At 67.5% G+C, this 53467-nt stretch carries 75 protein-coding genes (1 of these 75 cut by a window edge); 25 read left to right on the top strand and 50 right to left on the bottom strand.

All coding sequences use genetic code 11. The features are described 5' to 3' along the window. Positions 1-849, bottom strand: the 5' portion of a protein-coding gene (locus VGV60_03535) for an ABC transporter substrate-binding protein (GenBank protein ID HEV8700327.1). The gene continues 159 nt to the left of window position 1, outside the view; the window shows 849 of its 1008 coding nt (coding positions 1-849); the start codon lies at positions 847-849; the stop codon falls past the left edge of the window. A 172-nt stretch (positions 850-1021) separates the two neighbouring features. On the opposite strand from VGV60_03535, the gene VGV60_03530 reads away from it, so the two are divergent. After that, positions 1022-2440, top strand: coding sequence for a hypothetical protein (locus VGV60_03530; GenBank protein ID HEV8700326.1), 1419 nt, complete (start codon positions 1022-1024; stop codon positions 2438-2440). Here the strand turns inward: VGV60_03530 and VGV60_03525 are convergent. Further along, positions 2437-3639, bottom strand: a complete 1203-nt coding sequence (locus VGV60_03525; GenBank protein ID HEV8700325.1) for an aminotransferase class I/II-fold pyridoxal phosphate-dependent enzyme — start codon at positions 3637-3639, stop codon at positions 2437-2439. The genes VGV60_03530 and VGV60_03525 overlap by 4 nt on opposite strands. Before the next feature lie 122 nt (positions 3640-3761). On the opposite strand from VGV60_03525, the gene VGV60_03520 reads away from it, so the two are divergent. From VGV60_03520 to VGV60_03415, 22 genes are all read left to right on the top strand, one after another. Further along, entirely contained in the window at positions 3762-4766 is a 1005-nt protein-coding gene (locus tag VGV60_03520) for an ornithine cyclodeaminase family protein (GenBank protein HEV8700324.1), read from the top strand. 93 nt (positions 4767-4859) lie between these two features. Further along, entirely contained in the window at positions 4860-5156 is a 297-nt protein-coding gene (locus VGV60_03515) for a hypothetical protein (GenBank protein HEV8700323.1), read from the top strand. A 9-nt stretch (positions 5157-5165) separates the two neighbouring features. Beyond that, on the top strand, positions 5166-5576 hold the full coding sequence (locus VGV60_03510) for a hypothetical protein (protein ID HEV8700322.1): 411 nt from the start codon (positions 5166-5168) through the stop codon (positions 5574-5576). Between the two features lie 137 nt (positions 5577-5713). After that, on the top strand, positions 5714-6208 hold the full coding sequence (locus tag VGV60_03505; protein ID HEV8700321.1) for a roadblock/LC7 domain-containing protein: 495 nt from the start codon (positions 5714-5716) through the stop codon (positions 6206-6208). Positions 6209-6235: 27 nt separating this feature from the next. Continuing rightward, positions 6236-6823 (top strand): ADP-ribosylation factor-like protein, encoded by a 588-nt coding sequence (locus VGV60_03500; GenBank protein ID HEV8700320.1) that lies wholly within the window; start codon positions 6236-6238, stop codon positions 6821-6823. A 122-nt stretch (positions 6824-6945) separates the two neighbouring features. After that, complete coding sequence (rplU, locus tag VGV60_03495) at positions 6946-7263, top strand: 50S ribosomal protein L21 (protein ID HEV8700319.1); 318 nt, start codon at positions 6946-6948, stop codon at positions 7261-7263. A 23-nt stretch (positions 7264-7286) separates the two neighbouring features. Next, positions 7287-7562 carry a 50S ribosomal protein L27 gene (rpmA, locus tag VGV60_03490; protein ID HEV8700318.1) on the top strand — a complete coding sequence of 92 codons (276 nt, stop codon included), beginning with the start codon at positions 7287-7289 and terminating at the stop codon, positions 7560-7562. 139 nt (positions 7563-7701) lie between these two features. Then, on the top strand, positions 7702-8766 hold the full coding sequence (gene obgE / locus VGV60_03485; protein HEV8700317.1) for a GTPase ObgE: 1065 nt from the start codon (positions 7702-7704) through the stop codon (positions 8764-8766). 16 nt (positions 8767-8782) lie between these two features. Continuing rightward, on the top strand, positions 8783-9145 hold the full coding sequence (rsfS, locus tag VGV60_03480) for a ribosome silencing factor (GenBank protein ID HEV8700316.1): 363 nt from the start codon (positions 8783-8785) through the stop codon (positions 9143-9145). A 54-nt stretch (positions 9146-9199) separates the two neighbouring features. Beyond that, positions 9200-10156 carry a sigma-54 dependent transcriptional regulator gene (locus VGV60_03475; protein HEV8700315.1) on the top strand — a complete coding sequence of 319 codons (957 nt, stop codon included), beginning with the start codon at positions 9200-9202 and terminating at the stop codon, positions 10154-10156. Positions 10157-10177: 21 nt separating this feature from the next. After that, a complete protein-coding gene (locus tag VGV60_03470; GenBank protein HEV8700314.1) occupies positions 10178-10537 on the top strand; it encodes a TraR/DksA C4-type zinc finger protein in 360 nt (119 codons plus the stop codon). A gap of 36 nt (positions 10538-10573) precedes the next feature. Further along, on the top strand, positions 10574-11956 hold the full coding sequence (locus VGV60_03465) for a tetratricopeptide repeat protein (protein ID HEV8700313.1): 1383 nt from the start codon (positions 10574-10576) through the stop codon (positions 11954-11956). Positions 11957-11972: 16 nt separating this feature from the next. Next, a complete protein-coding gene (gene gpmI / locus VGV60_03460) occupies positions 11973-13568 on the top strand; it encodes a 2,3-bisphosphoglycerate-independent phosphoglycerate mutase (GenBank protein ID HEV8700312.1) in 1596 nt (531 codons plus the stop codon). Between the two features lie 9 nt (positions 13569-13577). After that, a complete protein-coding gene (locus tag VGV60_03455; protein ID HEV8700311.1) occupies positions 13578-14261 on the top strand; it encodes a phosphoribosyltransferase family protein in 684 nt (227 codons plus the stop codon). Between the two features lie 66 nt (positions 14262-14327). After that, a complete protein-coding gene (locus VGV60_03450) occupies positions 14328-14813 on the top strand; it encodes a zf-TFIIB domain-containing protein (protein HEV8700310.1) in 486 nt (161 codons plus the stop codon). A 230-nt stretch (positions 14814-15043) separates the two neighbouring features. Further along, complete coding sequence (locus tag VGV60_03445; GenBank protein ID HEV8700309.1) at positions 15044-16042, top strand: peptidylprolyl isomerase; 999 nt, start codon at positions 15044-15046, stop codon at positions 16040-16042. A gap of 28 nt (positions 16043-16070) precedes the next feature. After that, entirely contained in the window at positions 16071-17624 is a 1554-nt protein-coding gene (locus VGV60_03440; protein HEV8700308.1) for a GWxTD domain-containing protein, read from the top strand. Beyond that, the gene (locus VGV60_03435) at positions 17621-18613 is read left to right on the top strand and encodes a gluconeogenesis factor YvcK family protein (protein HEV8700307.1); all 993 of its coding nucleotides are present in this window, start codon (positions 17621-17623) and stop codon (positions 18611-18613) included. Before VGV60_03440 ends, VGV60_03435 begins: the two co-directional genes overlap by 4 nt. Positions 18614-18636: 23 nt before the next feature. Then, a complete protein-coding gene (locus tag VGV60_03430; GenBank protein HEV8700306.1) occupies positions 18637-19191 on the top strand; it encodes a S24 family peptidase in 555 nt (184 codons plus the stop codon). A gap of 233 nt (positions 19192-19424) precedes the next feature. Continuing rightward, a complete protein-coding gene (locus VGV60_03425) occupies positions 19425-20792 on the top strand; it encodes a sigma-54 dependent transcriptional regulator (GenBank protein ID HEV8700305.1) in 1368 nt (455 codons plus the stop codon). 94 nt (positions 20793-20886) lie between these two features. Further along, the gene (locus VGV60_03420; GenBank protein ID HEV8700304.1) at positions 20887-21849 is read left to right on the top strand and encodes an ornithine cyclodeaminase family protein; all 963 of its coding nucleotides are present in this window, start codon (positions 20887-20889) and stop codon (positions 21847-21849) included. Then, complete coding sequence (locus VGV60_03415) at positions 21846-22112, top strand: BolA family protein (GenBank protein ID HEV8700303.1); 267 nt, start codon at positions 21846-21848, stop codon at positions 22110-22112. The genes VGV60_03420 and VGV60_03415 overlap by 4 nt, the downstream gene beginning before the upstream one ends. A gap of 1 nt (position 22113) precedes the next feature. On the opposite strand, the gene VGV60_03410 is transcribed toward VGV60_03415, so the two are convergent. The 40 genes from VGV60_03410 to VGV60_03215 form a co-directional block, all read right to left on the bottom strand. After that, positions 22114-23061: a histone deacetylase gene (locus VGV60_03410; protein ID HEV8700302.1), complete on the bottom strand. Its 948-nt coding sequence runs from the start codon at positions 23059-23061 to the stop codon at positions 22114-22116. Positions 23062-23078: 17 nt separating this feature from the next. Then, the gene (locus VGV60_03405; GenBank protein HEV8700301.1) at positions 23079-24644 is read right to left on the bottom strand and encodes a pitrilysin family protein; all 1566 of its coding nucleotides are present in this window, start codon (positions 24642-24644) and stop codon (positions 23079-23081) included. Then, positions 24641-26020, bottom strand: a complete 1380-nt coding sequence (locus tag VGV60_03400; GenBank protein ID HEV8700300.1) for a pitrilysin family protein — start codon at positions 26018-26020, stop codon at positions 24641-24643. The genes VGV60_03405 and VGV60_03400 overlap by 4 nt, the downstream gene beginning before the upstream one ends. Before the next feature lie 72 nt (positions 26021-26092). Continuing rightward, positions 26093-26992 (bottom strand): phosphodiester glycosidase family protein, encoded by a 900-nt coding sequence (locus tag VGV60_03395; GenBank protein ID HEV8700299.1) that lies wholly within the window; start codon positions 26990-26992, stop codon positions 26093-26095. Beyond that, complete coding sequence (locus VGV60_03390) at positions 26989-27384, bottom strand: RidA family protein (GenBank protein ID HEV8700298.1); 396 nt, start codon at positions 27382-27384, stop codon at positions 26989-26991. Before VGV60_03390 ends, VGV60_03395 begins: the two co-directional genes overlap by 4 nt. Continuing rightward, positions 27381-27809 (bottom strand): GNAT family N-acetyltransferase, encoded by a 429-nt coding sequence (locus VGV60_03385; GenBank protein ID HEV8700297.1) that lies wholly within the window; start codon positions 27807-27809, stop codon positions 27381-27383. The genes VGV60_03390 and VGV60_03385 overlap by 4 nt, the downstream gene beginning before the upstream one ends. Positions 27810-27847: 38 nt before the next feature. Next, positions 27848-28120 (bottom strand): DUF4242 domain-containing protein, encoded by a 273-nt coding sequence (locus VGV60_03380; GenBank protein ID HEV8700296.1) that lies wholly within the window; start codon positions 28118-28120, stop codon positions 27848-27850. Positions 28121-28217: 97 nt separating this feature from the next. Further along, entirely contained in the window at positions 28218-28721 is a 504-nt protein-coding gene (locus tag VGV60_03375) for a DUF1648 domain-containing protein (GenBank protein ID HEV8700295.1), read from the bottom strand. Continuing rightward, positions 28718-29197, bottom strand: coding sequence for a hypothetical protein (locus tag VGV60_03370; GenBank protein ID HEV8700294.1), 480 nt, complete (start codon positions 29195-29197; stop codon positions 28718-28720). The genes VGV60_03375 and VGV60_03370 overlap by 4 nt, the downstream gene beginning before the upstream one ends. 44 nt (positions 29198-29241) lie before the next feature. Then, on the bottom strand, positions 29242-29895 hold the full coding sequence (locus VGV60_03365; GenBank protein ID HEV8700293.1) for an SgcJ/EcaC family oxidoreductase: 654 nt from the start codon (positions 29893-29895) through the stop codon (positions 29242-29244). Between the two features lie 96 nt (positions 29896-29991). Further along, entirely contained in the window at positions 29992-30420 is a 429-nt protein-coding gene (locus VGV60_03360) for a VOC family protein (GenBank protein ID HEV8700292.1), read from the bottom strand. A 27-nt stretch (positions 30421-30447) separates the two neighbouring features. Further along, positions 30448-30834, bottom strand: a complete 387-nt coding sequence (locus tag VGV60_03355; GenBank protein HEV8700291.1) for a DoxX family protein — start codon at positions 30832-30834, stop codon at positions 30448-30450. Continuing rightward, positions 30834-31187, bottom strand: coding sequence for a hypothetical protein (locus VGV60_03350; GenBank protein ID HEV8700290.1), 354 nt, complete (start codon positions 31185-31187; stop codon positions 30834-30836). Before VGV60_03350 ends, VGV60_03355 begins: the two co-directional genes overlap by 1 nt. Positions 31188-31343: 156 nt before the next feature. Continuing rightward, positions 31344-31739, bottom strand: a complete 396-nt coding sequence (locus tag VGV60_03345; GenBank protein ID HEV8700289.1) for a hypothetical protein — start codon at positions 31737-31739, stop codon at positions 31344-31346. A 12-nt stretch (positions 31740-31751) separates the two neighbouring features. Next, complete coding sequence (locus VGV60_03340; GenBank protein ID HEV8700288.1) at positions 31752-32477, bottom strand: alpha/beta hydrolase; 726 nt, start codon at positions 32475-32477, stop codon at positions 31752-31754. A 3-nt stretch (positions 32478-32480) separates the two neighbouring features. Then, a complete protein-coding gene (locus VGV60_03335; protein HEV8700287.1) occupies positions 32481-32894 on the bottom strand; it encodes a hypothetical protein in 414 nt (137 codons plus the stop codon). Then, entirely contained in the window at positions 32891-33082 is a 192-nt protein-coding gene (locus tag VGV60_03330) for a hypothetical protein (protein ID HEV8700286.1), read from the bottom strand. Before VGV60_03330 ends, VGV60_03335 begins: the two co-directional genes overlap by 4 nt. Positions 33083-33099: 17 nt before the next feature. After that, positions 33100-34161: a heparan-alpha-glucosaminide N-acetyltransferase domain-containing protein gene (locus tag VGV60_03325; GenBank protein ID HEV8700285.1), complete on the bottom strand. Its 1062-nt coding sequence runs from the start codon at positions 34159-34161 to the stop codon at positions 33100-33102. Further along, positions 34158-34541 (bottom strand): VOC family protein, encoded by a 384-nt coding sequence (locus VGV60_03320; protein HEV8700284.1) that lies wholly within the window; start codon positions 34539-34541, stop codon positions 34158-34160. The genes VGV60_03325 and VGV60_03320 overlap by 4 nt, the downstream gene beginning before the upstream one ends. Positions 34542-34552: 11 nt before the next feature. Continuing rightward, positions 34553-35299, bottom strand: a complete 747-nt coding sequence (locus tag VGV60_03315; protein ID HEV8700283.1) for an SDR family oxidoreductase — start codon at positions 35297-35299, stop codon at positions 34553-34555. 256 nt (positions 35300-35555) lie between these two features. Continuing rightward, entirely contained in the window at positions 35556-36206 is a 651-nt protein-coding gene (locus tag VGV60_03310) for a hypothetical protein (protein ID HEV8700282.1), read from the bottom strand. Next, entirely contained in the window at positions 36203-36607 is a 405-nt protein-coding gene (locus VGV60_03305) for a hypothetical protein (GenBank protein ID HEV8700281.1), read from the bottom strand. The genes VGV60_03310 and VGV60_03305 overlap by 4 nt, the downstream gene beginning before the upstream one ends. A 121-nt stretch (positions 36608-36728) precedes the next feature. Continuing rightward, entirely contained in the window at positions 36729-37076 is a 348-nt protein-coding gene (locus tag VGV60_03300) for a hypothetical protein (GenBank protein ID HEV8700280.1), read from the bottom strand. Positions 37077-37131: 55 nt separating this feature from the next. After that, positions 37132-37689 carry a M15 family metallopeptidase gene (locus VGV60_03295; GenBank protein ID HEV8700279.1) on the bottom strand — a complete coding sequence of 186 codons (558 nt, stop codon included), beginning with the start codon at positions 37687-37689 and terminating at the stop codon, positions 37132-37134. Between the two features lie 64 nt (positions 37690-37753). Continuing rightward, positions 37754-37945: a hypothetical protein gene (locus VGV60_03290; protein HEV8700278.1), complete on the bottom strand. Its 192-nt coding sequence runs from the start codon at positions 37943-37945 to the stop codon at positions 37754-37756. Next, positions 37942-38205: a hypothetical protein gene (locus VGV60_03285; GenBank protein ID HEV8700277.1), complete on the bottom strand. Its 264-nt coding sequence runs from the start codon at positions 38203-38205 to the stop codon at positions 37942-37944. Before VGV60_03285 ends, VGV60_03290 begins: the two co-directional genes overlap by 4 nt. A gap of 77 nt (positions 38206-38282) precedes the next feature. Then, positions 38283-38525: a hypothetical protein gene (locus tag VGV60_03280; protein ID HEV8700276.1), complete on the bottom strand. Its 243-nt coding sequence runs from the start codon at positions 38523-38525 to the stop codon at positions 38283-38285. Next, complete coding sequence (locus VGV60_03275; protein ID HEV8700275.1) at positions 38522-38956, bottom strand: hypothetical protein; 435 nt, start codon at positions 38954-38956, stop codon at positions 38522-38524. Before VGV60_03275 ends, VGV60_03280 begins: the two co-directional genes overlap by 4 nt. A 182-nt stretch (positions 38957-39138) precedes the next feature. Continuing rightward, a complete protein-coding gene (locus tag VGV60_03270) occupies positions 39139-39534 on the bottom strand; it encodes an SgcJ/EcaC family oxidoreductase (GenBank protein ID HEV8700274.1) in 396 nt (131 codons plus the stop codon). After that, complete coding sequence (locus VGV60_03265; protein HEV8700273.1) at positions 39531-40220, bottom strand: carbonic anhydrase; 690 nt, start codon at positions 40218-40220, stop codon at positions 39531-39533. Before VGV60_03265 ends, VGV60_03270 begins: the two co-directional genes overlap by 4 nt. 76 nt (positions 40221-40296) lie before the next feature. Further along, on the bottom strand, positions 40297-40692 hold the full coding sequence (locus VGV60_03260; protein HEV8700272.1) for a VOC family protein: 396 nt from the start codon (positions 40690-40692) through the stop codon (positions 40297-40299). A 202-nt stretch (positions 40693-40894) separates the two neighbouring features. Further along, positions 40895-41725, bottom strand: a complete 831-nt coding sequence (locus VGV60_03255; protein HEV8700271.1) for a class I SAM-dependent methyltransferase — start codon at positions 41723-41725, stop codon at positions 40895-40897. A 124-nt stretch (positions 41726-41849) separates the two neighbouring features. Further along, positions 41850-42308 (bottom strand): SRPBCC family protein, encoded by a 459-nt coding sequence (locus tag VGV60_03250; protein ID HEV8700270.1) that lies wholly within the window; start codon positions 42306-42308, stop codon positions 41850-41852. Positions 42309-42701: 393 nt separating this feature from the next. After that, positions 42702-43067 carry a VOC family protein gene (locus VGV60_03245; protein HEV8700269.1) on the bottom strand — a complete coding sequence of 122 codons (366 nt, stop codon included), beginning with the start codon at positions 43065-43067 and terminating at the stop codon, positions 42702-42704. A gap of 75 nt (positions 43068-43142) precedes the next feature. Next, positions 43143-44009, bottom strand: a complete 867-nt coding sequence (locus tag VGV60_03240; protein ID HEV8700268.1) for a CPBP family intramembrane glutamic endopeptidase — start codon at positions 44007-44009, stop codon at positions 43143-43145. Positions 44010-44280: 271 nt separating this feature from the next. After that, entirely contained in the window at positions 44281-44604 is a 324-nt protein-coding gene (locus tag VGV60_03235; GenBank protein HEV8700267.1) for an immunity 53 family protein, read from the bottom strand. 268 nt (positions 44605-44872) lie between these two features. Beyond that, positions 44873-45190 carry a hypothetical protein gene (locus VGV60_03230; protein ID HEV8700266.1) on the bottom strand — a complete coding sequence of 106 codons (318 nt, stop codon included), beginning with the start codon at positions 45188-45190 and terminating at the stop codon, positions 44873-44875. A gap of 463 nt (positions 45191-45653) precedes the next feature. Next, positions 45654-46073 carry a DUF1801 domain-containing protein gene (locus VGV60_03225; GenBank protein ID HEV8700265.1) on the bottom strand — a complete coding sequence of 140 codons (420 nt, stop codon included), beginning with the start codon at positions 46071-46073 and terminating at the stop codon, positions 45654-45656. After that, positions 46070-46813 carry an NADPH-dependent F420 reductase gene (locus VGV60_03220; protein HEV8700264.1) on the bottom strand — a complete coding sequence of 248 codons (744 nt, stop codon included), beginning with the start codon at positions 46811-46813 and terminating at the stop codon, positions 46070-46072. The genes VGV60_03225 and VGV60_03220 overlap by 4 nt, the downstream gene beginning before the upstream one ends. Positions 46814-47682: 869 nt before the next feature. Then, positions 47683-48084, bottom strand: coding sequence for a hypothetical protein (locus VGV60_03215; GenBank protein ID HEV8700263.1), 402 nt, complete (start codon positions 48082-48084; stop codon positions 47683-47685). A 180-nt stretch (positions 48085-48264) separates the two neighbouring features. On the opposite strand from VGV60_03215, the gene VGV60_03210 reads away from it, so the two are divergent. Both VGV60_03210 and VGV60_03205 read left to right on the top strand, forming a co-directional pair. Then, positions 48265-48600: a type II toxin-antitoxin system RelE/ParE family toxin gene (locus VGV60_03210; protein HEV8700262.1), complete on the top strand. Its 336-nt coding sequence runs from the start codon at positions 48265-48267 to the stop codon at positions 48598-48600. Between the two features lie 15 nt (positions 48601-48615). Beyond that, positions 48616-48936, top strand: coding sequence for a helix-turn-helix transcriptional regulator (locus VGV60_03205; protein ID HEV8700261.1), 321 nt, complete (start codon positions 48616-48618; stop codon positions 48934-48936). Positions 48937-49039: 103 nt separating this feature from the next. Here VGV60_03205 and VGV60_03200 read toward each other — a convergent pair whose 3' ends face one another. From VGV60_03200 to VGV60_03165, 8 genes are all read right to left on the bottom strand, one after another. Continuing rightward, positions 49040-49435 (bottom strand): type II toxin-antitoxin system death-on-curing family toxin, encoded by a 396-nt coding sequence (locus tag VGV60_03200; GenBank protein HEV8700260.1) that lies wholly within the window; start codon positions 49433-49435, stop codon positions 49040-49042. Continuing rightward, on the bottom strand, positions 49435-49629 hold the full coding sequence (locus tag VGV60_03195) for a hypothetical protein (GenBank protein HEV8700259.1): 195 nt from the start codon (positions 49627-49629) through the stop codon (positions 49435-49437). Before VGV60_03195 ends, VGV60_03200 begins: the two co-directional genes overlap by 1 nt. Positions 49630-49736: 107 nt before the next feature. Then, a complete protein-coding gene (locus VGV60_03190) occupies positions 49737-50318 on the bottom strand; it encodes a hypothetical protein (GenBank protein ID HEV8700258.1) in 582 nt (193 codons plus the stop codon). A gap of 170 nt (positions 50319-50488) precedes the next feature. Further along, positions 50489-50893, bottom strand: coding sequence for a hypothetical protein (locus VGV60_03185; GenBank protein ID HEV8700257.1), 405 nt, complete (start codon positions 50891-50893; stop codon positions 50489-50491). Between the two features lie 126 nt (positions 50894-51019). Then, positions 51020-51232 carry a type II toxin-antitoxin system HicA family toxin gene (locus VGV60_03180; protein ID HEV8700256.1) on the bottom strand — a complete coding sequence of 71 codons (213 nt, stop codon included), beginning with the start codon at positions 51230-51232 and terminating at the stop codon, positions 51020-51022. Continuing rightward, positions 51229-51435 carry a type II toxin-antitoxin system HicB family antitoxin gene (locus tag VGV60_03175; GenBank protein ID HEV8700255.1) on the bottom strand — a complete coding sequence of 69 codons (207 nt, stop codon included), beginning with the start codon at positions 51433-51435 and terminating at the stop codon, positions 51229-51231. The genes VGV60_03180 and VGV60_03175 overlap by 4 nt, the downstream gene beginning before the upstream one ends. Positions 51436-51636: 201 nt before the next feature. Next, positions 51637-52089 carry a nuclear transport factor 2 family protein gene (locus VGV60_03170; protein HEV8700254.1) on the bottom strand — a complete coding sequence of 151 codons (453 nt, stop codon included), beginning with the start codon at positions 52087-52089 and terminating at the stop codon, positions 51637-51639. Positions 52090-52207: 118 nt separating this feature from the next. Next, entirely contained in the window at positions 52208-52684 is a 477-nt protein-coding gene (locus VGV60_03165; protein HEV8700253.1) for a hypothetical protein, read from the bottom strand. Positions 52685-53467: the final 783 nt, after the last annotated feature.

The following is a 53467-nucleotide window of genomic DNA, read 5'->3' as shown; positions in this document are numbered from 1 at the left end:
GTCGGGGACGTGCGCCCCTTCCAGGCCGTGCTGGAACTCCTCGACCGTCAGGTTGTGGCGCCGGGCCATGCTGGCGGCCGCTTCCAGCGGCTCCTGCTTCATGTAGGCCAGCGCCCGGAACCACGCGCGCAGGACTCCGCGCAGCTCGCCGGCCCGCCGGTCGACGACCGAGCGGCGCATCGCCATCACGTCGACGATCTCGCCCGGAATGTCGCGGGACGAGAAGAGCACGCGCGCCCCCTCGCTGCGCAAGAGTCGACCCAGGCCGGGCTCGTACGTGATGACGCCGTCCACCGTCCCCCGGTGGAAATCCTGCTCGGCCTCTTCGGGGAGCCGGCTCACCGACACGACCTCGTCCGGCCGGAGCCCGCCGATCTCCAGGAGGCGCTCGAGCGCGTACGCCCCGAGGGCCGACTCCTCGTAGGCGATGCGCCGGCCCCTGAGGCCCCTCAGGTCCCGGATGCCGTCCTTGACGACCAGGGCGTCCCCGCCGAATGAGTAGTCGACCACCAGGGTGACGACGGGCTGGTCCTGGAAGTTGTCGGCGATCTGGACTTCGTTGAGCGTCGCGAAGAATCCGTCCACGTTTCCCTGGTGGTACGACCTCAGAATCCCGGTGTAGGAGGAGAAATCGATGAGATCGATCTCGACCTTCTCGGCCTCGAAGAAGCCCTTCTCACGCGCCAGGTAGAGAAGCTCGAACGGCGGCCAGGCGTTGACGGCGATGCGCAGGGGCTCCTGCCGCCCCTGCACGCACGCCGGACCCAACGCGCAGAGTCCCGCGGTGAGGACGGCCGAAAGCAGGCTCCTGACCTTCCCGACGCGTCCCCCGGGACGCCGATCGCTCACGGATCCGGCCCCTTGCATTCTTCTGTCATCGAACCGACGTCGGTCCGACAGACCCCTGCTTCAAGTTAGGTTCCCCCCGGAGGGAGTCAAGTCCCCGGGGCGCGGATAAGTGTCCAGGATTTGGGCATTTCCAATGGGGACGGCCCTGTCGCGCCTCCCTTATACTGGGAGCGTGAGCGCCATCGATCCGGTCGTTCTGCAAATCTGCGAGAACGTGCGGGACCAGGGGGGCCGGGCCTTCCTGGTCGGAGGATGGGTGCGCGACTTCGAGGCGCTGCGCCTCAGGGGGCTCTCCGGGATGCCCGCCTCCGAGTACGACCTCGAGGTGTATCGCCTGCCGGCCGAACGGCTCGCCTCCCTTCTCGGGCGTTTCGGGGAGGTGAGGCTCGTCGGCCAGTCCTTCGCGGTCTACAAGCTCGTCCCCCGGGCGGCGGGCGGATCCCAGGCGGCGATCGACGTCAGCCTGCCGCGGCGCGATACCAAGGTCGCCCCGGGGCACCGCGGTTTTTCGGTTCTGGGGGATCCCGAACTCTCCTGGGACGAGGCGACGCGGCGGCGGGACTTCACGATGAACGCCATGATGTTCGACCCTCTCGCCGGCGAGATCATCGACGTCTGGGGAGGCCGCGCCGATCTCCGCGCCGGCCTCCTGCGGGCCGTCGATCCGTCGACCTTCGTCGAGGACAGCCTGAGGGTCCTGCGGGCGATGCAATTCGCCGCGCGCTTCGAGTTCGCCATCGAGCCGGGCACGGTCGATCTCTGCCGCGGAATCGATCTCTCCGACCTGCCCGCCGAGCGCATCTGGGGCGAGATCGAAAAGCTGCTTCTCCTGTCCGCGCGCCCTTCCGTCGGGCTGTCGTGGGCCGATCGCCTCGGCATCGTCGACCGCCTGTTCCCGGAGCTGAAGGCGCTTCAGGGCTGTCTTCAAGAGCGGGAATGGCATCCCGAAGGGGACGTCTGGACCCACACCCTCCTGGCGATCGACGTGGCGAAAGGGGAGATCGAAGGCCTCCCGAAGGAGAAGGCCCTGGCGGTCCTGCTGGCGGTCGTCTGCCACGACTTCGGCAAGCCGGCGACCACGGCCATGGTGGACGGGCGCATCCGCTCGTACGAGCACGAGGCGGCCGGAGTCGCCCCCACCCGCGCCTTCCTCGATCGGCTGAACGTCCACTCGCTGCAGGGCTACGACCTGCGCGAGCAGGTGGTGCAGCTGGTCGCGCACCACCTGACGCCCAGCCACTATTACAAGAACCGGGACAACGTCGGTGACGGCGCCTTCCGCCGGCTGGCGCGCCGCCTCGAGCCGGATCTCCTGTACCGCGTGTCGCGCGCCGATTGCCTCGGCCGCACCGGCTCCTTCTCGACCGAGGCGCAGGAGTGGTTCATCACGAAGGTGCGCGGTCTTCGTGTCGAGAGCCGCCCGCCGGCCCCGATCCTCATGGGCCGGCACCTGCTCGAGATGGGGCTGCAGCCGGGCCCGGCCGTCGGCCGGATCACGCGGGCGGTTTACGAGATGCAGCTCGACGGCAAGGTGGCGACGCTCGAGGAGGCCAGGCGCGCGGCGCGCGACCTGCTCGCGGCCGGCTCCTAGCGCGCGCCGACGACCGCGCGACGGCGCGGCTGGCGCTCCGCGGGCTCGGCGCGGCGCGGCCGACCCTTGCGCAGCTCCGCCAGCGTCTCGCCGACGCGCTCCAGGCCCCTCATCATGTAGTCGGCGTCCGATCCGAAGCCGAAGCGCAGGTGGCGGCCCGTGCCGAACTGGTCTCCGGCGCACACCAGGACCGACCTGGAGGTCCGCAGCCGTTCCACCAGCGCCACCGATCCGATCGGCAGGGCGTAGCGGGCGAACACGATGGCGCCCGCCTGCGGCTGGATGTACCCGAAGACGTCGTCGTGCGCGCGCAGCCACTTTTCGATCACCGGCAGATTGCGCCTGATGATGGCCCGCGTCCGCGAAAAGATCGCTTCGCGCCTCTTGGGGTCCATGGCGAGCCGCCCCAGGTAGTCCGACAGGATGCCCGGAGCGATCGTCGTGTAGTCGCGGTACGACCAGATCCGACCGACGGCGGCGGCCGGGCCCGCCACCCAGCCGATCCGGAGGCCGGGCAGGCCGAACGCCTTCGACAGGCCGGACGTGATCAGCACCCGCTCGTGGCGACCCCAGAAGCTCGGCGCGGTCCGGCCGGAGACCTCGGCGCCCCGGTAGATCTCGTCGGCCAGGATCCAGGCGCCCGATCGGCGCGCGGCACGCACCACCTCGTCCATCTCGGCGTCCGTCAGGATCCCCCCGGTCGGATTGTTCGGGTTCGTGATCACGATCGCGCGCGTCTTTTTCGTGACCGCCCGGCGCAGCCCGTCCACATCGAGCGCCCAGCGCATCGTCCCCCCATCCCGACGGGGGACCAGTCGGAAGGCGTCGGCCCGGCCGGCGAAGGCGCGCGACAGTCCCCAGGCCTGCAGGTAGTTCGGGAGCATGAACGCCACGCGGTCACCGCGCTCCAGGAGGGACCAGAGCGTCGCGTAGTTCGCCTCGGAGCCGCCGTTCGTGACCAGGATGTTGGCGCGCTTCGCGCCGTCGTAGAATGCGGCGATCCGGTCGCGCAGCTCCTCCGTCCCGTTCGACTGGCAGTAACCCAGCTCGGTGCCGAGAAAACGCTCCGCCGCGCCGCCGCCCAGCTCCAGGAGCTCGCTCGCCCGCATCGGATGCACGCCGCTCTCGGACAGGTTGTAGTCGACGTAATTCTCGTAGGTGGACTGCATCCTCTCCATGCGGAACGGTTCGATGCGCACGGCAGCCTCCTCCAGGGGTGTTCCGGGACGCGCGGAGAATACCAACCCCCCATGCCGCTGTAAAGGGCGCCCGGCCGAATACCCGGACACACTCCTGGCCATGACGGTGATACCCTTCCTTCGTGAGCCGCACACTGCTCGTTCTCCGCGAGCCCGAGATCCGGCGACTCCTCGATCCCGCGGCAAGCCTCCTGGCCATCGAGCAGGCGTTCACCGCCTACGCCACGGGCGGCGCCGAGCTGCCGGCGGTCATCAACCTGAACGTCCCCGAGAACCGCGGGGAAATCCACGTCAAGGCCGGCCACCTGCGCGGCGGGACCCACTATGCGGTGAAGATCGCCTCCGGCTTCTACGACAACCCCGTGAAGGGACTGCCCCAGAACGATGGCCTGGTGCTGGTCTTCGACGCCTCGACCGGCGCGCCGGCCGCCCTGCTTCTCGACAACGGGTTCATCACCGAGCAGCGCACCGGCTCGGCGGGGGCCGTGGCGGCGAAACACCTGGCGCGCCGCGACGCGCGGATCGTCGGCGTCGTCGGCTGCGGCAATCAGGCTCGCTACCAGCTGGCCTCCCTGGCTCTCGTGCGCCCGTTCCGGGAGGTGCGCATCTACGGCCGGCGCCCCGAGCGCGCCCGCGCCTGCGCCTCGGAGCTCGCGAACGATCCGGCGATCCCCCGGGAGTGCCGGCTCGCCGCCGTCCCTTCGGTCCGCGAGGCGGTGGAGGGGGCCGATATCGTGATCACGGTCACGGCGAGCCGCGAGCCGCTGGTCGAGGCCGCGTGGCTCGCTCCCGGCATGCACATCACCGCCGTCGGATCGGACGGCCCCGACAAGCAGGAGCTTCACGCCGACGTCCTCAAGCGCGCCGACCTGGTCGTGGCGGACAGCAGGGCGCAGTGCCTCCGGCTCGGGGAGATCCACCACGCCGTCGCCTCCGGGACGATCCCGGAGAGCAAGGTCGCCTGCGAGCTGGGAGACATCACCGCCGGGAGGCACCCCGGCCGCCGCAGCGACGCGGAGATCACCCTGTGCGACCTGACCGGCGTGGGGGTGCAGGACGTCGCGGCGGCCGCCGTCGTCCTGTCGCGGGCCCGGACGGAGGGGCTCGGGGACGCTCTCCCCGTCTAGGTTCCAGGTGCCTGTCCGGGCATCCGGCCCGCTCCTGGGCGTCGTGGGCCCCTTCCGGGCCCGAATGGCACAGGGTTGTATAATGTCCCCGTCATGCAGCAGCTGACGGCCTTCGAGTACCTGGTCCGGACCCGGCAGAAAACCGACGAGACCTATTCCGTCCTCGTGGAGAAGGCGCCGGGCCACTGGATCGCCCAGATTCGCCTGCCGGATGGTTCGTTCTGGACCATGAGCCGTTTCGATCCCCGGGCCCCCGCCCTGCCGAAACAGTGGGTGGGCGCCACGGCGGCCGCCGCGGCCGACTATGCCGCCCGCATCCTCACCCATCACTTCGCGACCGAGGGGATGGAAATCATCCAGCGCCGGTACCTCCTCGAGCCTGGGCGCTAGGCTCCCACCGTGAGAACCACAGCCAGCCTGACCCTGCGTGAACGGGCCACCCTCGGGTGGGGCAAGGTGCGGCGGTTCTGCCTGGCCCACTTCCGTCCCGGGTACGTGCGGGAAAGCCTGGCCCGCCGCGTGGGGCAGTGCGACCGCACGGGGGCCTGCTGCCACCTCATGTTCACCTGCCCGCTCCTCGATCGGCAGGCCACGCCGGTGCGCTGCACCATCCACGAGATCAAGCCCAGGGTCTGCCGGCTGTTTCCCATCGACGAGCGCGACCTCCGCGACCGGAACATCATCTCTCCGGACGTCCCGTGCGGCTTTTCGTTCGTCCCGCGCGAGGAGTTCCTGAAGCGGGGAGGTGAGGCCATGAGAACCGCCACCGGCCGGCTCCACGTGGAGGCGATCGACCTGCCGCGCGAGTAGAAACCGGGCTCCCGGAGCCCCTCTCCGCCTCAGGCCGTTGATCTTTCCCTGCGGGTGCTTCATATTGACACCCGCCGGCATCCGTCCGTCATCCATCTGACGATCGGGCCAAGCTGGCAAGTCCGAGGATCCACGGGATGCCCGGTAACGACCTGGTCCTTCATGAAGAGGAGTTCACCAAGATCCGCGAGGTGATCTCCCGCCTGAGGGGAGAGTGCAACGCCAAGGTCGTCTTCCTGGTCGACAAGAACGGCCAGCAGATCGCGGCGATCGGCGAGCTGAACTCCATCGACACGACCGCCCTGGCGTCCCTCGCCGCCGGCAACGTCGCCGCCACCGACTCGCTCGCCCGGCTCATCGGCGAGAAGGAGTTCTCCGTCCTGTTCCACGAGGGGGAGCGGGACAACCTGCACATCTCGGTCGTCGGCGGCAGGGTGATCCTCGTCGTCATCTTCGACGAGCGGTCCTCCATCGGACTCGTGCGTCTGCGTGTGAAGAAGGGATCCACCGAGCTGGCCGCGATCCTGGACGTGATGCTCAAGAAATCGGCGGCGCCGCGCAAGGCCGCCGCCGGCGGCTCTCCGTTCGCGGAGATCACCGACGAAGACATCGACAAGCTGTTCAGCGACTGAGGCAGGCGGGGGCGATCGGCTCATCCGATGACGTTCATCAATTACGCGTCGCGCGAGATCAACTGCAAGATCGTCTACTACGGCCCCGGCCTGGGCGGCAAGACGACGAACATCAAGTTCGTCTACGAGAAGACCAACCCGAACGCCAAGGGGAAGCTGATCTCGCTCGCCACCGAAACCGACCGCACGCTCTTCTTCGACTTCCTGCCCCTCGACCTGGGAGAGATCCGCGGCTTCCGCACCCGCTTCCATCTGTACACCGTCCCGGGCCAGGTGTTCTACGACGCCTCGCGCAAGCTGATCCTGAAAGGGGTGGACGGCGTGGTCTTCGTCGCCGACTCGCAGGCCGCGCGCATGGAGGCCAACCTCGAGAGCCTGAGGAACCTCGACCTCAACCTCAAGGAGCAGGGGTACGACCTGCGCACCATCCCCTACGTCCTGCAGCTCAACAAGCGCGACCTGCCGTCGGCCCTCCCGGCCGAGGAGATGAAGCGGCAGCTCGTGCGCAAGGGCGAGCCGGTGTTCGAAGCCGTGGCCTCCAAGGGCACGGGCGTGTTCGAGACCCTCAAGACCATCGCCAAGATGGTGCTCCTCGAGCTGCGCAAGGGCCGCTGACCCCCGCCGCTTGGCCGCGGCGACAGCGTCTCCCGACCTGCATCAGTTGACACGCCTCCCGAGCCGCCGCTATAATCACCGGCTCGTCGCCAAGCCAAGCACGAATCAACAGGGGACACTCCGTGAGCTATGCCGTCATCAGCACCGGTGGGAAGCAGCAGAAGGTGGCCGTAGGCGACCACATCAAGATCGAGAAGGTGGACGCGGGTGTCGGCGACAAGGTGACGTTCGATCAGGTGCTGGCCCTGCACACCACGGGCGGGCTGCAGATCGGCAGACCGGTCCTGAAGGGGGCCCACGTGGTCGCGCGCGTGGTGGCCCAGGACAAGGCCAAGAAGGTCCTCATCTTCAAGAAGAAGAAGCGCAAACAGTACCGGCGCACGCGCGGGCACCGGCAGACGTTCACGGCGGTGGTCGTCGAAGAGATTCACGCCAGCTAGGCGAAGATCGGCGAGGAGAGCGAATGGCCCACAAGAAAGCCGGAGGCAGCTCGAGAAACGGCCGCGACAGCAACTCCCAGCGCCTGGGGGTCAAGCGCTTCGGCGGCCAGACCGTCACCGGGGGCTCCATCCTGGTCCGCCAGCGTGGGACGCGCATCAAGCCAGGCCACAACGTGGGCCTCGGGCGCGACGACTCGCTGTTCGCCCTGATCGACGGTGTCGTGAAGTTCCAGGACCGCGGGCGGATGGGCAAGTTCGTCAGCGTGCTCCCCGCTCCGGCCAGCCCCGCCCGGCCATAACGATTCGATTCAGGTCCGACGCCCTCCCGGCGCACGCTCCCAGGCGAGGGGGCACGAGCCGCTGTCCCCGCTCGTTTCGCGTCCTGCCCTTGGCCGGCAGGATCCCGGGCCGCCTGGGCGGCACCCGGAGCCACGCCACGTGCTGATCGATCAGGCAGCCATCGTCGTCGTCGGAGGCCACGGAGGCAACGGCTGCGTCAGCTTCCGGCGGGAGAAGTTCGTTCCACGGGGCGGTCCGAACGGCGGGCCGGGGGGGGACGGCGGCTCGGTCTACCTGGTGTCCGATCCCTCGCTCAAGGGGCTCAATGCCTTTCGCTACCGCCGGCGGTTCGAAGCCGAACGCGGGCGCCACGGCGAGGGGAGCGATCGGGCCGGACATGGGGGGGAAGACCTGTACATCAAGGTCCCGCCGGGCACCGTGGTCGTGGACGAGAACGACGCCCTGCTGGCCGACCTGGCCTCCCCCGGGGCGCAGGTCCTGGTCGCGAAGGGCGGGCGCGGGGGACGCGGCAACGCCGCCTTCGCGACGTCGACGCACCAGGCGCCCCGCGAGTCCGAGCCGGGCGAGCCGGGCGAGGAGCGCCATCTCCGGCTGGAGCTGAAGCTGATCGCCGACGTCGGCCTGGTCGGCTTTCCGAACGCGGGGAAATCGACGCTCATCTCGCGCATTTCTTCGGCGCACCCGAAGGTCGCGGCGTATCCTTTCACCACCCTCGAGCCGAACCTCGGGGTGGTGGATCTCGGCCAGTACCGGACCTTCGTCGTGGCCGACATCCCGGGGCTGATCGAGGGGGCGCACCACGGCCAGGGGCTCGGCATCAAGTTCCTGCGGCACATCGAGAGGACGCGCGTGCTCGTGCACCTGGTGGACGCCTCGGAAATGTCCGGCCGCGATCCGGTGCGCGACCTGGACATCGTCAACGGCGAGCTGAGTGCCTTCAGCGACGGCCTGGCCGGCAAGCCGCAGGTCGTGGCCGGCACCAAGATCGACGCGGTGACCGATCGCGGGCGCCTCGAGGCGCTGCGCGCCCGCTGCGCCTCGGAAGGCGTTCCGTTTCTCGCCGTCTCGGCGGTGAGCGGAGAGGGGATTCGCGAGCTGCTGGAGCAGGTCTGGTCGATCCTGAGCGCCGGCGACCCGGTCCCGGCGGGAACACCGTCGGCCCTCGGCAGGGACCGCCGGCAAGGAGGAGCTCATCCTACTTAAGAGAAAAATCTCGCTCGTGCTCGAGGCCGCCGCCGACAGGAAGGCGGAGGATCCGGTGGCGCTCGCCCTGAAGCGCATCGCCTCGTTCACCGACGCCTTCGTGATCGTCAGCGGCACGCAGAGGCGGCAGACGCAGGCGATTTGCGACGCCATCGTCGAAAGGCTGGCGGACAAGGGGGTGCATCCCGGCCATGTGGAGGGATACGATCTCGGCGACTGGATCCTGATCGACTTCGCCGATCTCGTGGTGCATGTGTTCACGCGCGAGACCAGAGAGTTCTACAACCTGGAGGGGCTCTGGGGCGACGCCCCGAAGGTGGCGCCGGCGCGCGCTCAAAGCCGCAGGAACAAAGGCACTTCGGCGGCGCGCAAGAGTTGACTTTGTCCGGGGCGATCCGTACATTACCCGCCTTACTGGCGGAAGGATCCCCGCGTGAATGCAATCGCCTCCGACCTTGCGGCGGCTCCCCTGGTCCATCGGTCGGCGCTGATGGAGCGGGTCGTCGCGCTGGCGCGGAAGGTGGCGGCAAGCGACGCCAACCTCCTCCTGGTCGGCGAGAGCGGCACGGGCAAGGGGATCCTGGCGCGCTTCATTCATGACGTGAGTCCGAGGCGCAGCGGGCCGTTCGTGACCATTGCCTGCGCCAACGTCGCGGTCGATCTCCTCGAGAGCGAGCTCTTCGGTCACGAGAAGGGCGCGTTCACCGGGGCGGCCGAGCAGAAGAAGGGGCGCTTCGAGCTGGCGGACGGCGGCACGATCCTGATCGACGGTGTGAGCGAGCTGGCCCCCTCGCTGCAGGGCAAGATGCTGCGGGTCGTGCAGGAGCGCTGCTTCGAGCGCCTCGCGGGGACGAAGACCTTGAGCGTGAACGTGCGGATCCTGTCCTCGACCCAGGCGGATCTCGCGCCGCTGGTGGCGGCGGGAAGCTTCCGCAAGGATCTGTTCTATCGATTGAACGTCATCCGGCTGGAGATTCCCCCGCTGCGCGATCGGATGGAGGACGTGCCGGTCCTGGCGGACCAGATTCTGCGCGACCTGGCGCGGCGGCAGGGCGCCGCCCCGAAGGCCCTGTCGCGGGGCGCCCTGGACCGGATGATGCGCCACGCCTGGCCCGGCAACGTCAGGGAGCTGCAGAACGTGATCGAAAGCGCCACGATCATGGAGCATGGGAACGAGATCGGCCCCGACGCCCTCCGCATCCTGGGAGACTCGCATCCCGGGCCCATTGCGGGGGCGGTCGCTCGACGGTTGTCCCTGGCCCAGGTCGAGGAGCAGTACATCCGCGACGTCCTGCGGGCGACGGGCGGCAATCGGAGCGAGGCGGCGCGCATCCTCGGCATCAACCGCAAGACTCTGCTGGAGAAACGCAAGCGCTACGGAATTCCCTGAGGGTGGAAAGGAAGCCCCACAATGGCGATGTTGAAGAAGCAGATCGAGACCTACAAGAAGCGCCTCCTCGACAAGAAGAAGAGCGTGGCGGAGGCCTACAACAAGAACAAGAACTACGGCCGCCTGACCGAGGACGAGGGGACCCAGGACCTGGCGGACAAGGCCTCGAGCGCCTACACCAAGGAGTTCCTCTACTCCCTGTCCAACACCGACCGCGAGGTCCTTCAAAAAGTCGATCTGGCGCTGCAGAGGATCGCCAAGGGAAAGTACGGCACCTGTCTCGAGTGCGAGGAGGAGATCGAGAGGAAGCGCCTCGAGGCGGTCCCCTGGGCGAGCTACTGCGTCACCTGTCAGGAGAAGGTCGAGAAGGGATTGATCTAATTTCGTGACGGGGGCGCGGCCTCCGGCGGGACTGCGATGAAGATCCGGACCGTTCTGTACCTGATGTTCGGGGCCGTCATCGTCGCCGTCCTGTCGATCCTGTACGTCACCAACCAGGCCGTCCTCGACAGCCGGCTCGTCCTGAGCCGCGGCATCCAGATGCCGGTCTGGTTCGCCCTGCTCCTCGCGAGCGGCGTGTCGATGCTCGTGCCCCTCCTGTTCGGCGTGCTCCGCGACCTGCGCCGCATGCTCGGGGACCTGACCGCGCGCCGGCAGGCCCGCTCGCGCCAGGAAGCGGAGGAGCACTACCTGCGCGGCGTGGAATCGATGCTGAACGGGCGCGAGGAGAAGGCCCTGGAGCATTTCGAGGCGGCGCTCCAGATCGACCCGAACCATTTCGACTCGCTCATCAAGGGAGGCGAGGTCCTGCGCGCCCTGCGGCGTCACGGCGAGGCGATCGAGTATCACCGTCGCGCGGCACGGGTGAAGGAGACCGACCTGCAGCCTCTCTACTCCCTGGTCGCCGACTACGAGGAGTCCGGGGCCCTCGAGAACGCCAAGGCGGTCCTGAACCGCATCATCGAGAAGAACCCGAAGCGCTCGCTCGCCGCCTGCCGCAAGTACCGGGCCCTGTGCATCAGCGGCGGGGAGTGGGAAAAGGCCTGGGAGATCCAGCAGAGCATCGAGAAGCAGCTCGTCGAGATGGGACGCTCGGCCAAGTCCGAGAAGAAGCACCACCTCGGCATCCGCTACATGCTGGCGCAGCGCCTGCTCGAGCAGGGCAGGACGCGCGAGGCGATCGGCATCCTCAGGCGGCTGGCCGGCATGGAGCCCTCGTTCGTCCCGGGGCACCTCGCCCTCGGCAAGGCGCTCCTGGCCCTGCACCAGCCCGAGGAGGCGGTCGACGTGTGGGAGAAGGCCTACGAAGCGACCGGCCACCCGGTGTTCCTGACGACCATCGAGGACCATTACCTTTCGCTGGAGCAGCCCCGCCGGGCCATCGAGGCGCTGAAGGCGGCGATCTGGAAGAGCCAGAAGGACATCATCCCCCGGTTCTTCCTGGGGAAGCTCTATTACCGGCTGGAGATGATCGACGAGGCGCTCCAGCAGTTTTCGCAGATGAAGGGCCGGGTCACCTACTTCCCCGCCCTGCACTATCACCTCGCGAAGCTCATGGAGCGCCAGGGGCACCTGCGCGAGGCGTTGAAGGAGCTCGAGCTCGTCCTGCGGCAGGCCGAGGTCCTGAAGGTCGAGTATGCCTGCGCCACGTGTTCGCGCAAGTATCCCGCCTGGACCGACTATTGCGACCGCTGCGGGGAATGGAACAGCGTCGCGGTCGACTTCCAGGAGGAGCGTCCGATCGAGGAGCTCGGCATCAGCACGGCGCCCGTCTACACCGCCGAGACGGGCGAGGTGTAGGGGATCCCGCGAGCCGATGCCGCCTCTCCTTCCCGCGGTCCTCATCGTCCTGGACGGCTGGGGACACAGCGAATCCACCGAAGGGAACGCCATCGCCCGATGCGCGCCGTCCTTCATGGGATGGCTCGGCCGCACCTATCCGACGTCCCTCCTCGAGGCCTCCGGGGAGTCGGTCGGCCTCCCCCGGGGGGTGATCGGCAATTCGGAGGTCGGCCACCTCTGCCTCGGCGCCGGGCGTGTCGTCCTGCAGGACCTGTCGCGCATCAACCGCGCCATTCGCACGGGGGAGTTCGACCGGAACCCGGTCCTCGCGGCGGCCTTCGAAGTGGCGCGCCGGCCGGGGGCGGCCCTCCACGTGATGGGCCTCCTGAGCGACGGCGGCGTGCACAGCCACGTCGATCACCTGGAAGCCGTCGTCCGCTCGGCGGGGGACGCCGGGGTGCGCCGCCTTTTCCTGCACGCGTTCATGGACGGGCGCGACACACCGCCCCAAAGCGGCGCGGAGCACGCGCGACGCGCCTCGGCCATGCTCGATCGCCTCGGCCTGGGACGGATCGCGACCGTGTCCGGCCGGTTCTACACCATGGACAGGGACACACGCTGGGACCGCACCGAGAAGGCCTGGCGCGCCGTCGCCCTGCGCGAGGGGCCGGTCTACCCGACCGCCGAGGCGGCGGTCCAGGCCGGCTACGACGCCGGCATCACCGACGAGTTCCTGGTCCCATCGATCATCGAGTCCGGCGCGGGTGGCCTCCCGGCCGGAGCATCGCCCCGGGGTGCCGATAGGGAGGCGCGCGTCCGCGACGGGGACGCCATCGTCTTCTTCAACTTCCGCGCCGACCGGGCCCGGCAGATCACGCGCGCCTTCACCGAGGACGACTTCCGGCCGTTCCCCCGGCCGTCGCGCCCGGCCCTGGGGACGTTCGTCTGCTTCACGACCTACGACCGGACCTGGCGGCTCCCGGTGGCCTTCCCGCCGCAGCACATCAAGGGGACGTTCGGCGAGGCGGTCAGCGACGCCGGCCTGCCCCAGCTGCGCATCGCCGAGACGGAGAAGTACGCCCACGTGACCTATTTCTTCAACGGCGGCGAAGAGCGCGCCTTCCCCGGCGAGGAGCGCTGCCTCGTTCCCTCCCAGCGCGGAGTCGCGACCTACGATCAGAAACCGGAGATGAGCGCCCGCGAGCTGACGGCGGAGGTCCTCAAGAGGTTGCAGGCCAGGCCGGCCCAGGCGATCGTCCTCAATTTCGCCAATGCCGACATGGTGGGCCACACGGGACGTCTCGAGCCGACCGCCGCCGCGTGCAGGGTGGTCGATGAGTCGGTCGAGGCGGTGGTCAGGGAGATCCTGCGTCTCGGGGGGCTCGCCCTGGTGACCGCCGACCACGGCAACGCCGAGCAGATGGTCGATCCGAAGACCGGATCCCCCCTGACCGCCCACACGATGAATCCGGTCCCGGCGCACGTCGTGGCGGCCGGCCTGGAAGGGAAGCGATCGAGAGCGGGCGGGCTGCTGTCGGACGTGGCGCCGACGATGCTGTCGCTCATGGGGCTCGAGGCGCCCGAAGAGATGGAGGGCCGGTCCCTGCTTCTGGAGCCTCGGGCTCCCTGACGGGTCCGGTTGCAAGGCTCGCTGCGCGCGTTCGGGCGCCTCGGCGGGGCGCTCCTCGCGTCGATCTTTCCCGCGGATTGCCTGCTGTGCGCGCGGATCCTGCCCTGGCGCCAGGAGGGAGGCGTCTGCCTCCCCTGCTGGCGCGTCCTGCCCTGGGCCCCCGGGCTCCGCCCCGCGAGCCATCCCCTGGATGCTCTCCTCTGGGCCGCCGACTACGAGGGCCCGGCCGGGCGCCTGGTGCGCGCCCTGAAATTCGAGGACATGGACGGATTGGCCCTGCCCCTGGGCCGGGAGACAGCCGCGCGTCTCGCCCCCCTCTTCGCCCTCCTGCGCCCCGAACTCGTCGTGCCGGTCCCCCTGCACTGGTGGCGGCATAGCCGCCGCGGCTACAACCAGGCCGGGCTCCTGGCGCGCGCCATCGCCCGTGGGACCGGCCTGCCCCTCTCCACCCGGGCGCTCGCGAGGCGACGCGCCGGCCGCCGCCAGCTCGGACTGTCGAGGCAGGAGCGCCTCGCATCCCTGGCCGGCTGCTACGCCGCCCGCGCCTCTCGCGTGCGCGATCGCAGGATCCTGCTGGTGGACGACGTGGTCACGACCGGCGCGACGCTGGAGGCGTGCGCGCGCGCGCTTCTCCGGGCGGGGGCCGCGGGCATCATCGGCTGCGCGTTCGCGCGCACCTCGAGGCTCTCCTGACACGCCGCGTCACCGCGGATCGATCATTCCCTCAAAGTCCTTGCCTGGTGCGGTGTCTGGTCGTATATGAAGGCGGATTCTGGAGACACATCCGTGTTCTGCTCGGGCTGCGGCGGCTCCATGGCCTCGATCAAGTATCTCACCATCCCCGTGGACTCCTGCGGCGACTGCGGCGGCACCTGGCTGGAGGAGGGGCGCCTCAAGTGGATCATCGAGATCGGCCCCAAATCGCTCCCGACCGACCGCGTCAAGGAGATGATGACCTTCAGCCGCGCCGCGCCGTCCTACCGGCTGGGGGACGATGAGACGCGCCGCATCGTCAAGTGCCCTTACTGCATCGGCATCATGCGCCCTGTCAATTATTCGGCGAATTCGGGGGTCGCCATCTACAAATGCATCAACGACCACGGCGTCTGGATCCCCAAGGACGGCATCGACCGCCTGGTGCTGTTCATCGACACCTGGGACAGGATGCTGCGCGAGAACGGCCCCTACTATGCCCACCTGGCACAGCTCGAGCGCAAGCGCTTCCTCAGGAAGCTGACCCTCTGACACGACCCGCGGCCCCGAAGCGCCAGGGGCTTCGCCGGGTATGAGGCCGGCTCCCGGCCGGGGATCGCTTGCGGCCCGTGGAGTTTGACAGTCCCTGGTTCCTGTCGTAGCATCTTTGACGGCCGCGCGGCCCCGTCGCCGCGCGTCGTGCTTTGTGGGGCCGCTCCGGCAGGTCTCCGGTACGCAGCCCCCGGTCATCGAACAGGTTGATGCAGGAAGAGGTGCGCGACATGACTGTCTGTCCTCTCGTGATGCGAACGGGTTCGGCCGCGAGGCGGGCCCGGGTTTCGGCTCCCCTGGCCCTGGCGATCGCGGGATCTCTCTGGGGCTTCTCCTCGCCGGCAAGGGGTCAGGACGGACCGAAGCTTTACGTCCACCTGGAGACTCCGGGCCGCTTTCAGTATTCCGGGGATCCCGTGCAGGTCTCGATCCTCTTCAAGAATGAGGGGAAGGCCCAGTGGGTCAACCCGGGCATCGACATCGAGGCGGGCCTGCAGATGTTCGACAGCGAGGGGACGAAGCTGGAGAAGGCCAAGGTCCCTCCTGCCGCGAGGGACGGGCAGCCGAAGGTCCTCGAGCCGAACGCCTTCTTCGGCAAGATCATCAACCTGAGCCAGCACTTTCCGAAGACGAGCGCGGTCGGCACCTACCGGATCACCTGGTCGGCGCCGGACATCCCCGAGCAGAGCCTGGCGACGCGCATCATCAAGAAATACGACCCGGCGCGGGACTACCAGGCGGTCATCGACACCGAGTTCGGCAAGGTCGTCATCGAGTTCTACCGGGACCTGGCGCCGTTCCATACGAAGAACTTCATCGACCTCGTGAACCTGGATTTCTATCAGGGCCTCCTGTTCCACCGAATCGTGAAGGGGGAGATGATCTTCGGCGGCTCCCCCACGGGTGACGAGCGGGGCTCTCCCGGCTACAACATGCCGCAGGAGCCCAACGGCCTCAAGGTCCTTCCCGGCGTGGTCGCGCAGGTGCGCAATTCCCAGACCGGCGCCGACGAGTCCGGCAGCATTTTCATGATCGCCGCCACGGCCCAGCCCGACCTCGATGGGCGGGTGACGGTGTTCGGCCGGGTGGTCGAGGGACTGGACACCGTCAAGGCGATCAGCAACCTGCCGACCACCGGCGGTCCGGCCCGCGCCGCCAGCCGTCCCATCAAGGACGTGACGATCAAGAAAATCGAGATCCGGGAAAAGAAGCCCGCGAAGAGCTCCTAGGGCCCGGACGGACGTGTGAGGTGAAGCGATGCGCGGATGGTGTGCCGCGCTCGTCGCGGCGGCGTTCCTGGTCGCCGGCTCAGGCGATGTCGCCGGGCCGCTCCAGGCCGGGACGGGCGCGGACGAACGGCGCCCCGCGGCTCCGGCGGCCCGCAAGACCGTCGACTACGACGCCCCGAACGAGCGCTGGCGCGAAGGGCCGGTCCGCTACCTGCTCGGCAAGGACGAGGACGACGCCTTCCGCGCCTTGAAGACCGACGAGGCGCGCTCCGAGTTCATCCGGACCTTCTGGGCCAGCCGCGATCCGATCGCGTCCACGCCCGAGAACGAGTACCGGGCGCTGTTCTATTCCCGGGTGGCCGAGGCCAGCCGCATCTTCACGGACTCCACGAAGCCGGGCTGGAAGACCGATCGCGGCAAGATCTACATCCTGCTCGGGCCGCCCGACGACTTCGAGCAGAAGCAGTTCCGGGATGAATTCGTCCCGGACGCGATCACCTGGACTTACCGCAACCGCGGTGCCGCCGGCATCGACTCCATGCCGATCGTCCGCTTCGTGAAGGACCAGACTGGCGAGTACCGCCTGTCGAACAACCTCGTCCTGAGCGGGTTCGAGAACCCCTTTTCCATCGCGTTTCAGATGCAGGCGATGCAGATGAAGAGCCTGCCGGAGCAGACGAAGGTCCTCGATACCATCGTCAGCGCCCGCGCCCTGTTCGACACCAGTCCGTTCCGCACGCACCGCGACTTCTTCCGTTCGACGGATGGCAACACCTTCGCCGTCCTCACCCTGGGGGTGAGGCCCGATCTGCTCCTGGAGGGCAGGCGGGAGAAGCCGGCGGGCGAGCCGGGCGCGGCCGCCGCGGCAGGCGCAGCCGATTCCGGGGTCGCGGCGGCTGGCGATCGCTTCGAGGTCGTGGCCCGCCTCGTGGGGGGACGGCCCGACCTGCCGACGTACGATTTCGCCGGCCCGTCCGAGCTCCGCGCCGGCGAGGAATCGGCTTCCAGCGATGCCGCAGGCTACCGGCTCTTCCAGGGCGGGCAGACCGTCCGGGCCGGCCCCTACACCGCCTTCTACGGCGTCGTCGATCGGTCGACCGGCGAGGTCTTCAGTTTCAAGGAACAGGTCGAGGTGCCCGATTTCCACGACGACCGCTTCCGGCTCAGCGGCATCACGCTGGCCAGCCGCCTGGAGCGGGTCGACCGGCCCGCCGCCGGCTACTCGACCCCCTTCGTCCTGGGCAGCCTCAAGGTGATACCGCGGCCCGATGACGTGTTCCACAACGGGGAGGACTTCGCGTTCTACTACCAGATCTACGGACCGGAGAACGATCCGATCGACGGTCGCCCCGATCTCGATCTCGAGTACCAGTTCTTCTCGGCACGCGACACCGGGCCGGGGGGGCTGGTCTTCGCGCCCCTCGGCAAGCCGATCCGCCTGACCCGGCAGAGAAGCCAGGTCCAGGGGTACACCGTTCCGATCAAGGACTGGCAGCGCGGCACCTACAGGCTGAAGGTTCAGGTGACCGACAACGTGGGCGACCGGCAGTCCATCGAGGAGGTCTCATTCCGCGTCCTGTGAGGACGCGACGGTTCCCCGCCGGGCTCAGGGTCGTGGCCCTGGGCGGCGGCACCGGGCTGCCCGTGGTCCTGCGCGCCCTGAAGCGGGAGATCGCGGCCTGCGGGGGGGCGCTCACCGGCATCGTCACGGTGACCGACGACGGCGGCAGCAGCGGGCGCCTGCGGCGCGATTACAACGTCCTCCCGGTGGGGGACATCCGCAACTGCCTCGTGGCCCTGTCGGAGAACGAGCCCTTGATGTCGGCCCTGTTCCAGTACCGCTACCGTGGCCGGGGCGGACTGGCCGGCCACAGCGTCGGCAACCTGATCCTGACGGCGCTGGCCGACTGCCGGCGCTCCTACCTGAAGGCGATCGAGACCTCCGGGGAGGTCCTGGCGATCCGCGGACGGATCCTCCCGGCCACCCTCGAGAACGTGGTCCTGCGGGCCCGCCTGGCCGACGGGCGGATGGTGAGCGGGGAATCGCGCATCTCGGCGAGCCGCTCGCCGATCGTCCGGATCGCGACGTCGCCGCCGGCCCCGAGTCCGGCCCCGGGCGTTCTCGCCGCCCTGCGCGGGGCCGATCTCATCGTCCTCGGCCCGGGAAGCCTGTTCACCAGCCTCCTGCCGAACCTCCTGGTCCGGGGCGTCGCCCAGACCATCGCCCGCTCGCGCGCCCTGCGGGTCCTCGTCGGCAACATCATGACCCAGCCGGGCGAAACGGACGGGTTCGCGGCGGCGGACCACCTCGAGACGATCCGTCGCGTGGCCGGGCCGGGCCTGATCGATGTCTATCTCGCCAGCGGCGGGCCGATTCGCCCCGCCCTGCGCCGGCGTTACGCCCGGGAGAGGGCCCACCCGGTTCTCTGGTCGCCCGCGGCGGTGCGCCGGCTTGGTGTGACACCGGTGCTGCGCGACCTGGTGCAGGAGGATCCGCTCGTCGCCAAGGTGCGCCACCACGAGGGGAAGCTCGCCCGCGCCCTGCTGTCGCTCCTGCGCCGGCGCGCTTAGGCTCCTAGTAGAATGGCGCCCCGATGCGACTGAACCTGAGCGACGAACCGCTCACGGCGGAGCTCCTCTCCGAATCCCTGAACCGCTCGGAGACTGCCCTCATCGGCGTCAACGGCACGAGCATGCACCCGACCCTGCAGATGGGCTGGCGCGTCTACGTGCGTCGCGCCACGGGGGCCGATCTGAAGGTCGGCGAAATCGCCGTGTTTCGCGGCGAGCGCTACCTGACGATTCACCGGCTCGTCTGGAAGGAAATGGACGGGGATGGGACGCGCCTGGTCTTCCGGGGCGACTACAACCGGGTGCGGGAGCGGGTCCCCGAGTCGGCGGTGATCGCCAGGGTCGTGGCCGTCGAGATGCCGGGGCGCAGGAAGGGGATGGAGCGCGTGGTCTCCGTCGAGACGGACCTCCTCGCGCGCTTCTATCGCGTCGCCTACGGCCTCTCCCGCCTTCTTCGTCCAATCCTGCCGCCGCCTCGCGCTCCGGGGGCCCCGATCGGCCGATTCGGCCGCGCCGCCCGGGCCGCTTTTGCCGGCATCGAGCGGATTCTTGGCCTGTTCCTTCGCGAGCGCCGCTGACCGGGCGCGCGCCGCGACGGAGACCTCCCGAAACGCCCGCCGACGTGCGTAGGCCCACCGACTTCAGGGCAACGTCAACCTCCTGACGAGCTCCGCCCGGGAAATCGTCCACGATCGGCTGCTCGAGCACGAAAAATGCGCTCCACTTCCTTGACTCTCGATCATCGAAATTTATATTAACCCGTTGTATTGAGCATGATTTCCAGCACGATCCGCGCGGAGGAGCCGGAGGCATGAAGAACATCCTGGTTGCCGAGGACGACAGGACCCTGCGCGACGGGCTCGTCCAGTCGATGAGCAAGAGCGGCTACAAGGTCCAGGTCGCCCAATCCGGCAAGGACGCCCTCGAGAGAATCGAAAAGCAGGTTTTCGACCTGGTGATTTCCGGCCATCGGATCGGAGGGGCCGACGGCCTCGAGATCCTGCGCAAGGCGCGCTCGACGAATGCCGGCACCCTGGTCATCGTCACAGGCGAGAACGGGTCGGGCGCGGTGGAGGCGATGCGATCCGGCGCCTTCGACTACGTGCAGAAGCCCCTGTCCCTCGAAGCGATCGAGATGAAAGTGCAGCGGGCCATGGAGCACCAGAGGCTGGTCGTGAGGCTCAGCTCGATGACCGAGCCGCACGCCGATCCGTCCGACCGCTACGGCCTCGTCGGGCAGTCGGCCGCGATGCGCGAGATTTTCAAGATGATCGACAAGGTGGCCGCCTCGAACGCGACCGTCCTGATCCAGGGCGAGACCGGCACGGGCAAGGAGCGCGTCGCCGAGGCGATCCACCGGAACTCCCCCCGCCACGACGCGGCCTTCGTGCGTATGAACTGCGCCTCGCTCCCCGACAACCTGCTGGAGAGCGAGCTGTTCGGCCACGAGAAGGGCGCCTTCACCGGCGCCGACCAGATGCGCATCGGGCGATTCGAGATGGCCAACGACGGCACCCTGTTCCTCGACGAGGTCGGGAACATGAGCGCCAACACCCAGGCCAAGGTGCTGCGCGCCATCCAGAACCAGGAGTTCGAGCGCCTCGGCGGCAACCGGACGATCAAGGTCGACGTGCGCATCGTCGCCGCGACCAACATCAATCTCGAAGCCGCCATCAAGGAAGGCCGCTTCCGCGAGGACCTGTTCTACCGCCTGAACGTGGTCAACATCATGGTGCCGGCGCTGCGCGAGCGCGTCGAGGACATCGTTCCTCTGGCCGAGCACTTCATCAAGCGCTTCGCGCGCGAGCTCCGCCGCCGGGTCACCGGCTTCTCGGCCGACGCGGTCAAGAGCCTCCAGGAATACCGCTGGCCCGGCAACGTGCGCGAGCTCGAGAACAGCATCGAGCGCGCCGTCCTGATGTGCGAGGGGGACTCCGTCCGCTCCGCCGACCTGACCCTGCTGGACCGCGAGCACTCCATCGGCATGACCCCCGCGCTCGCCGCCGACCTGCTGAACCTGGAGGCGCTGGAGAAGACCGCCCTGCTCGAGGCCCTCAAGCGCAGCAACTGGATCCAGAAGGAAGCCGCCAAGCTCCTGGGTGTCAGCAGCCGGGTGATGAACTACAAGGTCCACAAGCACGGCATCACCCACGACCGCTGGAGCAAGAACCGCAACTAGACCCGAGTAGGGGGCCGGGACCGGCCGCATGCCCGCGCCGGCTCCCGGAAGTCCGCCTCCCTCCGATTCCCGCCCTGGGATACCATCTCCGTCCATGGCGGTCTATCTCACCGAGGACGACGTCGGCCGTCTCCTGACGATGCCGGCATGCATCGAGGCGGTCGAGCAGGCGTTCCGCCAGTGGGCCCGGGGGCAGGCGGACTGCCGGCCCCGCGCGCGGGCGGCGATCCCCGGCGCGATGCTGCATTCCCTGTCCGCCGGCTCGGCCACCTGGGAGCGGCTCGCGGCCAAGGTCTATGCCACCTCTCGAGCGGCCGCGCGCTTCGTGGTCCTGCTGTTCGACGGGCGGACCTCGGCCCTGCTGGCGATCATCGAGGCGGACCGCCTCGGGCAGACCCGCACCGGCGCCGCGACGGGCGTGGCGACGCGGCGCCTGGCACGCGTCGACGCGGCCTCGCTCGCGATCATCGGGACCGGCTGGCAGGCGCGCAGCCAGGCGCTGGCCGTCGCGACGGTGAGACGGCTCCAGACGATCCGCGCCTTCGGCCGCGACCGGGACCGCCTGCGCGAGTTCTGCCGCGAGACCGAGGCGGCCACGGGCGTGGCGGTGACCCCGTGCTCCGCGGTCGAGGAGGCGATCGAGGGCGCCGGAATCGTCGTCTCGGCGACCTCCTCCGGCACCCCGGTCATCCGGGGAGCCTGGCTCCGACCCGGGATGCACGTCAACGCGGTCGGCAGCAATCGCGCCGAGCGGCGCGAGCTGGACGACGAGTCGGTGAGGCGCTCCGATCTCATCGTCGTCGACTCGATGGAACAGGCCCGCCTGGAGGCCGGCGACCTCCTGGCGCCGGGGACCGGCCCGGCCGGGACCTCCGCGCTGGAGCGGGCCGTGGAGCTGAAGGACGTGCTCGGCGGCGCGCACCCCGGGCGCCGGGACGAGCGGGAGGTGACCCTCTTCAAGTCCCTGGGAATCGGGCTGGAGGACCTGGCGGCCGCCTCGGTCGTCTACGACCGGGCCGTCGAGGCGGGCGCCGGGCGCGCGCTGGCGGCCCGGTGACCGGCGTCCGCGCGCGGATCCAGGCGATCCTCCTCGACCGGTTCCATCCGACGCGTCTCGAGATCCGCGACGACAGCGCACAGCACGCCGGTCACGCCGGGGCCGCCGCGGGAGGCGGCCACTTCGACATCCTGATCGTGTCGGCGGAGTTCGAAGGAAAATCCCTGCTCGACCGTCACCGCCTGGTGAACGAGGCGCTTCGTGACCTCATCGGCAGCGAGATCCACGCGCTCGGGTTGAAGACCCGGGCCCCTTCCGAGTGACCTAGGCTCCCAGCGCCTGAAGGTGCGCCTCGACCGAGGCCTGGAGCGCCTTCAGGTCATAGCCTCCTTCCAGGAGGGAGACGATCCGCCCGCCGCAATGCCTCTCCGCGGCCTCCCGCAGGATCGACGTCATCGCCGCGTACCCCTTCTCCGTCAGGTCCATCCCGGCGAGCGGGTCGTCGCGGTGGCCGTCGAAACCGGCCGAGATCAGGATCGCCTCGGGCTGGACGCGGTCGATCTCCGGGCGCAGGACGGTCTGGAACACCTCGATGTATTCGGCGTCGCCCGATCCGGCCGGAAGAGGGTAGTTCAAGGTGAAGCCGGCGCCGCGCCCGCTGCCGGATTCGCGCGCCGAGCCGGTGCCGGGATAGAAGGGGAACTGGTGGGTGCTGAAGTAGAAGACCGTGGGGTCCGACTCGAACAGGTGCTGCGTGCCGTTGCCGTGGTGCACGTCCCAGTCGACGATCAAGACGCGCCCGAGGCCGTGCGTGTCTTGAAGATGCCGCGCCGCGAGGGCGATGTTGTTGAACAGGCAGAAGCCCATCGCGCGGCCCGCCTCGGCATGATGGCCGGGGGGGCGGGTGCAGACGAAGGCGGAGCGGGCCCTCCCCGTGGCGACCGCGTCGCAGGCCGCCAGGGCGCCTCCCGCCGAGAGCAGGGCGGCCCTCCAGGATCCGGACGAGACCGCCGTGTCGGGGTCGAGCTGCACCGGAGCCCGCTCGCACGCCCGGCGGATCGCCTCGATGTACGCCGGTTCGTGGACCCGGGCGATGCGATCGATCGGGGCGGGGTCGGGGCGGAGGACGAGCAGCCGATCGAGCAGGCCACGGCGCGCCAGGTGATCGCGGATGGCCTGGATCCGCTCCGGCCGCTCGGGGTGGCCGGGCCCGTTGTCGTGCTCGAGGCAGTCCTCGTGAAAGACGAACGCGACCGGCGCTTTCTGCTCCATGGGGGGGCCCGGCACTCCTACCGCTCGAACAGGTCCTGCGCCTTGACGATGCCCACGCGCTCGCGGTTGATCGGCAGGGGGAAGGCCTCGATCTCCTTATCCTCGGCGAGCAGGGTCTCGCTCGTCGTGGGGGTCTGGTAGGTGATGGGCGTCGGCCGGCCCGACAGGAGGGTCTCCTTCACCGCGGCGGCGTCCGGGGTCACGATGGCGACCGCCAGGTTTCTTCCCTGCAGGTGGCGCTTGACGGCGGCGTTGACGTCCTCGACCTTGAGGCGCGGCAGCTCGTCCTGGATGCGGTCGATGAAGCTGGGGAAGCCGTAGAAATCCGAGTCCATCCGGTAGCCCAGCCGGCGGCTGAAGTTCTGGGTCCACAGGCGCGAGACGTTCAGGACGTACTTGCGGGTCGCCTCGAAGTCGGCGGCGCTCATTCCCGAGTCCACGAGCCTCTGCAGCTCGCGCACCGCCTGCCGCAGGGCGAACAGGGCGTTGGGATGCTCCACGGGACGGATCCAGATGCTGAAGAACTGCTGCCGGCGCGACAGGTTGGGTAGCGGCAGCGTGCTGCCGCCGTCCTGGACGAAGTGTTCGATGTACGAGTAGTCCCCGTAATTGAGGCCGCGCTCCCCCCTCATTTTGTTCATGAGGCGGCCGTTGAACGTGCGGTGCTCCCCCAGGTACGAATTGGCGACCAGGAGGGCGTAGAAGTCCCTGTCGGAGCGTGTCACGGCGATGGGGAACCCGAGGGAAATCGCCGTGGCGGAGGCGGGCTTCTCGACGAGCAGCACCTCCACACCCTGGATCGGCCGCGGCTTCGGCAGCGCGGCGCGACGCGGCCCGCCCGGCGGGAGGGCCGTGAAATCCTTCTTCATGGAGACGATCAGGGACTCCGGGTACCCGCCTGCCACCCCCAGAACGGCGTTGCCCTGCGTGTAGCACCTGAGGTAATGAGCCTTCACGTCCTCCAGGGTGATCGCCTTCAACCCCTGAACGGTGCCGCTATCGGGCAGCCGGTACGGGTGGCCTTCGTACATCAGGTACCCGAGCGCCGCCTTGCCGAGCCCCTCGTCGTCGTTGCCGCGCAGGCCGGTGGTGAGCCCGGCCAGCAGAAAGTCGCGACTGCGCTGGAAGTCCGCCTCGTCGAAGCGCGGTCGCAGCAGGACGCCCGTGAGGAGCCCGTAGTAGTCCTTCAGGTGATCGCGGTGCGCTTCGCCCACGAACGTGGTCGTCTCGCGATCGAACCGGGGCGTGATCGTCGCGGCCATCGGGTAGAGGCGATCGGTCAGCTCGCGGTAGGTCATCTCACGCGTACCGCCCTCGCCGATGGTCAGGGCGGTGAGGGCGTTCAGCCCCTCCTTCCCAGCCGGATCGTCGATCGACCCGCAGCCGAACTGGATCCGGAACGCCGTCAGGGGAGAGGCAGGGGCCGGCAGGAGGATCGTCCTGACGGCGCCGTCCTTCGCCGGGTTCGAGGTGGGCTTCATCGGCTTCGTCTCCTTGGAGTCCGCCGGCTGGATCGCCAGGACGCAGGCGATCGCGGCTGCCAGGGCGGAAAGAGCCACGGAGTGCCGGCGCGCGCGGCTCACTGGCCCGCGCCGACCACGCCCGGCTTGTGGGCGAGCGTCACGACCGTCCGACCCGATCGCACGAAGTACTTGCGGGCGGCGGCGCGCACGTCTTCGGGAGTGAGACGATCGTAGGATGCGTACACCCTGTTCACCGCCTGGGGGTCGTTCGCCACCGCGACGTAGTGGGCGAGGCTCCGCGCCACCGAGCCGGCGGCGTCCAGGCTCATGGCGAAGGCGTATTTCATGTGCGACTTCACCTTCTCGAGGCGATCGGCGGCGATCGGTTTCGCCTGGAGCTCCTCGAGGGCGGCCGTGATCGCCGCCTCGACGTAGGCCACGCGCTCCGGCTTCTTCACCCGGGTGGCGATCTCGAACATGTACGGATCGATGTGGTCCTGGGCCCCTCCGAACAGCACATCGACCTCCTGCTCGTCCACCACCAGCTTCTGGTAGAGGGGGGACGACTCGGAGAACAGCAGCTGGGAGACCAGGTCGAGAGCCGGCAGATCCGTCCCCGTGTCCGAGAACGCCGGGCCGTGGTAGCCGACGTAGAGGTACGGCTGAGTCGGGTTGGGCCACGCGACCTCCACCCGCAGCTCGTCCGGCTGCGGCGGCTCGGATGGGACCTGGGCGCGGTAGCTGCCGCGCTTCCAGGCGCCGTAGTGCCGGCGCGCCATCCCCGCCAGCTTCTTCGGGTCGACGTCGCCGACCACCAGGAGCGCGCAGTTCTCCGGCCGGTAGAAGCGGTCGAAGAACTGCCTGCTGTACGCGAACTGGTTCGGCATGTCCTGGACGTCCCTCAGGAATCCGATCGTCGAGTGCTTGTAGGTGTGGGTCCCGAAGGCGGTGTCGCGCAGCTTCTCGTTCAGCGTCTGGAACGGGTCCGAGGCGCTCTTGTTGTATTCGCCGAGCACCGCCCCCGCCTCTTTCTTGAAGATCTCCTCCGAATACTTGAGGTGCATGAACCGGTCGGACTCGAGGACCATGATCGTTTCGAGCGCCGACGCCGGCGCCAGGATGTGATAGGCCGTGTAGTCGTCGGTCGTGAAGGCATTGTGGTCCGCGCCGAGCTCCTTCAGGATCGCGTTGTAGCGCTCCGGCGGGCACGTCTCGGTGCCGCGGAACATCAGGTGCTCGAAGAAATGCGCGAACCCGGACTTGCCGGGCTCGATCTCGTTGCGCGAGCCGGCGCGCACCACCGTCCAGTAGGCGATCAGGCCCGGGCTGTCGAACGGAACGGCCACGACCTTCAGCCCGTTGTCGAGGACGGTGACCTGCGTGGGATAGGGAAAGATCTTCGAGCCGCCCTTCGGCGCCTCGCCGCCCCAGGCGGTCAGGCGCGCGCCGAGGATCACGGCGGTCAGGGCGACCGCGAGCTTCAGCACATCCGGCATCGGGAGTCTCCTGCGCGACGCGGCCGCGTGGCCGCCGGCCACGTGCGTCGCGTCCGTCATGTTAGCACACGGTCAGCGGGGCCCCGGGACGCCGGCGGGAACGCCCGCCCGTCGGGCGATCCCGACGACGTTCGGCACCGGCCAGGCGACCCGGTTGTCGTCGTCCTCGGAGAGCCCCGACTCGTAGCTGCCGATCCACTCGTGCTCCTCCCCGCCGCTCCGCACGTACAGCTGCGCCTCCGGGCCCCCCTCGGCGTACTGCATCCGCGACAGGCCCAGCGGCAGGTCCTTCAGGATGCCGATCAGGTCGTGCACGCTGTAGGGCGAGCGCACGTGGACGAACAGCACCCGACCCCGATCGTCGGTGCCGATCGCCGCGGCGCTCCAGCGACGCGGCTGCTGGCTCCAGACGTTCTCCCCTTTGCACGACAGCATCCGGATGCTCTGGACCAGCGTCCCGTAGCGCCCGCGCAGCGCCTCGAAGTCGTCGCACTCCCGATCGATGATCAGGACGGGCGCGGCCTTGTCGTCTTTCGGCTCGAAGGCGAGGATCGCCCGGTCCTTCGAGAGCCTCCCGTTGTTGGTGTGGATCGAGGTCCGCATCAGGGACACGCTGGTCCGGTGGTCGGCCTGATACATGCTGGCGTTGATCGCCCCCGCCAGGCCGCCCCGGAGGGACCACTCGCGCGCCGTCAGCGCCCTCCCCTGCCCCGGGGCCGAGGCGTTGAGCAGGCGCAGCTCGAATCGCAGAGGATCGGCGCGCAGCACACGCACGATCGAGTCGCCGCGATCGGAGCGGCGGGGGGAGAGGAACTCTCCGAGATCGAGGCCGGGCTCGAGCGACCGCCAGGCCGCGGTCGGATCGACGGAAGGGAGGCCGGGGGCGGCCGCGGGCCGGTCGAAGGGGACTGCCAGGCCGGCCGCGACCGCGAGGGCCACCGCCGCCGAGAGGGCCCGCAGCGCCGGCCTCATTCCGTGGAGACGATCGCCTCGGCCTCGATCTCGACGAGCATCTCGGGGGAGATCAACCGGCTCACCTCGACCATGCTGGTGGCCGGCCTGACCGCTCCGAAGCACTCACGGTGCGCGCGGCCGATCGCCTGCCAGTCGTCGATGCGGGTGACATAGATGCGGGTGCGCACCACGTCCTCGAGACGGGCGCCGGCCCGCCGCAGCGCCGTCTCGATGTTCCGGAGGGTCTGCACGGCCTGGGCGTGCGGGTCTCCGGTCCCGACGACGCGTCCGTCCCGATCGGTGGCCGTCGTCCCCGAGACGTACACATGGCGCCCCACGCGGACCGCCCGGGCGTAGCCCACCAGCGGCTCCCAGGGCGTTCCTGTCGCAACGCTGATCCTCGGCTTCACAGCGACCTCCGGAACACCCACTGCGATTTGACCACCTCGTACCCCAGCTTCTCGTAGAACGGCCTGGCCTCCATCCTCCGCACGTTCGAACGGATGCGCATCACGGAGTAGCCGCGCCTCCGCGCCCATTCCTCTGCCGCGAGGACGAGGCCCTTGCCGGCGCCCCGCCGTCTCGCGGAGGTCTCGACGACCAGGCCCACGATCTCCGCGAACGCGTCCGAAACCAAAAAGCGCCGACCGCAGACGTGGATCCAGCCGACCATCCGGCCGCCCGCCTCCTCGGCCGCCAGCAGGGCGGCGTCGGGATCGTCCGCGAGCGCGCGGAACCGGCGTTCCATCGCGTCCGCCGTCGCAGGGTATCCCAGCTGATCGGACAGACGCGCCGCCGCGTCCGCGTCGCGGGCCGTCATCGGTCGTACGACCATATCGCCCGCCTCCCTTTCGCGTCGGGAGCGCGCGCCGGTCACTCGGCGGTGGTCGGGTCGATCACCGCGCCGATGCGCGACACGCGGTTCGCCGGGAAGCCCCCCGCCTGCGCGTGCTTCCTGACCATCTCCTCGTTGGGCGCCACGTACACGCAGTAGACCTTGTCGGCGGTGACGTAGCTCTCGACCCACTGAATCTGCGGCCCCATCTCCTTGAGCACGCCGCAGGACTTCTGCGAGATGGCGCGCAGCTCCTGGGGCGACAGCTTCCCCGCTCCCGGAATCTCCCGTTCGATCAGAAACTTGGGCATGGCATCCCTCCCTGGCCGGGGCGCCTTCCCCGGCGCCCTGGACGTCCCAGTATAAATCGGCGGTCCGCCGCGGCGACGGCGTGATGAGCAGTCCGGGCTACCCGCCCCCGGGCACTCTCGACAGGCGCCGATAGGCCCGGACCGGAGTCAGGATGACCCAGAGGGCGAGAAGCGCCAGGGTCCATCCCAGCTTCCCGCTCTCCAGCCGGCCCCCCGCTGTCAGGTTCGCCCGGATCACCAGCTGCGTCCCCAGGAGCATGAACAGCAGGACGCCGACGGCGCACCATCCAACCATGCCCTGAAGATAGCCCAGCGCCTCGTCCCGCCTCTCGGCCGACAGCCAGTAGTCCCGGTTCGGGAGGTTGATGGCGCGCTCCGGCATCCGCTTCAGAACGCTTGCCAGGATGAACAGGGCCCCCGCCGTCAGGAGCAGGGACGCCAGGTAGATCGCGAAGAAGGTCAGGCGCGACGACCAGCCGTTCGGAGCGCCGTCCAGCCCGAAGTGCGACGCCATCGGGTCCGGGAGGAGGGGGTAGTAGTAGGCGATCTGCGCGGAGACCAGAGCCGCCAGGAGCAGGAACGCGAGCGAGGCCCCCTTCACCCCTTCACCCGCCGCCGTGCGGCCGGTCGTCTCCCGGCCGCGACGATCACCCCGGCGCCGCACCGCGCCACGGCGTCGTCATGGCTCATCCGCCTGGCGCGTGCCAGCACCTCGTTCGGGACCCAGCGCGGGTACGGAGTGACCCGCACCCGGTGCCGGCCCTGCTTCGTGTGCTCCTCCCGGATCGCGGCGAGCCCGCGCCTCGGAAGGGTCCCGGACAGGCGCGCCAGCGCCGGCCACACCCGCCGGTGCACGAAGGTCACCTTGCCGCCGACAAGCCGGCAGACCAGGATCTGCCTCGAGTCGGATACGGCGTTGAAGATGCGGTACATGTCCTGCGCCTTGGGGTGGGACCACCAGCTGCCCCGGAAGGGACCGCCCCCGATCGTCTCGGCCAGGCTCGGCACGGGGCCCCGCGCCGCCATCAGCACGATGCCGTGCTTCTTCACGAATGCCAGGGCGGCCCGCGCGTCCATCTCCATCCTCCATCGTGGCCCGCCGGACGACCCGACCATCCGGGCTAGGGCCGCGAGTTGCCGTTGTCCATGTCGGACACGATCAGCCAGCGGCCGTCCTCGCCCCGGCGCAGCGTCAGCGTGAACTTCCCGATGTCCGGCTCACCCGCCCGCCTCGCGAACCCCCCGATGATGTACCCCAGCGAGCCCTCCGTCGCGAAGGCCACCGCGCGGAGCGAAAGGGGTCCGCCCTGCCCCTCGTAATGCGTCCGGATCGCGTGGCGGCCCCGGACCGGAGGCGCCCCGTTCGAGAGGACGAAGCCGTCCTCCGCGAAGAGCCCGGCCAGGGCCGCGGCGTCCTTGCTCCTCCACGCGGCTTCGTAGTCGGCGAGCACGCGCGCCAGCGCCGCCGGCAGCCTGACGCTCGGGAGTTGCGCCCGCTCCGCCGGCGGGGCGGAGACCTGCGTCGCCGCCGCGTCCAGGCGGAGGGCCGGCGGATCCAGGATGGCGTGCGCCAGGCCGCTCGCGATCAGCAGAATGCCGGTCACGATCAGGATCGATCGGGCCGTCCGCTCCATCGGATCACCCTCCGGTTTCCACGGGTGTCGCACCTCCAGGATCGCCACAGCATCCCGCCAGCCGATCGGCCGGCCAGGGGAGCTGCCGCTGGCGACGACGAGAATCTCGAGGACCACCCAGACGACCGCCCAACCCAGCATGAGCCGGAGAATCCGTGGCGCCGCCGACCGATAGCGTGACCTCGCCGCTGGAATGCGACGGCGAGACGGCGCACTCCGCCGTCGGGCGGCCTCCCCTCAGGGCGATCCAGAGGGGGGCTCTCCTGCCAGCGCATCGTAGCCCCGTCCCTTGAACTGCAGGATGCAGAAGCCGTTTCCGAAGGGATCCGCCAGGCGGGCCAGGAGTCCCCATGCCCGCTCCTCGATCGTTCCTTCGAGCGTCGCGCCCGCCGAGACGGCCCGGGCGACCGCCGCCTCGATGTCCTCGACCGCGAGATCGAGATGCACCGGGGTCCAGTGGCGGCGGTAGTCCCGCCCCGCCGTCGCCGCGGCGAAGGGAGGCGTCCCCCCTGGACTGGCGAGGAGGTAGATCGGAGACGAGGCGCCGAGCATCTCGCGCGCGTCCGCACCCAGGCGCCGCCCCGGCTTCAGTCCCAGCCCGTCGGCATAGAAGCGGAGGCCCTTCTCGAGATCATCGACGTCGATGTTGACCAGGAGGTCCGCCACGCTCCGAACTCCTCCGGACCGACCGGCTCAGCGCCTTCGCGCGATCGCATCCACGCTGAAGCGTCCCGATCCCCGGCACGCGATGTACAGAAAGACGAAACAGTAGAGGACCGCGAGCTCCCCCTTGTTGATGATGGGCCAGAAGCCGTTCGGCGCGTGCGCCATGAAATAGGCGACCGCCATCAGCCCGCTCGAAATGAACGCGGCATGGCCGGCGAACAGGCCCAGGGCCACCAGGACGCCCCCGAAGAACTCGATGAACCCGGCCGTGGCCATCAAGGGGTTGGAGAGCTGGCTCTGACCTCCGAGCGCGCCGAAGAGCTTCTGCGCCCCGTGGCAGGCCAACAGAAACCCGGCCACCAGGCGCAGGAGCGCGTAGGCCCATTCCGAGTACTTTCCCAGCCACCGGTCCATCATCGACCTCCTTGGTTAGGTCGTGCCGCGAAGCGCTGAAGCAGGAACGCCAGACCTCCCATGATGCCGACGAGCATGTCCCCCAGGGTGTCCTCCAGCCCGAGCTGCGCCCTCGTTCCCAGCCACCGGTCCGACAGGTATTCGGCGAATTCCCAGAACACCGCCGCGGCGCAGGTCAGGCCGAAGACCATGACGCCCAGACCCGTCAGACCGATGGTTCCGAGCGGGCCGGACTGCGACGCCAGGACGGCCGCCCTCCAGAGGAAGTAGGCGATGGCGATCCCCCCCAGGAAATGCATGGCCACGTCGGTGGGCGGGTAGGCCACGTACAGGAAGAGCACGCGCGATGCCACGACGTGAAGGCCGAAGACTCCGAGCGGCGCCCACCCCGCCTCGATCAGAGCGGCGACGAGCCAGTGCTCCCTGATTCTCAGTGCCCGGGCCCCCCCGGTGCGTCCGGCCTCGAACTCAAAAGGCGGCCGGAGTATAGCGCAGGCTGCCCGCCGGCCTCATCTCGCCTCCTTCGCGGTCGGACGGTGCTCCATCGCCCACCTCACCGCTTCGTCATAGTCCCGGAAGACCTTGACCAGCGTCGCCGGGTGTTCGCGGTGCACCTCGAACATGCGCGACAGACCGAAATCCACGTCCCGGGCGGTCACGAACGCGACCCTGGGAGGCGGAGCCGGCGGCTGGCTCTCGAGGATGAACCGGGCGAGCGCCTCGATCTCCGGGGGGTGGACATCGAGCCGCGCGGACCGGAAGTCCCAGACAACGGGACGTCCGGTGCAGTCCGGGTTCGCCCAGTACGCCGCGGCCCCTTTCCGGGCATCGGTGGCATTCAGTATGCCGGAGCAGGTGCCGATGACCACACCCGATCCAGGATCCATGTGCAATGAGAACGGCATAGGTCCCTCCCGTCAAGCGTCACGCGCGCGAGCCCAGCGAATGACCGGCCCCATCCATTCGGACAGCGGCCGGTAGAGAAAGCCGTGGTGAAGCCCGGTGTCGATTCGAACCTCCGCGTGACGGCCCACGTCGCTGGCGCGCGCGAAAAGCCGAGCGCAGCTCTGCTCGAGCTCGTCGCTGGCTTCGAAGATGGAGAGCACTTCGCCATGCAGACCGCTGCCGAGCTCCAGCGTCTCCTCGTCACAGCTGCCCATGAACACGTAGCCGATCTCCCGTGCCGCCAGCCGATTCGACACGAGCATGGCGATGAAGCCCCCCATGGACGCACCGACGATCGTGATCCGCCGGGCCGGGACGCCCGCCTCGAGCAACCGCTCGACCTGCCCTGCGACCCGGCCGGCGTAGGCCGATGGCTCCGTTCCCCGCGGACGAGGCTCGCTGATGACGACGAGCCCCGCCTCGGCAAGCCCCTTCGGGATGGCATCGTACTCGTAGGGCCCATACTTCGGGCTCACCGCCCCCCGACCCTGCTCCTGCACGATGCGGCCGTGAAGATAGAAAAGGTACGTCGCGCCCGAGTCGGGCTTCGCCGGCGGCTCGGCCAGGATCCGGCCCGGGCCCCTGGCCGGGGTGCTGGCCGTGCCTGCCCGGGGGACCGTGCCGCCCGCGGGCGGGCCAGCCAGGAGCGCCAAAAGCCCCATGGCTCCCAACAGGTTGGTCGGCGGCCCCATCGTCATTCCCTATCCTCGCGGCAACGAGGGCTCGAGGCCGAACAGCCGCCGGACCGGCTCCCTCTGCAGGACGATGATCGTGAGCACCCCGAGGACCGTGCCGAACGGCATGAAGATGCACGCCACGGCCGCCATGACCAGACAGAACGTGTGGTGCCGGCGACTCGACAGGCTCCGGCCTGCCAGCACCAGGCCCAGGGCAAACGTCAGCACGACCGCCACGAGGAGGGAGCCGGCGGCGATGATCGCCCAGCCGATGACCCTTGCATCCGCTTTCTCACCGGCGCCGTCGTTCCCGCCGCGGAGCATGAGGGCCCCCATGCCGATGTAGATCAGGGGCACGATCGCCAGCATGCAGGAGAGACCGGCCACCACGTAATGGAAAATCGACAGCAGCCGCAGGTGCTCTTCATCCCGTGTCAACGGGCCCCCCGCCGGCCGGCGCCCGGGGCCTTCCTGGACGAAAGGGCCACGAGGACCAGCCCTCCGACCAGGATCGAGCCCATGCCGAACAGCTCCCCCTTGTGCCTCAGATCGTCGGCCACGGTCAGGAAGCCCACGATCGCGGAGATCACCAGCAGCCCCCCGAGCAGCCTCATCCCATGTGCCACCATGCGTCTCCTTCGTTTTACAGGTATCCCAGCCACCAGTCCTTCCTCCTGGCCTTGATGCCGGCAAACCAGCGGCATGCGTAATAGAGCATCACGATGGCCACTGCCCAGACAAGGTAAAGGAGCGGCAGGCTCCACGTGTACCCCTCGGGCGGCGGGGGATTCCCCATCGGATGGTTGGCGAAGAGCCAGGGGCTCACCTCTCCCAGGCGGATCCTGGACACCAGGAGCGCGAGCGCGTGAATCAGCGGGATGTGGAGCACGTAGAAGAACGCGGCCCATGCCGGCATGGGAGGCGAGCCGCCCGATCCCTCCGCCGCGGCCCCCCACGGGCGCGGGTCGCCGTAGAGGTTGAACCCCCTGAGGACGAAGAGGACGATCGCCCCGAGGCCGAGGCCGATCCGGTTCCGCCGCGCCGGCTCGAGCATCAGGATCCTTCCGAACGCAAACCCCGCGGCCATCACCCCGATCCATGGGACGATCGAGTAGAGCACGAGGAGCGTGGGGCCGTCGGACCCGAACCGGATCGGCCCCGCGAAGAATTCCAGGTAGAGGATCTTCCGCAGCCCGGCCAGGCGGCTCTCGCCGAGTGCCGGGATCAGCTCCCCCAGGTGCGGATCGATCAGGTTGTGCCCCGCGATCACGGCGACGCCGAGAGCCCCGATCGCCGCGATCGGCAGCTTCACCAGCCCCGCCATCAGGATCATGCACCAGCCGATGGCCCAGATGACGCCCGCCATCTCGTAGTGCGCAAAATCGAGGTTGAACGTCCAGGCCGCACGCAGGAGCGTGAGCTCCAGGAGGACGAGCCAGGCGCCGCGAATCAGCAGGAACCGCGGGAGGCCGGCATGCCTCCGGCCATGGAAGAAGGCGCTGGTCCCGGCCAGGAAGACGAAGGCCGGCGCGCAGAAGTGGGTGACGAAGCGGGTGAAGAAGATCCCGGGCGTGGGACCGCCCGGGCGGAGACCGGAATAGACCCGCACGTGGTCGATGGCCATCAGGATCATGACCCCACCGCGGATCAGATCGATCGACGCGATGCGGTGGATCGGTCCGGCCGGGGAGGTCGGGACGCTCACGCTCGTTTCGGGGTCTCGCTCATCAGGGCCAGGTGGTTCCCATCGGGGTCCCGGAATTCGGTCAACCACAGCTCCGTGGCGGCCGTTCGGTGAACGACGTGCGGGCTCGCTCCGAACTGGACGCCCCGCTCCACCAGCGTCCCGTAGACACCATGGATGTCCTTCACCTGGAAGTAGACCGCCGATCCGCGCTGGCGGGGCTGGCCCGCCTCGGGGACGCCGACGAGCAACCGGACGTTTCCGGCCTGGAAGAAGCTCATCTGTGGCGGAGCGGAAAACAGGAACCGGAGTCCCAGCGTGTCGCGATAGAACGCGATTCCACGATCCAGATCGTCGACCGGGATGAGAAGCTGCCCGATTGTTGCGTCCGAAAGATCCATGTGGTCACCCCCTATGAGCACACGCCCGGTGCGGCACGAAGATAGACATCGGATGCCAGCTGGTCCAGCATGAACTCGGCGACGTCCGCGCGGGAAATGCGCACCGTCAGCAGAAAGCTTCCGACATCACGACCATGACGGGACCGGCCCCGCCTGGCGCCGTTGGTCAGCGCTCCGGGGCGCACGATCACCCACTCCACTCGACTCTGCGCGATCTCTCGTTCCTGCCGCGTCTTGTCCCAGAAGTAGAAGGGCAGGATGAGCGGAATGACGAAGAGCGTGTAGAACGCACCCAGGCGCCCGGCGCTGTCTCCGATGCCGAGAGAGGTCTCGCAGACCAGGCGCCTCGCACCGTGCGTCTCCATGGCGCGCAGGATGTTCCGTGTCCCCTCCGAGAGAATGCGGGTCGGATAGAAATACCGCTTGTGGCCCAGGGCGGACAGCACCGCGTCCTGGCCGCGCACGGCGGCCTCGACCGACTCCTCGTCGAGCACGTTCCCCCGGACGACCTTCAATTGGGGATGCTCGATCCGGAGCCTCGACGGATCGCGGACGAGAGCCGTGACGGAATGACCGCGCTCCAGGGCCTGCTGGACGATCTGACGACCCGTTCCGCCGGTCGCGCCCACGATCAGGACCCGCGATGTTGGATGGCGGGGGGCTCCAGGCGCGGGCGCCGCCTGCGCATGGTGTCCTGCCCGTGCCAGCGCGACCGAAAGCACGATCGCGTACGAGAAGAGCAACAGGAGAAGCGTCATGCTCGGATGCATCCGCCGCGTTCCATCAGAAGAGCCGAAGGTGGCCGCGCGCCAACCCAGAACAGAACCAGGCCGAATGCCGCGAGCGAGACCATGCCGAGCGGCGCCTCTCCGGTCGTCGATCCAGTCCCTGCCTGTGCCTGGCCGGGCATCCCCTGCCTCCCATTTACGCCGCCGGCTCGCGTTCGAGCCGACCCTCAACCCCCCGGCGCGGCGCTCCACCTGCCGTCCGGCGGCGCGTGGCCGTTCAAATGCTTCACGTGGGTCCATGCACGCCCCTGGACCCCGCACGCAACGCGATCAGGGCCGCAAGGGCAGCGTCCTTCTGGTCCTTCCCCCAGGGGGGACCGGCCGATTTGCCGAGCTTCGCGGTCTTTTTCACGAGGCCGCTCGCTGGAGTCCCGAGCACCCTCGCGGCGTGCTGCGACAGCAGCTTCTCCGGAATCGCGACCAGTCTCAGTCCGCACGCCTGGGTGGCGCGGACCAGCGCGTCCCGGAACAGGAACCCCTCGGCCTTGTGCATGCGGAAGTGCACCGCGAGGATCTCTTTGGTGCTCCAATCGGGCATGGGTGCGCCGACAAGCACCGCGCAGCCCGTCACCTCGTTGTCCCGCTCCCGCTCCCGCTCCACCGCCGCCCGCATCTCTCGAACGGCAATCCGATGTGCCGCTTCGACGCCGCGCTCCACCAGCTCCCGCGCCGCATCAGGCCTCAAGTCCTCGGCAGCGTGATACGGCTGCTTCGCCCAGTCGTCCTCGGCGAGCTCGATGCGGCGCCGATCGACGAGCACGACGTCGCCGTCGCGCTTGCCGACGACGACGAGGGCCGCCCAGCCCGAGTGAGCCTTCGTTCCGAAGGCGACCTTCATCCCGACCCGCCCCCCGTCACGCTCCCGGCGGCTCGTCATCGCATCGACATCGGCGCGCTCGGGCCGGCTCCTGGTTCGGAGAATATGCCCATGGAGAAAAAGTGGGCTATGACGGCGCCGAAGACGATGCCGATCGTGAGCACCACCCACCGCCACCGCCCCCAGGCACTTCGAAGCCCCGAGTACTGAACGAAGAGGTCGACGGCATACGCCGCGCAGTAGCACACGTTCGCCAGCACGGCCAGAAAGATGAGGAGAAAAAACGTGTCCCAGGTCAGGGCCGATCGGGATGCCGGCCATGCGACCAGACCATGTGCCCCGACGACGCCGGCCAGCGCCAGATTGTAGAGGACCCGGCGCCGCTCCCAGTATCCGATGGCGTCCGACGCGATCTCCCCGAACCGTGGTGCGGCGCGCCTGTCGCGCGCTGCCTGGGACATGTCCGGTTGATCAGGTGACTCGGTGCGCATTCAACCTCCTCGCGAAAGGCCCGACGAAGCGGCCCGTGTCTCCCGTCACCCGCATGGGGCGCATGCCCCCGATGATTCCATCCCGCGCCCGCTACAGCGCCCGACGGAGGTAGAGCGTCGCGATCAAGCAGGCAAACCCCGTGTAGACGATCGGGCCCATGAGCCGGATTCCGCGACCGGGCGTCCACGGGACCAGTTGGGACAGAACCGTCGTCAGCATCGCACAAAGGGCCCACAGCACGAACATCATGAACGCATGACGACGAAGATTCCAGAGCGCCTCCGCCGCGAGGAGCGCCAGCGCGGTGAGAAACCCGGCGGCGATGAGAACCTCACGACCGTTCGCGACATGGCGGTGCGTCAGCACAGGGGCCACTGTCGCAATCGATGAGCCGAGCACAAGGACGGCGATTGCCGTGACTCCGATCGGCCGTTTCATCCTGCCCCTGCGTGCCGTCTTTCCAGTCCAGCCATACGCTCTGCTCCCTCTCGGTTCACCTGATTCGCCGCCTGACCCTCCGGCCCGGTTGCGGCACGCTGCCAGCCGTCCGATCCTGGACGGCCCAGTGCCACGGCTCGTAGGCCATGCCAAACCGATTCTCGCGCGGATACGTCATTGCGAAGGCGAATCGATGCGCGTGCCGCACGAGCCAGTCGAATGCAGCGGTCGTCTCAAACTCCTCCGCAAGCGGCGTGCAACCCGGCGCCGTCAGGTCGACGGCTCTGCCCGTGTGGTGCTCGCTGAAGCCCGGTGGCGTGTTCACCCGCAAAATACGCTCGAGCGCCTCACCGGCCTTGAGCTTCCTCTCGAAGATCTGCCGCTGATACTCCAGGCTCCGAAAGGCGGAGACCAGCAGCAACGCGATGCCGTCCTGATGCGCTGCGGCCCGGAGCTCGGTCCATCGACGGGCCGCGTGCGGCGTCAGCTGCCGGTCTCGTCCATGAATGTCCAAACCGACCGAGACGAGGTCCTCGGCCTCGGGATACGAAGGCAGGTGCCTGTCCGCCCCGTACGATGCCGGAATCCCCAGCTCGGCCAGGATCTGCGCCACGCGCGCATCGTATGAGTCGTCGGTCCGCATAGGATTCGGCCTGGCCAGGCAGGCACCCCCGCCCTCACCTGCGATGGAGCCTGAAGGCCCATGCGCACAGCCCCCAGGCCACGACAAGACCCAAGCAGGAGACCCAGTTCGGCACGGTCCAGGTGCCGATCTGGGCCGGCCAGCGATAGATCAGGCGGAGGAGATGAAGCACCCCAACGAGAAAGAAAATGAAGCCTGAGCCGGCGAGATACGTCTTCGTGTTCATTGGCGAAGGACCTCCGCGTAGTAGTCGACGGCCCCATCCCACGCGGCACGGGCCGACTGAGGCAGCCCGCCAAAGCATGATACCTCGGCCCCGGAATGGAACAGCTCCGGCTTGCCGCCTTTCCGCGCGACGCCTCCGGCGATCAGCGCGTCGTTCAGGTTGGTGTCGAAGTCGTTGTAGAAGGCGAAATGGGGTGTCGTGACCATCGGGGTCCGCCCGGCCGCCTGTCCGAGGCTCGCGCTCGTCACGGTGAGCAGCATTCCCAATCCGACCCTGAGTCGGGCCGCCGGACGCGACCGTGAGTGCCCTGCCTCCACCCTGTGCGCTAGCCGCCCGGTCATCTCGCCGTCCCGTCGGCGTGCGGGCCCTTCGGCTCGCCGATGAGGTGCAGCAGAACCCGTCCCAGGATGAACAGCGCCGAACTGCAGAACAGGCCATTGGCCAGGAAGTAGGTCGAAATGCTGCCACGGAGCAACCCGGCAGGCTTGAACAGGCCGTCGTCGAACGCCGCGGCGACCAGGCAGAGCACAAGGACGAGGAGCGCCACGATGGGATTCACTACTCTCAAGTAGGTCTTCATCTCCACCTTCCGGGACGAGCGTCCTTCGGGCTCCCGCCGGCCGCTGCAGCCGGCGCCATGGCTTGCAGGCTCCACGCCTTCATGGCACCCAGAGCCGCGCCGAGCGCCACGAGGTTTGCCGCGGGCACGGGGCGGTGCGTGAAGAACTGGAACAGGGTGAAGGTGGTCGACCCCGCCAGGAAAGACACCGCTCCGAGAAAGAAGAGCCCACATGCCTTTCGAAAGGCGCGGCCCGAGATGCGATTGATTCGTATATTGAAATACAGAATGCCATAAACCCCGAAGTAGGCGAGCAGGACCAGCAGCGACGAGACTGCCAGGAACGGGATGTTCGTCCAAATCGGCCGCGGGCCTCGGATCAGCCACAGAAGGAGCGTGACGCCGACCAGGCCTGTCAGGACGCAGGCGACCAGCTTCCGTCGGTCGGTCAAGAGACGATCCAGCATGCACGCCCCGCCGGTGTTCCCGCTCCGCCGCGGCGCGTCAACGCAGCGAGGCGGTCGCGCCTCGGTCGCTGCTACGGCTCCTGCAGCTCATAAGCCCGTCGCCAGCGAACGAAGCACAGCTCCGGTCACCACCGTCATGTTCCGCATTGGTTCCCCCCCGAATCCGATCACGATGTTGTGTCCGTATTCTGCAGCGCGATGATACGCCACCCGTCAGCTTCTCCCTGCATAACGAGGGTCACGAAACCGGTGCGAACGCTTGACTCGCGGATCTCTGGCGCATGTCCCGGGTCCATGTGCCACGCGCAGAGAATGACCGCAGCGTCCGGACCGAGCATCTTGACGGATTCCGTCACGAGCGACACCCGGCCAGACTCGGCGGAGGCGGGTGGACGCGTGAACAGGGCATCGCGAATCCGACCGCGTCCCGCCAGACGAACCCCCGACGCGGTGACATAGTCAGCGTTCTCGGCGAACAGTCGGCTGAAGGAAGGGCCGTCACCACGATTCCAGGCTTCGACCAGCTCTTCGACGACGCGCCGGATCGCATGCTCGATGCTCATGTGCGCCGCTGCGCCTCCGCCACCGACCTCCCGGGCGCCGTCCTCTTCAGCCGGCGTTTCCCGGCGCCCGGTACGCCGTCGAAAATCTCCACGACTCCCGTCTCCAGCGAATACTCGGCTCCGACGACGAGGAGCCCCTCGGCCTGGATCAACCGCTCCAGGACATCCGATCCGTGCCGGAGGTGGTTTGCCGAGACGCGGATGTTGGCCCGAACGGCCTGCCGTAACAGAGCGCCCGGGTGCGGCCCAACCTCTGTCGCCAGCAACGCCTCCACCGACGGCCGGATACGGTCAACGATCGAACGGAGGTTCCGTGACTGGCTCTCCGACGGGCGCCCGAGCTCCTCCAGGGTGGCCTGAACAGCTCCACACTGGGAGTGGCCCAGCACCACGACGAGTCGTGTACCGAACCGTTCCGCGGCGAACTCGACGCTGCCGACCTGGGAAGGGGCCACGATGTTTCCGGCGACACGGATGACGAACAGGTCACCAAGGCCTTGATCGAACACGATTTCGGCCGGCACCCGCGAGTCGGAGCATCCAAGAATGATGGCGAACGGCTCCTGGCCTGCCGCCAGCTCGCCGCGGCGCACCGGGCTCGCGAGTGTGTCGCTGCTCCGAACGCCCGACACAAAGCGACGGTTCCCCTCTCGCAGGCGTTTGAGTCCTTCTGACCCGGAGACCATCAATACGTCGTCCTTGTCCGGCTGGCGCCCCGCTTGACCCGCGGCAGTCGAGCGCGGACGCCCGCGCGCAGCCACCTCAGTTCTTGCGGAAGCATATCTCGAGCCTGTTGCCGCTCGGATCCTCAAAAAAGACCGCGTAGTAGGTCGAGCTGTATTCCGGACACGCCTTCGGTCCGCTCACGTTCCGCCCGCCTGCCGTCCTGACGACCTCCGCCAGCCTGTCCACCTCTTGAGCGCTGCCGACCCAGAACGCGATCCGGGCTGCATTGGGTCGATGGTCGGGCTCCTCGGTGAACCCGAAATATGGCACCGAGGGAAATTCGCCCTCGGCAGAAAACACCTTCCACTGGCCTCCATGGCGCTCGCGCCTGAATCCCAGGAGGGGGAGGAGGGCTGCATAGAACCGCGTCGCCTCGGCCATGTTCGATACGCGAAGATCGATGTGATTGAACGGATTGACCGACATTGTCATCGCCTCATCCGGGGTTGATTGCGCCAGCCTGTCCCGCGTTCCTGACCTGTGGTTGCGCTCGACACTCCCGCTCAGCCGCGGTGATCAGATCGCGCATGCGTGCCCCTCGGTACGACACGCATCGTACGACGGACGGGCCGCTTTGTCAGGTGCATCGACACGTCAGGCGGAACGCGGGTCGGGCGCCCTCGCGCGGGCCCCCTCACGCCCGCCGTGCCACGGCGATCAGGTGCGCGCTCACGCCGGCGAGCGTCGGCTCGGCCTCGAGCGCGGCGAGCGCGGCGAGCAGCACGGCCCGGCGCCGGCCGTCGGCGAGCCGCGCGTCCAGGTCCGGCAGCAACCAGCCAGGCCCCTCCACGGCCAGGGTCGCTTCGTGCACCAGGCCGGCCGCGGCGCACTCGGCCGCCAGCTCTTCCGGGAGATGGAAATAGGCCGTCGTGAAGTACGCCGGGTCGCGCGTCGGATTGCGGTGCCGCCCGTCCCGCCGGTCCCCGGCGGCCACGGCCGCGAACGTCGGATCCTCGAGGAAGCCGCCCCGGAGTCCGTCCAGCGTCGAGGCGAAGCGCGAGATCGCCGCGGCGACGACGACGCCGCCCTGCCGACACGCACGCCGAGCTTCGGCGAGCGCCTGCAGCCGCTCGGCGCGCTCGGCAAGATGGTAGAGCGGCCCCAGGAGGAGCACGGCGTCGGCGATCCCGTCCGGCAGCGGGAGCGCGCGCGCGTCTCCCACCTCGGCACTGGCGAGTGCCGCTCCCGGCCGATCGCGGGCGGCGATGCGCGCCTGGTCGACGTGCAGCGGCACGGGGTCCACGAGATGGACGTGGTACCCACGTTCGGCCAGCCAGACGGCGTACCGCCCGGGGCCGCCGCCGACGTCCGCGACCACGGAGGGCGACGGCGGGAGGTACCGCTCGAGCAGCGCCTGGGTGCGCGCGCACTCGAGCGCGCCGGGCCCGCCGGCAAGCCGATCGCGCTCCAGCCCTCGGGCGTAGTACGCCGCGATCTCCTCGGCGTCGCGTGACACGTCGCTCATCGACTCCTCCGGGATGGATGCCGCCCCACGCTCCGGCTGAGCTGCGGATCGCGAACCGGCATCGGGCGCCGCGGGCGAATCGTCACGGCGCCTGTCCGCGGGCGCCGTCCCGGTTCGACCGCCTTCATCGTGAGCGCTCCATGTAGGACTTGAGCGCCCTGAGCCTCTGCCGCACCTCCCGCCGGAAGAGAACCGACGCGATGGGGCCTGTCATCGCCCGAAGCCAGCGAGGTCTCATGGAGAAATTGAACCGATACGTGACGCGGGTCAGTCCGAACCCGATGTCCTCCTGACGGAGGCTGGCGGCGAAGGTCTCGAGGACCGCAGGTCCCCTGGTCATGGTCACCGCAGCGACCTTCGGCCGATCAAAGGAGCAATAGACGGTCTCCATGGCAAGCCCGGCAAACCCATTCCGGGCCGTGCAGCGGGTCTTGACCCCGAGGCCGGCCGCCTTCGCTCCCTCGAGAAGAGAGGCCTCCTTCAGAAAAGGGTCCCACTCGAGCCGTCGGGCGTAATCGTGAATGAGATCGAAAACCGCCTCAGGGCTCGCGCGAACCTCGATCGCCGCTTCCACCGATCTCATCGCGACCTCGTGCAACGGATGGTGCCAAGCCATAGCGGTGGGCGGCAGCCATCTGAACCCATGCCCGTGGAAGCACCTTCACACTCCGAAGGGCACCACCCAGGACTTCGGTTGACTCGACCCGCGAGCGCAGAATCTCGTCACAGTGATCGGGCGTCTTCACGCAGTCGACCGATCGTCCGGTCAAGTTCACCAGCGCGCCGGCTCCATCCAGGTGGCGCACCCAGTCCTCAGGAGTGCGTGCATCCCATTGGGCATGAAGCCAACGAGAATCCTCGACCGATGGATGGCGGGACATCACGATGACCTCACACCCCATGCCGGCAAGGTGGCGTGCCAGGTTTCCGCCGAGGAACCCTGTGCCTCCCGCGATCACAATCCGACCCGTGGGTTTCATGTTGTCCTGAGCTTGTGCAAGATGATGGTGTTGCCTTCGGTGTCTTGCACGATCGCCATGCGGCACACGGGCGATTGCACGTCGTCGGCCTTGAACTTCACGCCTTCGCTCTTGAGGCGCGCGACGAGCACGTCCAGGTCTTCGACCTCGAACGCGATGCTCGCACCGCCCGGAGGGGCAGCCGACTTCGGATCGGGATGATTGAACAGGGCCAGGCACCCGCCGCCCGGCAGGTCGTATTCGGTCCACACGCCGTTGTCCGAGTGGCCGCCCACGCGCAGGCCGAGCCTGCCTTCGTAAAAAGCGCGCGCGCGCGGCGTGTCCTTCACGGGAAACATCGTGAATGCCACCTTCTTCAGCATGCGGCCCTCCAACGGGTCGCGGATCGGCAGGACACCCACAGCCAGGCTGTCGGCCTCACTTCGCGGACGATCTCATCATGCTCGAGCCGCCCGCGCGGCTCTGGCAAGTGCGGCGTAGGCCCACACCGCGCCGGTGCCCAGCAGAACGAAGGCGGCGACGTAGCCCCAGAATGCGGCGTCCGCTCCCGTCTCCCAGATCAGCGCTGGAGGCTTCGCGGACACTTGCCACTCCGGCTGTCCGGTGGCCCACAGGCGCGTCAGCGAGAGCACGTCGCCGCCGGCGTGCAGGACCATTGCCGGAAGAATCGAATTCGTGGCGTACGCGAGGCCGCCGTACACGGCGGCGACGGCGAGATAGTACGGCAGCATCGCCACGACCGACGCCGGATGATGGGTGTAGTGGCCGACTCCGAACAGTGCGCCGTTCAACAGGATCGCCACGACGGGCCCGTGTCGCCGCTCGATCGGCCCCTGCATGTAGCCGCGAAACCCCGCTTCTTCGACCACGCCGGCAACGACCGACCCCATGACGAGCAGGAGAAATACTGTGAGGACCGGCATGTGTGGCGGTGCGCTGATCGCTTGTGATTCCGCCGGGAGTCTCACCAGCCGGCTCATGATCCCGAGCAGCGGCAGGAGCGCGGCCAGGCCGACCATCCCGGCCAACAGCGACATCCCCCACACGTCGCCCGAAAGCCCGTTGGCGCGAAGGCTCGTTCGGCGCGCCTCTGCGGTCGTTCGTGGCCAACCCGAGCCGTTGAGGTACCTCCAATACAGCCACAGATAGAGCGTCATCGGCAGGACGGCCCAGGGCACGCTCAAAAAAACACGCTGGTTCCATGTCACGAAGAACGCCCACGGGAGCGTCCCCGCAGAGGCGACCGCGAGCCCGGTGATCAAGGCGCGCACGAGGATTGGCAGGCGTCGCCAGAGTGAGAGCATCAGATCGTGCCTCGGCGGCGCGCGTCCAGAGCGCTGGAGGATAGGGACGGCCGCCTCGATCCAGCGTGTCTCAGTGAAGGTCTCCATCGACCAGCGCCCGCGATTCACCGACCCTTGCAGTCGCCGATGACGGCAGGATTCTGAGCGTCCACCCGACGGGAACATCGCATGATGGCAGCTCTATCCACGATTCACACCGGACGTCTCCGTGCCGCCCAACGCTCCCGCTCAGCCGCGGCAGGCGGGCGCGGAATGCCGATTCATGCGTTAATCATTCGTCGGTCTGCTGCCGTGGGCGGTCATGGCGCTCAGCCCAACCCAGAAAAATATCGATGATTCGGCCGAGCATCAGCGGCCCGCCAGCCCCTCGAAACCTGCCACCTTCTATCCAACATCGCACCCAGTCGACCTTGGGAGCCAAATCAGAGACCTCCTGAAACGTTTCCGACTCGAGAGTTGTGCCGGCCAAATCGATCGTGACCAACCATCCTGGGTTATCGAGGCTCTCAACCTGGACACCATGCTCATGCTCCCAGTCACCGTTGCAGGCGGCGACATACCAGAATTGAAGCCGAAGCAATGTGTCGGTCGTCATTCACAACCCTGTCTGTCCGGCTCACGCCCCGGTTCAGACGCAGTGGGCGAAAGCCCGACGTGCCCGCCCGGCAACTCCCAACCCGCCCACCGTCGCCTGCAACCGGCTGCTAGCCGGCCTGCACGAAAATCCTGCCGTCACGATAGTTCACCTTGAGACGATAGCGCACGGCCCGCCACCATTTATCCGCCGGTTGAACTATCGGATCATCAGCCTCGAGTGTGCATTCAACGTAGTCGTTCGGGCCGTCTTCGGTAGGAAAATGATCTCACCGCACGAACCGCCATTGGTGTCTCCTGGGGAGTTGATAAACGCGCTGATCCGGGTATTCGTCGAACCCAGAAACAGCGACGAACAGTTCGGCCTTCGGACAGCTCTCAGAAGTCTCGTCGCATTCACCGTGTTCCGGAACGCTCAGGATGCGAACGCGTAGAGCTTTCGACTCTCGAGCTGATGTCTCTTTCACAATCTGGACATTGGCTAGGACGTACTCGAGACGCTCGTCCCGCACCTTCTGGAGACGTTCGCCACCGCTCGCTGCGGACGAGACCAGAGCGGCAAGTATGAGCAGCTGGAAACCCATCATGTGCGGCCCCTTTCACTTTCTCCGGCCAGCGCCAGGGGTCAGGAACGGTGGACGAATGCCCAACGTGCCGGCCCAGCACCTCCCGATCCGCCCACCGTCGCCTGTAATCGGCAGCTCTTCGGCAATTGGATTAACGCCACATGTCAGTCGTCAGCTTCCTGCCTGACGCATCAAGGATAAGCTGCGAGGCGCAACGAGATCAATGATTGCACGGGCGAGAGCGCACCTCGACATCTTCATCCGATTGTCAGGCCGCCTCACGATCCCTCGGCACGGCCTTTGCGTCCGGACCCGATCTGGACCAGCCAGCTCCGCGGGCGCTGCTCGGATGCGGGTCCAGCCGAATTCGCGCCAGGGGGCGGAGATGGCGTGCATTCAGTCCTGTCGCGTCTGCGGCCGGCCGGCGGGCGATCCGTCGTACTGCACCTGCCGGGCCATTGTGAGGACGGACTGGCGACTTGCCCTAGGACTTCGCTTTCTTCGAAGGTCTCGACTTGGCAGAACCGTTGAGGGCGACCGCCTGGCGAACGAGCGCCTTGAAGGCGGGCTCGTCAACCTGTTCTCCTTCGTGAATGTCGATCGCGCGGCGTACGTTCCCGTCGAGACTCGAGTTGAAGAGACGGGCCGGATCCTTCAGGGACGCGCCCTTGGCGAAGGTCAGCTTCACGACATTCTTGTAGGATTCGCCAGTGCAGATGATGCCGTCGTGCGACCAAACCGGAGTCCCCATCCACTTCCACTCCTCGACGACATCCGCGTCTGCTTCCCTGATGAGCTTGCGCATTCTGCCGAGGGTTTCCCCGCGCCAGTCCCCGAGTTCGGCAATTCGTTTCGAGATGAGCTCCGATGCCGACTGGCCTCGGCTCGCGCCCGGCCTTTTCATGTTCTCCTCCTAAACAATGACTTTCTGATACGGGCCTCCTGTTCGGCGCGGTATTCGGCGATGCGGCTCCGGTCAGCTTCGGCGAGCGCGCGCCGGAGAGCGGCGGCTTCAAGATCGCGGCAGTAAGCTGGCGTTCCGGGCTGCTGCCGCCAGGAGTCGTCCAGAGCCCCGCCGTCGACAGGGTCGAAGCCAAGATCGTCGACGAGGCGAAGCACTGCTGCCTTGGCGTCCGACGAATCGCCCGCGACCGAGAGAGCAATCCGCCCCCTCGTTCCCCGAGGTACGCCCTTTTCAAGAAGGCTCTTGGCGAAAATGTTGTTGAGCGCCTTGATCACGGGATGCCCGATCTGCTGGGCGACCCACTGGCTGTCGAGCGTGCCCCGGTCGATCGCAGCGATGTGGCCATCGCGAAGCTCGGGATGATAGTTGCCGATATCGATTACGACGACGCTGCTCGGCACGTTGGCAAACAGCCCCCGCGGAAGATCGGCGACGGCCTTCGTTGGGATGGCAAGGATGAGGATTTCTCCGGCTTTGGCGGCGTCGACAACGGAAGCGGGGGTCGCGCCGATCTCGGCCGCCAACGCGGTCAGACTCTCAGGTCCTCTCGAGTTCGCAATCGTGAGGTGATGGCCGAGCTTGGCGAGGTGGCGTGCAAGTATCCCTCCCATGCTTCCGGCGCCGATGACTCCGATTCTCATGTCGGCTCCCCTGTTCTCCTGCCCGGAATGCCGCTGCAGAAACTCCAAAGTCTTACGGTTGAACTCCTCCACCTTTTCATGGATGGGAGCGGGCGGGCAGGGTCAGGATCAGCGGCTCTCCGGTTCCCTGCTGATCGTAGTTCATGGTGATATCGTTCACTTTGATTTTGGGCGTCCTGCTGTCTCCCTCCTCCCCCGATGTCTGTACATTACGGGCTCACTGCATGGCTCGCAGAGTCGAGGCCACCCTAAGGACCTGACGGGTCGTGCCCTCCGAGCCCGCTGTCAGCAACAAATGCACCTTTAGACCACGCACATGCTCCGGCGAGGAGGGTGACCCGGTCGCGAAGAGTCCATCGACGATCGCCTCGTAGTTCATGGTCGGTATTCCATCCTCCTCCGAAACCCATACCGACCAAAGGACTCGTTCCGAGCCGATCGGATATTCCCGGTGATTCACGGAGCCTTCGAAGCTGGGCGCCAGGAGCTTGGGCGATGGTCCGACATACACATGCACGTGGGCTCCATCGGATGCAATGCAGCTCAACGTTTCCAGCGTGAGGTGATAGACGGTTGCCTCCTTGGATCGCTCGACATCCAGCCTATGCCCGGGAGGCAGATCGATTACGAGATTTGGGATTTCAGGCCGACCCGATGTGAGAACCACCGGTCGAGGTCGCTCGAGGTCGCGCCCCTGCTCTCTGGAGGCAAGCAGGGCCGATGGGCGTACAAGCAACACGGCTCCGAGCACACCCAGGCTCAAGTAACCCAAATGGTTCACGGTCTGATTCTCCTACGCTTCACTCAAGTCGCCTGACGCTCGGCTTCAGCCACCGGCGGCGCGCACCGGCGACTGCGAGCACCATGCTCGCAAGAGAAGCGTGTCGTCGGTCGGCTGCGAGCCGCAGTCAGGTTGCAGCCCGGGTGCGCCCGCTCTTGAGCAACCACGCCAGGTACCCGGCTGCCGTTACGTCGTACGTGAGACAGAACTCTGGCCACCAACCTGGCACTCCCGGATTGGATATGACTCTGCCATGGCCAAGATCGAAAATGCCATGTGCCGCGAGCGCAACCACAACAATCCACAGCGATGACCTGAAGCCTGCAATTGCAACTACAAGGAAGAGTGCGCCAACCAGCGACTCAAGAATGCGTGCATGCGTGGATGCGCCCATGACTGCGAAGAGAGCGTAGTAGGAGGCGATAACAATTGTCACGGTCGGATAGAAGGCTCGATCACGATCCAGGCCGACACCCGTGGCGAACAACCCCACCGCGAATGCCAGAAACGCTCCGACCAGTAGTGCCACGATGTACCTCATTGCGTGATCTGCAACCCAACGCCGCTGCTAAGCTGCGGCGCGCGTGCGCCGCCTCTCAATCCGCCGGGGGCCTCTCGCGCGCCGCCAGCTTCAGCCGGTTGTTGGCCGGATTCGTGACTATGACTCTACTTGACTTCATGTCAGACCTGACATATAGTGTCTGCGGCGATGGACCCACCCGGGAAACCCCTGGTCTGGTTGCGTGGCGAGATCAAGACGCCGCCCTTCACGGCCGAGGCCCGAGTGGAGGCGGGCCATCTCTTGCGGCTCGTGCAGCTGGGCTGGAAGGTGGGCATGCCCCACTCAAGACCGATGCCTACGATTGCACCCAGGTGCCACGAGCTGCGGGTCAAGGATGCTCGAAGCGACTGGCGAATCGTGTATCGAGTCGATGCGGATGCCGTGGTCATTGCGGACATCTTCGCAAAGACTACACGCACGACCCCCGGCCGGACGATTGCGGACTGCAGACGCCGGCTCAAAATGTACGATGACGCCAAGTAGGAAGGAGTGAGCCCCATGAGGAAGGACAAGCGAGCCCGATTGGAACGATCGGGGTGGAAGGTCGGGACAGTCCGTGACCTGATCGGGCTGTCCAAAGCCGAGGCGGCGCTCGTCGAGCTGAAGCTCATTCTGAGTCGCGGGCTTCGTGAGCGCCGCGCCCGACGCAGGCTCACCCAAGCGCAATTGGCTCGTCTGCTCAAATCGAGCCAGTCGCGGATCGCCAAGATGGAGGCTGGAGACCCTTCAGTCTCGATCGACCTTCTCATTCGCTCCCTTCTTGCCATGGGCACCACTCAGAGGGAGTTGGCCCAGGTCATTGGTCACAAGAGCAAATGATTCCGGCTAACGCCCGGCTAAGCTGCGGCGCGCGTGCGCAGCCTCCCATCCGCCACGGGCCTCCCGCGCGCCGCCAGCTTCCGCCGGTTGTTAGGCTTCGGACCTACCGCCGCCCTGAAACTTCGGCGAGATGCTTCTTCAGCCACTCTGCCAGGTCTTCCCGGCTAACCTGCCCTGAGGCCACATCAAGAATCAGACGTTCCGACTCTTCCACGGAGCTGAGCACCTCGTAGCCGTTCAACATCAGGAAGGTTTCCATGGCCGCATGGCCGACTCGCTTATTGCCGTCAAGAAACGGATGGTTGAGGATGAGCGAATAGCACAGCGCCGCCGCCTTGTCCGCAAGCGACGGATGAAGGTCACGGCCCTCAAATGTGGCTCGCGGCTGAGCGATTGCCGACTCGAGGCCTCGAAGGTCCAAAACCGGCTCGGCCCCGCCCGTTTGCGCGACCACAAGACGATGGAGGTCGAGCACCTCGGTCAGGCTGAGGTACCGCACTAGCGGAGGCGCTGATAGAGCGCTCGGTTCTTCTCGAGAACTCGCGAAGCCGCTTCGCTGAAGTCAGCTTCGCGCTGAGAGAGCAAGTCTCTCACGAGCGCTGCCGCCAACTGGTCAGCCGGCACATTGAGCCGACGGGCCACATCGGACAGCTGCTTTTCCTGGTCTCCGGTCACCTCGACGGTCAGCTTCACGTTTGCCTCGTTGCCGACATTTTAGCCCACTTGGCGCCCGAAAATCATGGGGCCCTCCGAAGCCTAACGCCCGCGCTCAGCCGCGGCGGGCGATCGCATAGTTGCATTTAATGTCGCACGTGCGGCCCGCCGTAGGCTGCAGCGGGTTGTTGGGCGGCCTGTCGCCTACGCTTGAACCACCAGAACGAACTGGCCACGATGGCCCAGGCTACAGAATTCATCAAGAGGGCGAGCGAGCCGAAAATGAAGGCGAACCCCGGCCCCGTGACTTTTCGAAAGAGTGGGGTGACCGTTGTTGCGGTCGCCTCGTAGATCCCACCCCAATACCCATCACCCAGCAAGTAGAGTTCGATTCTCTGGCGATCGACACCTAGTGCTTGGACATTGAGCACCCAGCTGCTCTTGCGATGCACCGTGTCGTGGTCTCGAAGGTATCGCTCGATGCTGCGCGTCCGCTCGAGCGGCACTAGATAGGACGCACCGGCGGGTGGGGGAGGAACGTCATGAGGATTCTCAGGCATCGCAACCCACGCCTGTTCATCATTGACGACCACTACCGGGAAGGGGCCGCGCAAGTTCTCGTGGTCGACCGGACTGCGCGTCATCGGATCAGCGAGTCGCGTAGCCGGCGGGATAAAACCGACACAACTTGTCATGAAAGCCACCGGGATGACCCATCTGAGTCGCATCGCCTAGCTCCGGAAGCACGGCCTCACAACACACATACGATGTCGGTCCGCCCAACGCTCCCGCTCAGCCGCGGCGGGCGCATGTCCCAGGTGAATCAACCTTGCACCTGCCGCCCGCCGGCGGCTGCAGCGGGTAGTTGGGCGGACATGTCTCAGCCGTATCGGCCGCCTCAGCGCACGTCTTCGTAAACAAGAATCGCCAAGAAGATCAAGGAACTACCATACACGACCATTCGTGCACGTCGCAGCGCATCCAAATAGGCTGCTGGCAGGTTGAGTGCGCGGAGCCTTCGAAAATAGGTGACGTGAGACCACGCCACCACACCGGCCACGACAACAACCTGAACATAGAAATTGACCGGTCGGAAAGGCACGCCCAATAAGCCGAGGACAACCAGTAGCACGCACGCATAGGCGACCAGCAACATACGGGCCGCGCGGCGCAACCCCCACACTGTGCTAACTTGATTACTCTGCTCGCGTGTGAGGAGCAAAGAGGCGCGCGCCTTAATGAGTGAGCTCACCACCCACGCGCCGCCCAGAATCAACAGCACCACGACGTTCAGCCAACTCAAGCTACCACCGCCATCAGTTCCGCCCAACGCCCCGGCTAAGCTGCGGCGCGCGTACGCAGCCTCCCATCCGCCACGGACCTCCCGCGCGCCGCCAGCTTCAGCCGGTAGTTAGCAGGCTTCGTAACTCTAGAGATCTTCGGGACGAAGGCCGGTGCGCTTGGAAATTCTCGCGAGCATGCGGGGCCCGATTTCTTCGCGATCGTGGAAGGCGAAGACCACATCTGGCCAACCTTCTCGGGACAATGTGCGGTGGGATCCGGTCTGTCTCTTGAGCTGCCAGCCAATCTTGAGTAGAGCCGCCAGCACCCTGCGTGCCCTGGTGCTGGGCCACTCGCTCATGCGGCCTTGAAGGAGATGTCCCGAAGCTCCGGACCCGCTTCCCCGTGTTCGAGGCGGTCGGCCACCACACGAAGGGCCAGGGCTTTGGCTTTCGCGACTGCCTCCTGCGCCGATGGGCCATACGCCATAACCCCCGGCAACTCAAGGACTTCCGCGAGCCAACGCCCGTCGTCTTCCTGTTCCAACTCGACCGTGAGAACCATAGGTGCCTCGGACTATCGGTTGTTGCAAGAATTCTACGTCACACAGGTCCCACAGGCCATCAAAAAAATGCCGCCTGTCCAGCTAACGCCGCGTTTCAGGCGCGGTGGGCGAAGGCGGACGATCTCCCTCTGCTGAGAGCCTGCCACCCACCGTCGCCTGCAAACGCTTGTTAGACGCCGCCTTATCGCAACGGATCGCTGCTAATTCCAGATGACTCGGCTCTGTTTCCAGGAACCATCCTTTTGACGCTGATACAGGTAGAGGTAGTTGCCACTCTTCTGGATTGGAGCGCCACCAGCCTTCGGAGTCAGCGTGTAATGCTCCGTGCCCCGATCAAAGGCCCAATCGCCGGACACCACAATCTCCTGACTGTTGTACTCAACCTGCACCGCGAACGCATCGTGGAACACCCGCATCAGGGCGGCCACACTGTCCCCACCGGTCACTGGTGGCTTGTTGGGTCCCATCATGACTAGGTCGTCAGCGAAGTAACTTCGAAACTGGTCCACACTTCCGGCGTTCTCGGCGGCCTCGAACTGCGCGGTCGCAGCAGCGATGGCCTGACGGTCAGCGGCTGGATCTGGCGTGGTGGCGGAATGGCATGCCGCTGTCAGGAACGCTGGGAGGAGAACTCCGATTGCCACATGCCTCATCGAACCTCCTTGGGTAAGCGGCGTCTAACGCCCCGCATCAGCTGCCGCGGGCGCGAAACGTTGACTTGCCCGCCCATGCCGACTTGAAGGTGCGCCCGCGGTCGGCTGCATGCGGTAGTTATACGCCACTCGCACCTTCGATGGCCTCTAGGCCCCGAATGTATCTGCGGGCCAGCAACAGCGGAACGACCCCAAGAACTCCGAAACTGCAATCGATAAGCCGCCAGTAGAATGGGATCTGCCGGATAGCGCCAGCGATGAGAGCCAGTGGTATGACTGCAACGCACGCGATGATGCCGAAGTTGACGACCCAGACGTTCCGGACCGGATCGCGGAGTGGCCCTATGAAAACAACTGCGATGACCAAGTGCGCAAAGGCGAGCCAATCGGTCGCATACGCGAGAAACGGATATTTGGTGCCCGTCTCGCGGAGGGCCGCTGCAACCGTGGCGATCCAACACCTGCCTCCAAGGTAGTCCTCTGGCGATGCCGCTGGGTCTATGTCGAGAAACGAGCAGAGGATGCGGAGCTCGGTGTTGAGCGGGAATGCCGTCAGGCCACTCATTACCAAACCTGCCACAAATAGGATCAGCAAGATTCGGATCCGCCGCCTGAGCCTAGAAGCCAGGTTCATGATTCGTTGTGCGTACAACGCTCCGCATCAGGCGCGGCGGGCGCCAGCGCGGCGCGTGCCGTTGTCGCCCATTGCGACGGCGCACGCCGTCGCCTGCATGCGGTGGTTGGGCGGCACCCCGGGTTGGCTGAGGGTACCAACTGCCAGTCACCGAAGGAATCGAGCGAATACCCGCTTCCCGCCATATCGCTTGGTCGTGCACGTGAGCACCTTGACTGAACGACCGAGCACCTTCTGCACGGCAATCGCGGCTGCACGACTCTTGAAAAGCGTTGCCGCCTTCGGGCAATTCCAAGCATAAACCCCGTCCGCCACGTCGTAGAAGAACGTTGGTCGCCGGCCGAGGTCACTTACGAGCAAGTATCGGACAGGGTCCTTGAGATCCGCAACCCGACGCTTGAGCTCACGGAGCCATTCCTTCGTGAGTTTAGGCTCAGGTTCTTGGAACGCCGGCTTGCCCGGTTGCTTTCGACCGACCCGCTGCCGGGGCACACGGCGGCGATGGCTTTGCTGCGGATGGAGAGGTACTGCCCGGCTGAAATCGTATTCGCGTCTCATTGGTTCACGAGAAGCTGGCCCCTACGCAATGTCTCTCCTCATTCTGTCCGCCCAACGCCCCGGTTCAGGCGCGGGGGGCGAACGCCCAACGCGCCGGCCCAGCACCTCCCAACCCGCCCACCGCCGCCTGCAACCGGTAGTTCGGCGGCCGTTCCCGATTGGCGATGCTTACCGCCCGCGCGGAGG

The sequence above is a fragment of the Candidatus Polarisedimenticolia bacterium genome (assembly GCA_036001465.1).
Lineage (GTDB): Bacteria > Acidobacteriota > Polarisedimenticolia > Gp22-AA2 > Gp22-AA2 > Gp22-AA3.
Note: the sequence above shows the minus strand (reverse complement) of the source record. Positions and strands in the feature narration are given on the sequence as shown.

What these genes read in the sequence shown, in the direction of transcription:
- VGV60_03515 (HEV8700323.1), top strand. Translation starts at nt 4,860, where the DNA reads ATGCAGCAGCTGACGGCCTTCGAGTACCTGGTCCGGACCCGGCAGAAA.
- VGV60_03505 (HEV8700321.1), top strand. Translation starts at nt 5,714, where the DNA reads ATGCCCGGTAACGACCTGGTCCTTCATGAAGAGGAGTTCACCAAGATC.
- VGV60_03500 (HEV8700320.1), top strand. Translation starts at nt 6,236, where the DNA reads ATGACGTTCATCAATTACGCGTCGCGCGAGATCAACTGCAAGATCGTC.
- rpmA (HEV8700318.1), top strand. Translation starts at nt 7,287, where the DNA reads ATGGCCCACAAGAAAGCCGGAGGCAGCTCGAGAAACGGCCGCGACAGC.
- VGV60_03470 (HEV8700314.1), top strand. Translation starts at nt 10,178, where the DNA reads ATGGCGATGTTGAAGAAGCAGATCGAGACCTACAAGAAGCGCCTCCTC.
- VGV60_03465 (HEV8700313.1), top strand. Translation starts at nt 10,574, where the DNA reads ATGAAGATCCGGACCGTTCTGTACCTGATGTTCGGGGCCGTCATCGTC.
- gpmI (HEV8700312.1), top strand. Translation starts at nt 11,973, where the DNA reads ATGCCGCCTCTCCTTCCCGCGGTCCTCATCGTCCTGGACGGCTGGGGA.
- VGV60_03450 (HEV8700310.1), top strand. Translation starts at nt 14,328, where the DNA reads ATGAAGGCGGATTCTGGAGACACATCCGTGTTCTGCTCGGGCTGCGGC.
- VGV60_03445 (HEV8700309.1), top strand. Translation starts at nt 15,044, where the DNA reads ATGACTGTCTGTCCTCTCGTGATGCGAACGGGTTCGGCCGCGAGGCGG.
- VGV60_03440 (HEV8700308.1), top strand. Translation starts at nt 16,071, where the DNA reads ATGCGCGGATGGTGTGCCGCGCTCGTCGCGGCGGCGTTCCTGGTCGCC.
- VGV60_03430 (HEV8700306.1), top strand. Translation starts at nt 18,637, where the DNA reads ATGCGACTGAACCTGAGCGACGAACCGCTCACGGCGGAGCTCCTCTCC.
- VGV60_03425 (HEV8700305.1), top strand. Translation starts at nt 19,425, where the DNA reads ATGAAGAACATCCTGGTTGCCGAGGACGACAGGACCCTGCGCGACGGG.
- VGV60_03420 (HEV8700304.1), top strand. Translation starts at nt 20,887, where the DNA reads ATGGCGGTCTATCTCACCGAGGACGACGTCGGCCGTCTCCTGACGATG.
- VGV60_03410 (HEV8700302.1), bottom strand. Translation starts at nt 23,061, where the DNA reads ATGGAGCAGAAAGCGCCGGTCGCGTTCGTCTTTCACGAGGACTGCCTC.
- VGV60_03400 (HEV8700300.1), bottom strand. Translation starts at nt 26,020, where the DNA reads ATGCCGGATGTGCTGAAGCTCGCGGTCGCCCTGACCGCCGTGATCCTC.
- VGV60_03395 (HEV8700299.1), bottom strand. Translation starts at nt 26,992, where the DNA reads ATGAGGCCGGCGCTGCGGGCCCTCTCGGCGGCGGTGGCCCTCGCGGTC.
- VGV60_03385 (HEV8700297.1), bottom strand. Translation starts at nt 27,809, where the DNA reads ATGGTCGTACGACCGATGACGGCCCGCGACGCGGACGCGGCGGCGCGT.
- VGV60_03380 (HEV8700296.1), bottom strand. Translation starts at nt 28,120, where the DNA reads ATGCCCAAGTTTCTGATCGAACGGGAGATTCCGGGAGCGGGGAAGCTG.
- VGV60_03370 (HEV8700294.1), bottom strand. Translation starts at nt 29,197, where the DNA reads ATGGACGCGCGGGCCGCCCTGGCATTCGTGAAGAAGCACGGCATCGTG.
- VGV60_03365 (HEV8700293.1), bottom strand. Translation starts at nt 29,895, where the DNA reads ATGCTGGGTTGGGCGGTCGTCTGGGTGGTCCTCGAGATTCTCGTCGTC.
- VGV60_03355 (HEV8700291.1), bottom strand. Translation starts at nt 30,834, where the DNA reads ATGGACCGGTGGCTGGGAAAGTACTCGGAATGGGCCTACGCGCTCCTG.
- VGV60_03345 (HEV8700289.1), bottom strand. Translation starts at nt 31,739, where the DNA reads ATGCCGTTCTCATTGCACATGGATCCTGGATCGGGTGTGGTCATCGGC.
- VGV60_03340 (HEV8700288.1), bottom strand. Translation starts at nt 32,477, where the DNA reads ATGACGATGGGGCCGCCGACCAACCTGTTGGGAGCCATGGGGCTTTTG.
- VGV60_03320 (HEV8700284.1), bottom strand. Translation starts at nt 34,541, where the DNA reads ATGGATCTTTCGGACGCAACAATCGGGCAGCTTCTCATCCCGGTCGAC.
- VGV60_03315 (HEV8700283.1), bottom strand. Translation starts at nt 35,299, where the DNA reads ATGACGCTTCTCCTGTTGCTCTTCTCGTACGCGATCGTGCTTTCGGTC.
- VGV60_03310 (HEV8700282.1), bottom strand. Translation starts at nt 36,206, where the DNA reads ATGACGAGCCGCCGGGAGCGTGACGGGGGGCGGGTCGGGATGAAGGTC.
- VGV60_03305 (HEV8700281.1), bottom strand. Translation starts at nt 36,607, where the DNA reads ATGTCCCAGGCAGCGCGCGACAGGCGCGCCGCACCACGGTTCGGGGAG.
- VGV60_03300 (HEV8700280.1), bottom strand. Translation starts at nt 37,076, where the DNA reads ATGAAACGGCCGATCGGAGTCACGGCAATCGCCGTCCTTGTGCTCGGC.
- VGV60_03290 (HEV8700278.1), bottom strand. Translation starts at nt 37,945, where the DNA reads ATGAACACGAAGACGTATCTCGCCGGCTCAGGCTTCATTTTCTTTCTC.
- VGV60_03285 (HEV8700277.1), bottom strand. Translation starts at nt 38,205, where the DNA reads ATGCTGCTCACCGTGACGAGCGCGAGCCTCGGACAGGCGGCCGGGCGG.
- VGV60_03280 (HEV8700276.1), bottom strand. Translation starts at nt 38,525, where the DNA reads ATGAAGACCTACTTGAGAGTAGTGAATCCCATCGTGGCGCTCCTCGTC.
- VGV60_03270 (HEV8700274.1), bottom strand. Translation starts at nt 39,534, where the DNA reads ATGAGCATCGAGCATGCGATCCGGCGCGTCGTCGAAGAGCTGGTCGAA.
- VGV60_03265 (HEV8700273.1), bottom strand. Translation starts at nt 40,220, where the DNA reads ATGGTCTCCGGGTCAGAAGGACTCAAACGCCTGCGAGAGGGGAACCGT.
- VGV60_03260 (HEV8700272.1), bottom strand. Translation starts at nt 40,692, where the DNA reads ATGACAATGTCGGTCAATCCGTTCAATCACATCGATCTTCGCGTATCG.
- VGV60_03255 (HEV8700271.1), bottom strand. Translation starts at nt 41,725, where the DNA reads ATGAGCGACGTGTCACGCGACGCCGAGGAGATCGCGGCGTACTACGCC.
- VGV60_03250 (HEV8700270.1), bottom strand. Translation starts at nt 42,308, where the DNA reads ATGAGATCGGTGGAAGCGGCGATCGAGGTTCGCGCGAGCCCTGAGGCG.
- VGV60_03245 (HEV8700269.1), bottom strand. Translation starts at nt 43,067, where the DNA reads ATGCTGAAGAAGGTGGCATTCACGATGTTTCCCGTGAAGGACACGCCG.
- VGV60_03240 (HEV8700268.1), bottom strand. Translation starts at nt 44,009, where the DNA reads ATGCTCTCACTCTGGCGACGCCTGCCAATCCTCGTGCGCGCCTTGATC.
- VGV60_03235 (HEV8700267.1), bottom strand. Translation starts at nt 44,604, where the DNA reads ATGACGACCGACACATTGCTTCGGCTTCAATTCTGGTATGTCGCCGCC.
- VGV60_03230 (HEV8700266.1), bottom strand. Translation starts at nt 45,190, where the DNA reads ATGATGGGTTTCCAGCTGCTCATACTTGCCGCTCTGGTCTCGTCCGCA.
- VGV60_03225 (HEV8700265.1), bottom strand. Translation starts at nt 46,073, where the DNA reads ATGAAAAGGCCGGGCGCGAGCCGAGGCCAGTCGGCATCGGAGCTCATC.
- VGV60_03210 (HEV8700262.1), top strand. Translation starts at nt 48,265, where the DNA reads ATGGACCCACCCGGGAAACCCCTGGTCTGGTTGCGTGGCGAGATCAAG.
- VGV60_03205 (HEV8700261.1), top strand. Translation starts at nt 48,616, where the DNA reads ATGAGGAAGGACAAGCGAGCCCGATTGGAACGATCGGGGTGGAAGGTC.
- VGV60_03190 (HEV8700258.1), bottom strand. Translation starts at nt 50,318, where the DNA reads ATGCGACTCAGATGGGTCATCCCGGTGGCTTTCATGACAAGTTGTGTC.
- VGV60_03180 (HEV8700256.1), bottom strand. Translation starts at nt 51,232, where the DNA reads ATGAGCGAGTGGCCCAGCACCAGGGCACGCAGGGTGCTGGCGGCTCTA.
- VGV60_03175 (HEV8700255.1), bottom strand. Translation starts at nt 51,435, where the DNA reads ATGGTTCTCACGGTCGAGTTGGAACAGGAAGACGACGGGCGTTGGCTC.
- VGV60_03170 (HEV8700254.1), bottom strand. Translation starts at nt 52,089, where the DNA reads ATGAGGCATGTGGCAATCGGAGTTCTCCTCCCAGCGTTCCTGACAGCG.